Genomic DNA, 55,461 nt, shown 5'->3' with positions numbered 1-55,461 from the left:
CCTCGTTGACCTCGAACAGGTCGATGTCGTCAAGGGTCAGTGAGGCCCTGCGCAGTACCTTCTCGGTCGCCGGGATCACACCCGTGAGCATCAGCGTCGGGTCGGAGCCGGTGACCGCGAAGCTGTGCAGGCGGGCCAGCGGACGCAGGCCGAGCCGGGCCGCCGTCTCGCTCGACGTGATGAGCACCGCCGACGCCCCGTCGTTGATCGGGCTGGCGTTGCCCGCCGTGATGTTCCACTCGATCTGCGGGAAGCGCTCGGCGAAGCCGGGGTCGTGGTAGGCGGACTTGAGGCCGGAGAGGACTGCGGTGGTGCTGCCGGGGCGTACGCACTCGTCTCGTGCGACCCCCTCCAGGGGCGCGACCTCGGCGTCGAAGAGCCCGCTCTCCCAGGCCGCGGCGGCCTTGTGGTGCGAGGAGACGGCGAAGGCGTCCATCCGTTCGCGGCCGATCGACCACTTGGCGGCGATCAGTTCGGCACTGATCCCCTGCGGTACGAGCCCCTCGGGGTAGCGCCGGGCGACTCCGGGCCCGAAGGGGTCCTTTCCCTCGGGCACGTTCGACCACATCGGCACGCGGCTCATCGACTCCACGCCGCAGGCCACGACCATGTCGTACGCACCCGAGAGCACACCCTGCGCCGCGAAGTGCACGGCCTGCTGGGAGGAACCGCACTGGCGGTCCACGGTGGTCGCGGGCACCGACTCCGGGAACCCGGCGGAGAGGACGGCGTAGCGGGTGGTGTTCATGGCCTGCTCGCCGACCTGGTCGACGGTTCCGCCGATGACGTCGTCGATCAGCGCCGGGTCGATCCCGGACCGCTCGACGAGGGTGCGCAGGGTGTGGGCGAGGAGTTCCACGGGGTGGACGTGCGCGAGGGCGCCGCTGGGCTTGCCCTTGCCGATCGGGGTGCGTACGGCTTCGACGATGACTGCGTCACGCATGTGCGGGCCTCCACGACTACCGGTGAGTAGGAAATCCGAACTCACCGTAGCCCGCAAGGTTGGAAAATCCAACCCTCTCCTAGACTGATCCTCATGGCCGACCGCAAAGACCCGCGCCCCTGCTCCATCGCCGACACGCTCGCGCTCGTCGGCGAGAAGTACTCCCTGCTCGTGCTGCGGGAGGTGTGCCTGGGCAACGGCCGCTTCGATCAGCTGGTGCGCAACACCGGCGCCCCTCGCGACATCCTGGCCACCCGGCTGCGCCGGCTCGTCGACGCCGGCATCCTGGCCAAGCACCTCTACAGCGAGCGCCCACAGCGCTTCGAGTACCGGCCGACACCGGCGGGACTGGAGCTGGAGCCGGTCCTGATGACCCTGATGGCGTGGGGCGACCGCCACCTCCGGCCGGACGGCGACCGGCCGATGGTCGTGGAGCACTCCTGCGGGCGGCCCCTCGCCCCGGCCGTCACCTGCCGCGCCTGCGGCGACGAGGTGCGCCACGAGGACCTCACGGCCCGCCCCCAGGCCCCCGGCTGGACGGTGACCGGACCGGCCACGGTCTGATCCCCGCAGGTGGCGAGCGCTTCCAAACCCCTGTGTCCGAGCGGCCTTCCGGGGACGCTACGCTTCCCCCTCGGCACACATGATCCCCCGTTCATCGCAACGGCGGTCAGAGGTGCCCGTCGTCCGTCCCACGATCGGCACTTGGACTCCGCTACCTCATGTCTTGGTTCGAATCACTCATCCTCGGACTCGTCCAGGGGCTGACCGAGTTCCTCCCCGTCTCCTCCAGCGCCCACCTGCGGCTGACGGCGGCCTTCTCGGGCTGGGAGGACCCGGGCGCGGCCTTCACGGCGATCACGCAGATCGGCACCGAGGCGGCCGTGCTGATCTACTTCCGCAAGGACATCGGGCGGATCATCTCGGCGTGGACGCGCTCCCTGACGAACAAGGCGCTGCGCAGCGACCCCGACGCCCGGATGGGCTGGCTGGTCATCGTCGGCTCGATCCCGATCGGTGTGCTCGGCGTGACGCTGAAGGACCAGATCGAGGGCCCGTTCCGCGATCTGCGGATCACCGCGACGATGCTGATCGTCATGGGCATCGTCCTGGGCGTCGCCGACCGGCTCGCGGCGCGCGACGAGAGCGGCGGCAAGCACCGCGCGCCCAAGCAGCGCAAGGCCCTCGAGGACCTGGGTGTACGGGACGGCCTGATCTACGGCGTCTGCCAGGCCATGGCGCTCATCCCGGGCGTCTCGCGCTCCGGCGCCACCATCAGCGGTGGTCTGTTCATGGGCTACAAGCGTGAGGCCGCGGCCCGCTACTCCTTCCTGCTCGCCATCCCCGCCGTGCTCGCCTCCGGCGTGTTCGAGCTGAAGGACGCCACGGAGGGCGGCCACGTCTCGTGGGGTCCCACGATCTTCGCGACGATCATCGCCTTCGGCGTGGGATACGCGGTGATCGCATGGTTCATGAAGTTCATCTCCACCAAGAGCTTCATGCCGTTCGTCTACTACCGCATCGTGCTCGGCATCGTCATCATCGCCCTGGTCGGCATGGGTGCCCTGAGCCCGCACGCCGCCGAGTCGGCGGGCTGAGTGCGGAGGCCTGTGACCCCGGTCTCGTGACCAACCGCATAGCCGTGGGGTAGCCGTCCGGTAGCGGGCTGTCAGTGGCTGCCCCTAGGCTTGTCCGCATGTCCCCCGATTTCGTGACCCCTGGTTCCGTGCGTTCCGCTGCCGAGGTCAACGAGGAGATCCGTGCGCTGTGGCAGCGCACGGGCGGCACTCTGTCGGCCGAGGAGCGCGCGGAGTACGAGCTTCTCGTCGTCGAATGGGCCGCCGCACTCCGAGGCGGCGTCGTCAAGGCGGCCTGAGCGGCTCCGCAGTCCCTTTTCCGACTCGTACCGCGCCCTCTCCGGCCCTACCCACCCTCTCTGGCGTACGCCAGACTCTGGCCGTACCGCACGCTCTACGCGCACAGCCGCGCCAGCACCTCGTCGTCGACGGCGAAAGGCCGCTCCTCGGGCAACAGCCCCGCGGCCGACTCCAGTCGACCCGCCCGTACCAGGTCATGGATCTCCGTGGCGAGCGGCGTGACGTCCTCGATGCCGACGATCCACTCGTCCGCGTACCGCGCGGCCGCCTCCCCCGCGAGCCCCAGCTGGAGCGACCGGTGGGGCAGCGGGCCGACGCGCAGATTCCGTTCCGGGTCCCACTGCACCCGCGCGGGCGCCTGCCTCAACTGCCGCTTCCAGGAGGCCTGGTCGCCGTGCAGGGCGGGGACGTGATGGGACAGGCAGGCGTTGCGCAGGGCCCAGAGGAAGCCCTCGCGGTCGATCTCGATCGCCAGGACGGTCTCCTGGCCCTCCTTGGTGCCCCAGCCGCAGCGGTACATCATCCACAGGAACGAGGGCTTGATCCAGGTCATGCGCTCCCGCTTCCAGGAGGCCGGGAAGCGGCCGTTGCGGGCGGCAGGGCCGCCGATCTCCGGGCGGTAGGCCTGGTAGACGGTGATCGTGGACTCGGTGTGGCGGGCCCTCACCTGGTACTTCGGTTCGTGTCGTTCGTTCACGAGGGACAGGCTCGGCCCCGGCGCCCCTCGGCGGCCACCGAATATCGGGCCCGCACGGCTCTTGGCCCGGTCCCCGCCATGGCCAACACTGAGTCGATGACGCAGCGCGTGGAACTCGCCACCGTGAGAGACCGGCTGGCCGTCGACGGACTGATCACCGACTACGCGGTGGCGGTCGACGACGGTGACTGGGAGGCATACCGAGGGCTGTTCGCCCCTCGCGGGCGGGCGGACTACCGCTCGGCCGGCGGCATCGAGGGAGAGGCCCGGGCGGTCGCCGCCTGGCTCGCGGAGAGTCTGGAGCTGTTCCCGGTGCGGCAGCATCTGATCGTCAACCGGCGGGTGCGCTTCGGGATCCGGGAGCAGGACACCGGCGACACGGCCCAGGTCCAGGCCGACTACGTCAACCCCATGGCCACCGCCGGACCCGCTCCCGACTTCGTGTGCGGCGGCCGGTACGCCTTCGCGGCGCTGCGCACGGCCGACGGCTGGCGGCTGAGCGAGGTGGTCGTACGGGAGAAGTGGCGGCGCCTTCCCGAGCCGAGGAGCGCACCTGCGGCCACCTGACCCGGCTCGGAGGGAGCGGCGGCGCCTTCCCGGGCCGGACAAGGCACCTGTGGTCAACTGACCAGGCGTCCTGTGTCCTAGATCGTCCGCAGAGCGCACACTGGAGGCACCCGCGGGTAGGAGGCGCCTATGAAGACGCTCGGCCACTGGCTCGCCTCCCCCTGGCGCCGCTCGGCCGCCGCGGCGGTCGCGGGCGCGCTCCCCGTCCTCGCCTTCCCCGCACCGTCTTTGTGGTGGTGCGCCTGCGTCGCCCTGGTTCCCTGGCTCCTGCTGCTGCGCACCGCGCCGACCGGGAAGCGTGCGGCATACGACGGCTGGTGCGGCGGCTTCGGCTTCATGCTGGCCATGCACCACTGGCTGCTGCCGAGCCTGAACGTGTTCACCTTCGTCATCGCCGCCCTCCTCGGCGCCCTGTGGGCCCCGTGGGGCCGGCTGGTACACCACCTCCTGGGCTGCCTGCCCTCCGGCAGGCGGGTCGCGGTGGCACTGCTGGTGCTGCCCTCGGGCTGGCTGGCCATCGAGCTGGTGCGCTCCTGGCAGGGGCTCGGCGGCCCCTGGGGCATGCTCGGCAGCAGCCAGTGGCGGGCCGAGCCCACGCTGCGGCTCGCCTCGGTCGGCGGGGTGTGGCTGCTCAGCTACCTGCTCGTGGCCGTCAACGTGGCGGTCACCGTTCTGGTCGCGGTTCGCCGGGCCCGGGTGCCCGCCGTGGCCGGTCTGGTGGCCACGGCCGCGGCCACCTCCGCCGCCTGGGCGTTCTCACCCCGCCCCGCCGTCGACGGCCACGTCAGGATCGCGGTCGTGCAGCCGGGTGTCATCGCCGGCCCCGACGGCCGGTTCGACCGCGAGGAGCAGCTCACCCGCCGGCTCGCCGGGCAGGACCTCGACCTGATCGTCTGGGGCGAGAGCAGCGTCGGTTACGACCTCGGGGACCGGCCCGACCTCGCCCGGCGGCTCGCGGCCCTCTCCCGTGCGACGGGTGCAGACATCCTCGTCAACGTGGACGCCCGGCGCTCCGACAAGCCCGGCATCTACAAGAGCTCGGTCCTGGTCGGGCCCGACGGCCTGACCGGCGAGCGCTACGACAAGATGCGGCTCGTGCCCTTCGGCGAGTACATCCCGGCCCGCTCCCTGCTCGGCTGGGCCACCTCGGTGGGCAAGGCCGCGGGCGAGGACCGAAGGCGTGGCTCGCAGCCGATCGTGATGAACGTCGGCGACGATCTGCGCGTCGGCCCGCTGGTGTGCTTCGAGACCGCCTTCCCGGACATGACCCGCCACCTCACCCGGGAGGGCGCCGACGTGCTGATCGGGCAGTCGTCGACGTCCACGTTCCAGCACAGCTGGGCACCCGAGCAGCACGCGTCGCTGGCCGCGCTGCGGGCCGCCGAGACCGGCCGCCCCATGGTGCACGCGACCCTGACCGGCGTCTCCGCCGTCTACGGCCCGGACGGACAGCGCGTCGGATCATGGCTCGGCACGGACGCCTCCGCCGCGCGGGTCTACGACCTTCCCCTCGCCCACGGCATCACGCCCTACGTCCGCCACGGAGACTGGACCGTGCACGCGGCGATGGTGATCCTCGCCCTGTGGGCCGCCGGCGAGGGCGGACGAGCCCTGCGGATCAGGCGGCCCGTTCCTGAACCGCGCGTACGACCCGCTCGCACAGTTCATGGGTCTCCAGCGCGTCCCGGGCGCTGAGCACCTTGCCCGCCCGGACCGCGTCGAGGAACGCCAGCACCGCCTGCTCGATCCCGCGCTGCCGGGCCACCGGCACCCAGTCGCCGCGTCGCCGCACGGTCGGCTGCCCCTTGTGGTCGACGACCTCGGCGAGGTTGACCACCTGCCTTTTGGTGTCCTGCCCGGACACCTCGAGCACCTCCTCGGCGGAACCGCTGAGCCGGTTCATCACGCCGAGGGCGGTGAAGCCGTCCCCGGCGAGCTGGAGCACCAGGTGGTGCAGCAGCCCGTCGCGGACCCGGGCGCGCACGGTCACGTCGTCGATCTCGCCGGGCACCAGGAAGCGCAGGGTGTCGACGACGTGGATGAAGTCGTCGAGGATCATCGCGCGGGGCTCCTCCGGCAGCCCGATGCGGTTCTTCTGCATGAGGATGAGCTCGCGCGGATGGTCCGCGCACTGGGTGTAGCCCGGGGCGTGGCGCCGGTTGAAGCCGACGGCGAGGCTCACGTCCCGCTCCTCGGCGAGCGCCACCAGCCGCGCGGAGTCCTCGAGTTCGTAGGCGAGCGGCTTGTCCACGTAGGCCGGCACGCCCGCCTGGAGGAGCTGCGTCACGATCTCCGGGTGCACGAGCGTGGGGGCGTGCACGAAGGCCGCGTCGAGGCCGGCCGCGAGCAGCGAGTCGAGCGTGGCGTGCCGCCGCTCCCGTGGGATGTGGAGGCTCTCGGCGACCCGGTCGAGCGTGGCGGGCGTGCGGGTCTGCAGGTGCAGTTCGACACCGGGCTGGAGGGCGAGGACCGGGAGGTAGGCCTTCTGCGCGATGTCGCCGAGTCCGATGCAGCCGACCTTCACGGGGTGCTCTCCTCTAACCGTTGCCTGCCGGGGTCTGCTCGGAGCATACGGCGTCCGTCTGCGGGGGCCGCCAGTCGGCGATGCCGTCGAAGCTGCGCAGGAACAGGGCGGTTCCGGCCGGCGACAGCAGCCTCATGGCCGTATCGCGTACGGCGAGACCGGCCCGGCTGTTCATCAGACTGAGGCGGGACGCCTTCACGGCCTTGCGGGCGATGGCGGTCGTGCGGGGGCGCCGGGCGGCGGTGTAGGCGGCGAGGTCGTCGCAGTGGTGGGCGAGGACGACGGCGTCCTCGATGGCCTGGTTGCCGCCCTGCCCGAGACTCGGCGGCATTGCGTGCGCGGCGTCGCCGAGCAACGCGACCCGGCCGTGGTGATAGGCGGGCAGGGGGTCGGCGATGTGGTGCACGTCGTGGCGCAGCACGTCCTCGGGGCGGACGGCGGCGAGCACGGCGGGGATGGGGTCGTGCCAGTCGCCGAAGAGGCGCAGCAGCTCCGACTTCTCGTCGTCGGGCGCCCGTCGGCCGGCGGGGGTCGTTGCGCCGGCGTAGGCGTAGACGCGGCCGTCCTTCAGCGGGTGGGTGCCCCAGATGCGGCCCGGGCCCCATGTCTCGTGCGAGGCGAAATGGGCTCCGGGCACGGGGATCACGACCCGCCAGGTCGTCCAGCCGGAGTAGACGGCGCCCGGGTGGTGCGGGAAGAGCGTTCCGCGCACGGCCGACCGGATCCCGTCCGCGCCGACCACCAGGTCGGCCGCGAGTTCGCCGTCCGCGGTCACGACGCGGGCCGCCCGGTCGGGACCTCCGCTGTCGACGAGGGTCGCGGCGGCGTCCGTCCGGACGGCTCCCGCGGGGAGCAGCGCGGCCAGGCGCTCGATCAGGGTGGCGCGGTGCAGCAGCACGAGGGGCCCGCCGAAGCGCCGGGCCGCGGCCTCGGCGGAGGAGCGCGACAGCCACCGCCCCTTCGGGCTGCGCAGGCCTCCGTCCCCCGACCAGGCGGCGAGGCCGCGGATCTCGCCACCGAGGCCGATGACGTCCAGCGCGCGCAGGGAGTTGGGCGCGAGGGAGATCGCCGCCCCGACCGGGTCCAGCGAGCGGGCCCGCTCCAGCACGGTGACCCGCACGCCACGCTGGCTCAGGGCGACCGCAGCCGTCAGACCGCCGATCCCGCCGCCGATCACGACGGCATGCCCGGGCTGTCCCATGGCTCCTCCTTCAGAGACCGCATCGCTGACTACACCTGTAGTGACGCCTTCGACGTTACTACAGGTGTAGTCGGAGGGGTAGCGTGAACCTCATGCCCGCACGCACCGAAGGCCCCGCCCGCTCCGACCTCGTCGCCGACACCGCCCTCGCCCTGCTCGCCGAGCGCGGGATGCGCGGCCTGACGCACCGGGCGGTCGACGAGCTGGCCGGGCTCCCCCAGGGCTCCACGTCGAACCTCGCGCGGACCCGGCAGGCCCTGCTGGAGCTGGCGGTTCGGCGCCTGGCCGACCGCGAGGCCCGGGTGCTCGGCCTGCACGAGATGCCGGGCCCCGAGGCCGGTACCGACTCCCTGGCGGCCGCGCTGGCCCTGGCGACCCACCGGGCCCTGACGCGGCAGCGCGCACTCACCCTCGCCCGCTACGAACTGGCCCTGGAGGCGACGCGCCGCCCCGAGCTGCGGGCCTTCTTCGACGCCACGGGCGCCCGCTTCCGGGACCAACTCACCGCACTGGTCGTCGCCATGGGCTCGACGGATCCGGCCCGGCACACCCTCTCGCTGATCGCCTGGGCGGACGGACTGATGTTCAGCTGCGTGGCGGGGTCGTTCGGTGCCGAGGTGCCGAGCCTGGAGGAAGTGCACGCCGGCCTGCGGGAACTCCTGGCGGGGATGCTCGGGGACTGAAAATCTTGTGGTGCGGCGGGGGCGGCTCGGAAAGGATGCGTCCATGACGAACGAACGCCGAGAGCCCTCCACCTTCGCCGACGAGCGCACGATGCTGGAGGGCTGGCTGGACTACCACCGCCAGACCCTCGCCTGGAAGTGCGAGGGCCTGAGCGACGAACAGCTCAGGACCGCGGCCGTCGAGCCGTCCGACCTGTCCCTCCTGGGGCTGGTCCGGCACATGGCGGACGTGGAGCGGAGCTGGTTCCGCCGGGTGCTGACGGGCGAGGACGTGCAGCCGATCTACTGGAGCGACGAGAACCGGGACGGCGAGTTCCTTCTCACCGAGGCGGACACCTGGCAGGAGGCCCACGGCACCTGGCAGGCCGAGATCGAGACGGCCCGGCGCAACGCCGCCCGCTTCGGCCTCGACGACGTCACCGAGGGCAAGCACGGACGCACCGGCGAGCGGTTCAACCTGCGCTGGCTCTACACCCACATGATCGAGGAGTACGCGCGGCACAACGGCCACGCCGACCTGCTCCGCGAGCGCATCGACGGCGCGACCGGCGACTGACCCACCGCCGCCGCACACGTCGCCGCCGTCACGGCATCACCGCACGCCGGCATCGCCGGACGAAACCCAACATCACTGGACGTCACCCCTGTCACACGAGAGCCCTCCGTACGGGGCACGAGATCACCCGTGCGGGGCAACATCCGCCTGTCCGCCGCCCCAACGCGGGATGGACGCACCAGAGTTGCCCGGGTGCATCGAACGACGACCACAGCGACGCTCCTGGTGACCGTGGCGGTCTCGGCCCTCTCCGGCTGTACGACGGTCCCGCGTTCCGGCGCGCCGGGGCCCTCGGCGGCACCGTCCCGGCCCTCGGCGCCGGAGCCGGAGGGCGCGGCGGAGACCCCGATCGTGCAGGCACCGGCCCGGGAGGCCCTGCTGCTCATCGAAGAGGCGTCCCGCAGTCCGGAGGCGGCCGCGCCGGCGCCCCGCCCGGCCGCTCCCCCGGCGTCCTCGCGGCACTCCGGGGCACCACAGCCCGGGCACCACGACGTCCGTCCGCGCCCCGCCCGCCCGGAACGCCCCGAGCCCGCGCCGCGACGCCCCCAGCGGTCCGACGTCCGCGACGCGTCGGAGGCGGTACGCCGGGACATCGAGAAGAGCGTCCCGAGCGACAACGCGGACGTGTGCGCACTGGGCCGGCGCTACGGGGGATGGCGGGCGGACAGTCCGGAGGCGACGATCTGCCGTGACGCGTACGGGCGTTGACCCCGCCGCGTCAGGGCCGCTGCCGGGGCGGCGTCCACGCCCCGGGGCCGCCGCCCTCCCCCAATCGGGACTCCAGCCGTCCGATGGCCGCCCACACGCTCTCGGCATAGCCGTCGTCGGTGAGCGCGAGGGCGGCTTCGCGGGCCCACCGCAGGTGTGTGCGGGCGGCGTCGCCGCGCCCCAGTCTGACGTAGTCGTCGGCCAGGTTCAGATGCAGGGAGGGGTAGAGCGCGGCCACCGCCGTCACCGCGAGGGCCTCCTCCCCGGCCTCGTCGGCGGCGGTCAACGCGCGCAGATCCCAGGCCAGTTCGTCCGCCGGGTCGTCCTGCGTGTCGGCGAGGTAGTGGGCGAGAGTGCAGCGGTGCAGCGGGTGTCCGTGCTCGCCGATCTCCGCCCACAGACCGAGGAGCCGGTGCCGTGCCTCTTCCCGGTCCCCCGCGTGGTGCAGCATGACCACCTGACCGATCCGGGTCAGCACGGCATCGGGCGCCGCCTGCTCCTGTCGCTCCGCCACGACGCCCTCCGCGCACTCGCCGGCTGTTCCCGCCGACGCTAACCGCAGGCGGGGGCGATCCGGCTCAGGCGGCTCCGCACACCACCGGCCCCGTCACGGCACGCTCCACGGCCACGGCCACGGCCACGGACACCCTCGACCCCCGCACGGCACAGCCCGCGCCGTCGGACACCCCCGAGCCCGTCACCGCACGCCCCGGGACCGGCAGGCCTCAGCCCAGGTTCGGGATCGTCCAATCGATCGGCGTGTGGCCCTGCGCCGCCACGGCCTCGTTGATCTGCGTGAAGGGGCGCGAGCCGAAGAACTTCTTCGCCGACAGGGGCGAGGGATGGGCGCCCTTGACCACGATGTGCCGGGACTGGTCGATCAGCGGAAGCTTCTTCTGCGCGTAGTTGCCCCACAGCACGAAGACCGCCGGGTCGGGGCGCTCGGCCACGGCGCGGATCACGGCGTCCGTGAACTTCTCCCAGCCACGGCCCTTGTGCGAGTTGGCCTCGCCGCCGCGGACCGTGAGGACCGCGTTGAGCAGCAGCACGCCCTGCTCGGCCCACGGCATCAGGTAGCCGTTGTCCGGGATCGGCGTGCCCAGCTCCTGGTGCATCTCCTTGTAGATGTTGCGCAGGGACGGCGGGATCCGCACGCCCGGCCGGACCGAGAAGCACAGCCCGTGCCCCTGCCCTTCACCGTGGTACGGGTCCTGACCGAGGATCAGGACCTTGACCCCGTCGTACGGCGTGGCGTCCAGAGCCGCGAAGACCTCCTCGCGCGGCGGGTGGACGGGACCCTTCGCCCGCTCCTCCTCGACGAACTCCGTCAGCTCCTTGAACCAGGGCTGCTGCAGCTCGTCGCCCAGAACCCCGCGCCAGGACTCGGGCAGCATGGCGGTGTCGGTCACGTCAACGTCCTCACGATGTGCGGTCACTTCCAGGCCTCAGAACCTACAGGCGACCACTGACAACGCGCCCGGGAAGGCGGGTGCCGAACCGCCTACCAGGCGGTCTTGCGGTGCAGCTCCCACATCATCATGATCGTCGACGGGTCCATGGCCCGCTCGGCGCCCGAGACGTCCCGGCTGGCCGCCACGTACTGCCGGCCCTGCCACAGCGGCAGCAGCCGCGCGTCGTCCACGAGGATCTGCTGGGCCTCCTCGAACTCCTTCACCACGTTCGCGCGGTCGCTCTCCCGGCGCGAGCGGGGCAGCAGGTCGCCGGTGATCTCGGGCGCCGGGTAAGGCGTGCCGAGGGCGTTCTGGTCACCGACGAACGGCGCGATGAAGTTCTCGGCGTCCGGGAAGTCGGGGAACCAGCCGCGCCCGAAGACCGGGTACTCGCCCTTCCGGTAGCCCTCGACGTACGTCTTCCACGGCCGGCTCTTCAGGCTGATCGTGAACAGGCCGGAGGCCTCGAGCTGGCGCTTCAGCTCCTTGAACTCCCCTGCAGTCTCGGAGCCGTAGCGGTCGCTGGTGTACCAGAGGGTGAGCGGGACGCGCTGGTTGATGCCCGCTTCGGTGAGGATCTTGCGGGCCTTGGCGACGTCGGGGTCGCCGTAGTCGTCGAAGAAGCCCGTGGTGTGACCCGTGAGGCCCTTGGGGACCATGGAGTACAGCGGGTCGACGGTGTCCTTGTAGACCTTGTGGGCGATCGCCGCCCGGTCGACGACCTGCGCGATGGCCTGGCGCACCGCCTTCTTGTTGGCCCAGGAGTCCTTCGGGTTGAACACCAGGTAGTTGATGTCGGTGCCGGTGCCCTCGACGAGCTGGATCTCCTCGTCCTTCGAGGACTTGCTCTGGAGCTCGACGACGTCACCCGCCGCCAGACCGCGGTAGGTCACGTCGATCTTCTTGTCCCGCAGCGCCGTCACCATGGCGTCGGAGTCCTGGAAGTAGCGGACGGTCACCGCGTCGTTCCGGCGCTCCGCGTAGCCCTTGTAGGAGTCGTTGCGCACGAGGACGGCCTCTTTGCCGTCGTCGTACGAGTCGAGGGTGTACGGCCCGGACCCGACCACGTCGGCGCCCTTGCGCAGGCTGTCGTCCGGGTAGGCGTCCGGGGACACGATCGACATGGCGGGGGTGGCGAGCACGAACGGGAAGGTCGAGTCGGGCTTGTTGAGGTGGAAGATCACCTCACGCTCGTTGGGTGCCTGGACCCGTTCGAGGCTGCCCAGGAGACCGGCGGGGCCGCCGTTGACGTTGATCTTGCGGATCCGGTCGAACGAGTACTTCACGGCCCGGGCGTCGAGCGCGTCGCCGTTGGAGAACTTCAGGCCCTCGCGCAGCTCGCAGCGGTAGACCTGGTTCGAGGAGTCGCTGAAGCCGCAGCTCTCGGCGGCGTCCGGCTGAGGCGTGCTCGCGCCCGTCGGATAGCTCAGGAGTGTCTGGTAGATGTTCCGGAACAGCTCCCAGGAGCTGTCCCACGACGCGGCAGGGTCGAGCGTGCTGGGCGCGCTGGTGGTGCCCACGACGATCGGTCCTTCGTCCTCCGGAGTGTCGGACGACAGCACGCCGCATCCGGCGAGCAGGGCCGATATGGACGCGATGGCCGCCACCCGCCGCAGGCATCGGTTCCGCTTGAACACGCGCACGCTCCTCGATCTGCCATACCAAGGGTCGGCAGACCATACCGCAGTGCCGCGCCGCCTGCCCCTCCCCGTCCATGACCTCTTGATCGATAAACCTTTGACGACGTTGTCACCGCACTTTGCGGTGTTTTTACGCCCGCACGGGCGCCGTTCGTGTCGACGGCGCCCGTGCGGGCCGCGTGCGCGGTCCTCGTCAGCCGGTTCCGGCGTTGAGGAAGATGCCGCCGTCGACGACGAGCGTCTGGCCGGTGACCCAGTCGGACTGCCCGGAGGTGAGGAAGGCGGCCGCGCCCCCGATGTCGGAGGGCACGCCGAGCCGGCCGAGCGGGTAGGCCGCCGCGGCCTCCTCCTCCCGGCCCTCGTACAGGGCCTGGGCGAACTTGGTCTTCACGACGGCCGGGGCGATCGCGTTGACCCGCACCTTGGGTGCGAACTCGTGCGCGAGCTGCACGGTGAGGTTGATCATCGCGGCCTTGCTGACGCCGTAGGCGCCGATGAACGGCGAGGGCGACAGGCCCGCGACGGAGGCGATGTTGACGATCGCGCCGCCGTTGTCCTTCTGCCAGGCGTGCCAGGTCCGCTGGGCGAAGCCGAGCGCCGAGACGACGTTGGTCTCGAACACCTTGCGGGCGACGTTCAGGTCCAGGTCGGCGATCGGGCCGAACACCGGGTTGGTGCCGGCGTTGTTGACCAGGTAGTCGACGCGGCCGAAGGCCTCCATCGTGCGCTCGACGGCGACGGCCTGGTGGGCCTCGTCGTGCGCCTTGCCCGCCACGTAGACGGCGCGGTCGGCGCCGAGCTGCTCGACGGCCTCCTTGAGTGCGTCCTCGTTGCGGCCGGTGATGCACACGCGGTCGCCGCGCGCGACGAGGGCCTCGGCCACGCCGTAGCCGATGCCGCGGCTGGCGCCCGTGACGAGGGCGACCTTGCCGGAGAGTTCCACGGAAGTCATGTTCTTCGTCCTCTAGTCGAGCGGTCCGCCGGCCACGTACAGCACCTGGCCGGAGACGAATCCGGCCGCCTCGCCGGTGAAGAAGGCGATGGCGTTGGCGATGTCCTCCGGCTCACCGACCCGGGCCACCGGGATCTGGGTGGCGGCGGCGGCCTTGAAGTCCTCGAAGCCCATGCCGACGCGGTCGGCGGTGGCCTTGGTCATCTCGGTCGCGATGAAGCCGGGGGCGACGGAGTTGGCGGTGACGCCGAACTTTCCGAGCTCCTTGGCGAGGGTCTTGGTGAAGCCCTGCAGACCCGCCTTGGCGGCCGAGTAGTTCACCTGGCCGCGGTTGCCGAGCGCGGACGACGAGGACAGGTTGACGATCCGGCCGAAGCCCGCGTCCACCATGTGCTTCTGGCAGGCCTTGGACATCAGGAAGGCGCCGCGCAGGTGCACGTTCATGACGGTGTCCCAGTCGGAGACGCTCATCTTGAACAGCAGGTTGTCGCGCAGCACGCCCGCGTTGTTGACCAGGATCACCGGGGCGCCGAGCTCCTCGGCGATCCGCGCGATGGCCGCCTCGACCTGTGCCTCGTCGGAGACGTCGCAACCGACGGCGATGGCCTTGCCGCCGGCGGCGGTGATCTTCTCGACGGTGTCCTTGCAGGCCGCCTCGTCGAGGTCGAGCACGGCGACCGCGCGGCCCTCGGCGGCCAGTCGTACGGCGGTGGCGGCACCGATGCCGCGCGCGGCACCGGTCACGACGGCAACCCGCTGCTCAGTGGTGGACATGACTGCTACTCCTCAGGTGAGCGACCGCTTAGTACCTTCAGTGGGTGTGACGCTAGAAGCCCTGGCACGCGGTGTCAACGGCCGGGGGCGGCATGTGATCCATCACCCGGGCCCGCCTGGGCCCGCGGCGCCCCCGGGGACACCCGATCGGCCCATGGCGGCGCGCCGCCGCGCCCCTCGGCGCCTAGCGTCGGAGCGCGAGCCACCCATGACCGGAAGGGAGGCGCTCCATGCGCCGTCGCACCGGTGTCACGGGCGCGCTGTTCGCGATCGCCGCGATCGTGCCCATGGCCGACCCCGCTCACGCCCGGCAGGACCTGGACTGCCGGGACTTCGCCTTCCAGGAGGACGCGCAGGCCGTCTTCGACGCGGACCCGAGCGACCCCAACAGGCTGGACGAGGACCAGGGCCCCGACGACGGCGTCGCCTGCGAGGCACTGGCCCGCCGCGGGATCATCAACCCCACGACGTCGCCCATCTCGCCCAGCCCCCTCACCAGTCCGTCCGTGAGTCCCTCGATCAGTACCTCCGCTCCCGTCACCATCACTCCCACCAGCCCCCCGAGCCAAGGTGTGCGGGGCGGGCTCGGGGGCGCGGTGGCCTCGGGGCCGAGCGACTGGGACCTCGCGATCGGCCTGACCTTCGCCGTGGGTGCCACTCTCGCCGCCGGCTACGTGGTGAGGCGCCGCCGGCGCTGACGGCCGGGTGTCCGTCACCTCACCAGCAGGTCCAGCAACCGCTCGGTCTCCGCCGCCGGGTCCGTGGTCAGGCCGGTGTGCACCGGACCTGGCTGGACGATCGTGGAGCGGGGTGCGACGAGCCAGCGGAAACGGCGGCCCGGGTCGTCGGAGGCCGCCTGCCCGGCCGCGCTCCCACCCGTGCACAGGCCCTCCACGGCCGCCAGGGCGGCTCGGACCCCGGCCACGTCGGCCAGGGGGTCGAGGGCCAGCAGGCGGGTCTCGTCGAGGTGGGTGCGGGCACCGACGTAGGCCTCGGCGCGGCAGTAGACCAGGATCCCGGCGTTGATGCATTCGCCGCGTTCCACGCGCGGGACGACGCGCAGCAGGGCGTACTCGTAGACGTGGCGGTCCCGTGGCCCGCCCCTGATGATGTGCCGGTCGTTCACTTCAGCCCCTGGATGCGGTCGTGGATGACGGCGGCCCGTGCCAGCAGCGGGCGCGCGTAGGCCTGCCTCAGATCGTCCGGCGCGGCGAAGCCGGGTTCGTCCGTGAGCCAGGTGTCCGGGATCTGCGCGGTGACCTCGGCGAGCAGATCCTCGGTGACCAGGGGCGCCAACTCGGCGGCGGCGGAGGCGACATCGGGCGCGAAGGACGCCAGCGCGTGGTCGGAGGCGTCGTACGGGCGGGCTGCGGAGGCCTGCACGCCGGGCCAGTTGTGGTGCCAGATCATCGTCGCGCCGTGGTCGACCAGCCACAGCTCGCCCCGCCACCTGAGCAGGTTGGGGTTGCGCCAGGACCGGTCGACGTTGTTGATCAGCGCGTCGAACCAGACCACGCGGCCGGCTTCCTCGGGGCTCACCGGGAACGCGAGCGGGTCGAAGCCGAGCGCGCCGGAGAGGAAGTCCATGCCGAGGTTGGTGCCGCCGCTGGACCGGAGCAGGCTCTGCACCTGCTCCTCCGGTTCACCCAGCCCCAAGTCGGGGTCGAGCTCCACGGTGACGAGGCGCGGCATGCGCAGCCCCAGCCGCCGGGCGAGTTCCCCGCACACCACCTCGGCGACGAGGGTCTTGCGGCCCTGTCCCGCGCCGGTGAACTTCAGGACGTAGGTGCCGAGGTCGTCCGCCTCGACCAGACCCGGCAGCGAACCGCCCTCGCGCAGGGGCGCGATGAAACGGGTCGCGATCACTTCCTTGAGCATCGCCCCAGGTTACTGACGTACCCGGCGGCCGTGGCGACGGCCTCGCGGGGAGGGCGGGCCGCAACCCGACAGCAAGCCGACAGCTCCGCTTTACCCGTCTCCTTCCCCGGACGGGTCAGGATTTCGGCAGGGTCTGAACAGCCGGTCCCCAGGGGCCGTACCTCTCGGCAGATCACGAACCCCCCGGAAGGAACGTCAGCATGACCAGCGAATCAGTTCAGCCGATGTCGGGACCGAACCGCCGCAGCGTCGTGGCGGCGGTCGGCGCGGCGGGGCTCACCGTGGCACTGACGGCGTGCGGTTCGGAGGACAAGGCGTCCGACCCGTCCACCGGGCAGGGTGCGAACGAAGGGGGCGGCTCGTCCGCCGGAGCGGGGGCCGGTGGCGCGGCGCTCGCGAAGACCGCCGAGATCCCCGAGGGCGGCGGCAAGATCTTCAAGGACGAGAAGGTCGTGGTCTCCCAGCCGACGGCGGGCGAGTTCAAGGCGTTCTCGACGATCTGCACCCATCGGCAGTGTCCGATGGTGGACCTCAAGGACGACATCATCTCCTGCACCTGCCACGGCAGCCAGTTCTCCGTCCTCGACGGCAGCGTGAAGCGCAAGCCGGCGGTCGAACCGCTCGAGGAGAAGCAGATCACGGTGAAGGGCGACTCGATCACACTCGCCTGACCCCACGCGGACGCTCCAGGCACGCCAGGACCTCGTCCGTGGTCGCGACCGTGGCGACCAGCGCGAGGGTGTGGCGGATCATCGCGGGGGTGTAGTCGGCGGGCACTCCCGCGATGGCGTCCGCCGGGACCACGACGGTGTAGCCGCGGTTCACGGCGTCGAACACGGCATTGGGGACGGCCACGTTGGCCGAGACCCCGGTGACGATCAGCGTGCGGCAGCCGAGGTTGCGCAGCAGGGGATCGACGTCGGTGCCCTGCAGGGGTGACAGCCCGTGCAGACGCCGTACGACGAGATCCTCCTCGGCGACCTCGATCGGAGCGGCCACCCGCACCGCCGGCGAACCGGTCAGCTGTTGCACGGGAAGTCGTGCGGCGGCGCGGAAGAGCCGGGCGTTGCGGCCTGCGCCGCGGCCGTCGGGGCGACGCTCTGCGACGGCGTGGACGACCTGGACGCCGCCGTCGTGGGCGGCCGCCACCAGACGGGCGACATTGGCGAGGACGCCGCCGGCGCGTGCCTGTTGGGCGAGTTCGGGCAGGGCGCTGTCGGCCCCGACGACGCCTTCCTGGCACTCGACGGTGAGCAGCACGGTGGTGCGCGGTTCGAGGAGTTCGCTGAGCGCTGTGTACGAGGGCACGGGTTTCCCCCTGTCACCGGCGGCAGGGCGGGCGAGCGTAGCGACCATTGCGTACGGAGGGAAGAGCACTCATCCTTTTCTGACGTGATGTCAGAGGATCTCCTCTGGCACGACGTGGGAGAAAGAGGGGGAGCATGACCGTCACGCAGCAGCGCAGGGGCCGGAAGATCATGATGACGCCGGGCGAGCTGGACGAGTTCCTGACCACTCAGCGCACCTGCCGGGTCGCCACGGTGTCGGCCGGCGGGGCGCCGCACGTGAGCACGCTGTGGTTCGCGTGGGACGGCACCTCGATGTGGCTGTACTCGGTCGTACGCAGCAAGCGGTGGACCGATCTGCGGCGCGATCCGCGGGTGGCGATCGTGGTCGACACCGGCGAGGAGTACGACGAGCTGCGCGGCGCCGAGCTGTCGGGCACCGTCGAGTTCGTGGGCGAGATACCTCGCACCGGTGAGCTGCGCGCCGAACTCGACGTCCCCGAGATGCTGTTCGCGCGGAAGAACTTCGGCCTGGAGGAGATGCCCCACGACGGCCGGCACGCCTGGATCAGGCTGAGGCCCGAGAAGATCGTCTCCTGGGACTTCCGCAAGCTGGCCGGGCAGTAGCCTCCCGCGCAACGTCAGCCGATCCGCTCCCCCGCCGCCCGCAGGGCCTTCACCGCCGCACGGATCGACGGACGGCGGTCCGCGTCCGCGCGCCAGACGACGTACACGTGCCGCCGGACCCGCTGCCGGAGGGGGACGGTCACCACACCGGCCGGCACGGGGTGGCGGCCGAGCAGCGGGGCGATGCACACCCCGAGGCCCGCGGCGACCAGGGCGAGCTGGGTGTGGGTCTCGGCGGCGCGATGGCCGACGATCGGCTCGACGCCCTTGGAGCGGAGCGTGAACATCAGCCACTCGTGGCAGAACTCGCCGTCGCCCCAGGTGATCCACTCGTCGTCGGCGAACTCTCCGAGGTCGACCTCCGCGCGCTCCGCGAGCCTGTGGTCCACCCGCAGGGCCACCTCGGCCGGGTCGTCCAGGATCGACGCCTTGACCAGGCCCTCGGGCAGCGCCATCGGCTTGTTGTACCAGTCGAGCACGACGGCGAGGTCGAGGTCGCCGCGCACGACTCCGGCGATGCCGTGCTCCGGCTCCAGCTCGCAGGAGCGCAGCCGCAGCGCGGGGTGCTGCTCGCGCAGCGCGGCCAGGGCGTGCGGGAACAGCCCTCGCGCGGCGGTCGGGAACGCCGACAGTCTGAGCTCGCCGACGACCTGCCCGCGCTGCGCCTCCAGGTCGGACTGGGCCAGTTCCACCTGGGACAGGATGCGCGCGGCGTGCTCCGCGAGCAGCCGGCCCGCGTCGGTGAGCCGCACGCCCCGGCCGTTCTTGGCGAGCAGCCGCTGACCGACCTCCCGCTCCAGCTTCGACAACTGCTGCGACACGGCGGACGTCGTGATGTGCAGACCCTCGGCCGCGCCGCTCACCGAGCCGTGCCGGGCGAGGGCGTCGAGGGTGCGCAGGCGCTCCAGATTCAACATGTAAGCAATGCTACGCAGTACCGGGTGCGAAATCTCGATTGTGCTACGAGGTTGCGGTGGCGCATCGTGGCTGCCATGAGCACCGTGACCACCCCCGCCGACCGGGCCGCCACCGCCCCTCCGGCACCGCCGCGCCGTCGCCCCGACTGGCGCCTCCGGTTCGCCGCCCTGTCCCTGATCTGGGGCTTCAGCTTCCTCCTCATCAAGGTGGGCACCGAGACCTACGCGCCGTTCCAGGTGACGCTCGGCCGGCTGGCGTTCGGCACCGCGGTGCTGGCCGCCGCCATGGCCGTGCGACGCGAGCGGCTGCCACGCGGGGCGCGCGTCTGGGGGCATCTGACGGTCGCCGCCTTCCTGCTCAACGCCCTGCCGTTCTCGCTCTTCGCGTATGCCGAGCTGACCATCCCGTCCGCCCTCGCGGGCATCTGCAACGCGACCTCGCCGCTGTGGGGCATGGCGCTGTCCCTGGTCGCCCTGTCGGAGGACCGACCGACCCGGGTGCGGGTGGCGGGGCTCGGGCTGGGCTTCCTCGGGGTCCTCACGGTGCTGGGCGCCTGGCAGGGCTTCGACGCTCTGGACGCCACCGGCACGGCACTGGCCCTGCTCGGCTCCCTCAGCTACCCGATCGGCTGGATCTACGTACGCCGCACCCTCGCCGGCACCGGCCACTCGCACCTGTCGATGACCGGCGCGCAACTGCTGCTCGCCACGGCCCAGCTGGCCGTCGTCACCCCGCTGGTCACGACCCTGCCGACCCGCTTCCCCGTCGTGCCGCTGCTGGCGGTCGCCGCCCTGGGCGCGCTGGGCACGGGCCTCGCGGTGCTCCTCCAGTACGGCCTGGTCGCCGAGGTCGGCCCGACGACCGCCCAGATGGTCACGTACTTCATCCCGGTCATCGCCACGGCCGCGGGCGTCGCGCTCCTCGGCGAGGGGCTCACCTGGTCGACGCCGGTCGGGGCGGTGATCGTGCTGACGGGGGCGGCACTCACCCAGATCCGGCCGAGGTCAGGTCCGGGACCTCGGCAGTAGCCGCAGGGCCCGGCCGTTCAGGCCGGTGTCGCAGCCGTGGCTCCGCACCCGCACCAGACCTGGCCGCTCAGGAGACTCGGCTCCGCCCGGGGCCCGTCCGCCCGGCCCCGCGGCTCAGCCGTGGCTCCGCGCAGGCCATGTCACCCGGTCCGACACACCCGAGGGGTGACTCCGCACAGCGCCCGGCCGCCCGGCCAGACGTCCCAGTCGGTGACTCCGCACGGCGCCCGGCCCGGCGTCCCGGTCGGTGACTCCGCAAGGCGCCCGGTCCGCCCTCTCAGTCGTAACTCCGCGCGGGGGCGGGCTCGAGGGCCGTGGCGATCGCTTCGGCCAGTTTCTCGATCTCGCCGTCGACGAGGGTCGAGACGGTGACCCGGACGCCGGGCGGCGCGTTCAGCCGGAAGCGGGCACCGGGAGCCACGGCCCAGCCGGCGTGCAGCAGCCGGGCGACGGCGGCGGTCTCGTCCGGCACCGGCACCCAGACGTTCATGCCGCTGCGCCCACGGGCCGCGACACCGCGCCGTTCGAGCGCCTTGATCAGCGCGTCCCGCCGCCGCCCGTACGACGCCGCCACCTCGGCCGTGTCCACCGCCCCGTCGGCCCACAGCCGCACCAGGGCCCGCTGCATCAGCCGGCTCACCCAGCCCGGGCCGAGCCGGTGCCGCCCGCGGACCCGGTCGACGGTGACGGCGTCCCCGGTGAGCACGGCGAGGCGCAGATCGGGGCCGTACGCCTTGGCGGCGGAGCGTACGAACGCCCAGTGCCGGGTGACTCCGGCCAGGGGGTGCAGGGGCAGGTCGACGATGCCGTGGCCGTGGTCGTCCTCGATCAGGACGGTCTCCGGATACGCCCGGAGCACGGCTCGCAGTGCACGCGCGCGTGCGGAGCTCACCGCCGCGCCGGTCGGGTTCTGCGCCCGGTCCGTGACGATCAGGGCCCGCGCCCCGGCCTCCAGCGCCCGGCGCACGTCCTGAGCGTACGGCCCGTCGTCGTCGACACCGACGGGTACGGTGCGCAGCCCGAGCGCGGGCACCAGGTCGAGGGTGCGGCCCCAGCCGGGATCCTCGACGGCGACGGTGTCACCGGGCTTGAGGTGGGCCGCCAGCACCCGTTCGACACCGTCCAGGGCGCCGGAGACCACGGCGAGCGGCCCGTCCGGCACGCCGTCGGCGTCGAGCCCGGCCCGCGCGATCCGGGCCAGCTCCGGTTCGACGGGGGTGTCGCCATAGAGCACGGGCGCCCGGTCGCCCTCGGCGGCGGCCGCCGCGAACGCGTCCGCGAGGGCCGGCAGCAGCGCCGGATCCGGATTGCCCTGCGCGACGTCCCGCACCCCGTCGGGGACGTCCACCCGGAAGTGCTCCCGTCCGGTCGTCGCCGGCGCGGGCCGCACCCGGCTGCCGCGCCGCCCCGCCGTCTCGATGACCCCACGCTCGCGCAGGGTCCGGTACGCCGCCGCGACAGTGTTGGGATTCACCCCCAACCGCTCCGCCAACTCCCGCATGGGAGGCAACAGTTGACCAGGCCGCAACTCACCTGCTCCCACCGCGCGCTCGATGCTCGCGGAAATGTCCGCTGCGCGACGCCCACTGATCCGATACTCTCCTAGCACAAAGACAAGTATGCACTAGTGCAATGGAGAGCGCCATGCAGGGGACCTCGCAGACGCCGTCGCAGCCCGACACCGCCTACACCCCGTCCGACCGCACCGTCCCCACCCGCTCCCCGGACCGGGCCTCGTACGACAGGGACCTGGTGCACGCGATACTCGACGAGGCCTACGTCTGCCACCTCGGGTTCGTCCGCGACGGGGCACCCGTCGTGCTGCCCACCCTGTACGCCAGAGTGGGCGAGCGGCTGTACGTGCACGGCTCGACGGGCTCGCGTCCGCTGCGGGCGGCCGGTCAGGCCGGCCCCGGCCTCCGGGTCTGCCTGACGGTCACCCACGTCGACGGTCTGGTCCTGGCCCGCTCGGCCTTCCACCACTCGATCAACTACCGCTCCGTGGTGGTGCACGGCGTCGCCCACGACGTGACGGACCGCGAGGAGAAGCTGCGGGCACTGGACGCGCTGGTCGACCACGTCGTGCCCGGCCGCTCCGCGGACTCCCGCCCCGCCGACAAGAAGGAACTGGCCGCCACGGCCGTGATCCGCCTGGACCTGGACGAGGTCTCCGCGAAGCTGCGCACCGGCGGCGTGAACGACGAGCCGGAGGACCTCGCCCTCCCCCACTGGGCCGGCGTCGTCCCGGTGCGGCGCACCTACGGCACCCCGCTGTCCGACCCCGCCCTGGCCCCGGGCACCGAGCTTCCCGACTACCTCACGGCCCTGTGATGTCGATCCACCCCTGGGACGCGCCGTGCGGCGACACCGAACGGCAACGGTGACCGGCCGCCGCGACGTCGGCCGGCTCGCGGTCAACGGCCCGCCGGGCGAACCGCCCCCGGTCGGAAGTGAGGGACGTACGGGTCAAGCCAAGCGCTCCTCCCTCCTCCGCGCGCCGCGCGCCTCCCCCACCGCCAGGCCTGCCACGGAGCCCAGCATCAGCAGGGTCCCGGCCAGCGTCGCCGTCGTGAGGTGCTCGCCCAGCAGGACGACGGCGAGCACCGCGGCGCCCACCGGTTCGAGCAGCATGATCACCGAGACGGTGGCGGACCGGACGACGGCCGCGCCCGCGAAGTAGAGGCCGTAGGCGAGTGCCGTGGGGACGGCGGCGACATAGAGCAGCAGGAGCACGAGCCGGCCGGGCTCCTCCGTGTGCGGCAACAGCCCCTCCGCCAGGGCGAACGGCAACAGGCACAGGCTCGTGACGGCGAAGGCCCCGGTGGTCGTCCCGGTGCCGTCACCGGCACCGTCGCGACCCCACCGGCGGGTGAGCAGCGTCATCACGCAGTACCCGGCCGCGGACAGCAGGGCGAGCAGCACACCCAGCGGGCGCACGGTCGTGCCGCCGCCCCCGAGGACGAGGACCGCGAGACCGGCGAGGGCGCTCAGGACGGCTGTGGCGCCGCCCCGGCCCAGTCGCTCGGCCAGGGTCAGCCGGGCGCCGAGCGCGATGAGGACGGGTCCCGCGCCCAGCGTGACGACGGTGGCCACGGCGAGGCCGGTGGCGGAGACGGCCGCGAAGTACGCGGTCTGGAAGACGGCGAGCCCGAGACCGGTGACCCCGGCCCGCAGCGCCCGGCGGCCGAGCGGCTGCCGCACGGGGTCCTGGGTGCTCGGCCGCAGCAGGCGCACGGCGAGCAGCAGCACCAGGCCGGTGGCGCAGCGCCAGAAGGAGAGGGCGACGGGCCCCATGTCACTGGCCCGGTAGACCAGGGAGGCGGCCGCGCCCGCGGTGCCCCATGCGACACCGGCGACGATCAGATATAGGAGGCCTCGCCCGACGGGCAGGCCGGAGGCAGTGTTCGACACGTGTTCTCTCCGCAGACGCGCACGGCATGCCGCGCCCGCGTCGGGCGGCGGCCGGGTGCGCGGAAGTTCGGGAAGGGCCCCGGATCAGTCGTGATCAGCGGGGTCCGCGGACTTCGTCTGCGGGCAGCACCGTTCTGCGCGGCGGCTCATCGCCGGGCGCGGTTTCCGGAGGGCCCGCCTCAGGCGGCCGGAGGCGGAAGAACGAGTGCGTTCGAAGGCATGATCGACACCTTAGGTGCCGGTCCCGCGCCTGGACAACTCCCTTTCCGGGCCGCCGCTCGCCACCGGCTGCCCGGATCCCTTGGAAGGCGCCGAGGACTGCGCGATGAACGCGCCCACCAGCACGATCGCTCCGCCGGCGATCTGCGGCGCCGAGAGGTGCTCGCCGAGCAGGACCCAGGCCAGGACGGTGGCGATGACCGCCTCGAGACAAGCCACGACCCCGGCGACCTGCGGGGAGAGCCGGCGCACGGAGACCACACCGGTGACGTAGGCGACGACCGTGGCGACCAGGACGATCCAGGCCAGCAGCACCACGGCGGCGACAGGCCTGCCGTTCATGCTCGCGGTACCCCCGAGCACCGACCAGTCCATGGTCCAGGGCCGGGCGACGACGGTCAGCACGGCCGCGCCGGCCAGCAGCCCGTAGGCGATGACACCGAGCGGGGCGGGCGCCTCGTCACCGGCGTCGCTGCCCTGGTCGGACAGGACGAAGTAGCCGACCTGGCAGCAGGCCGCGCCGAGCGCGAGCAGCAGTCCCAGCGCGTCGAACCCGAGACCCGACCACACCTCCACGACACAGGCGAGTCCGCCCACCGCGAGCACGACACCGACGGCCGCGGAACGCGTGACGGGCCGCTTCTGCACGAACCGCACCCAGCCCAGCACCAGCGCGGGCGCCAGGTACTCGATGAGCAGCGCCACCCCGACGGGGATCCTGGAGAGCGCCGCGAAGTAGCAGGCCTGGACGCCCGCGACGGCCAGCAGCCCGAACCCGGCGAGCAGCCCGGGGCGCCTGCGCACCAGCGCGCGGTGACGCACGGCGAGCGGCAGCATGACCAGGGCAGCCCCGGCCACCCGCAGCCACACCACGTGCAGCGGGTCCAGACCCGCCTCGATCAGCGGTTTGGCGGCGACACCGGATCCGCCGAAGGCCACCGCGGACAGGAGGGCGAGTCCGAGCCCCACGCCCCTGCCGCGCCCGCTCACGCTGCTGTCAGTGGTACGCACCGGCACATGATGACAGGCCGTGACAGGAGCGTCATCCCTCATGACACCTGTCTCACAGCCTGGACGGGACGGCCGGCCCCGCGCCGCGGCGCTCAGTGGGCGGCTTCGCCGCACTCCTCGGCGACGCAGGACCGGCCGTCGAGCCGGGTGAGCACCTCGCCCGGGTCGATGCCGGCCCGCCCGAGCACCTCGACCGCACGCGCCTGGGGGTCGACGACGATCGCCGCGAGCAGGTCGGTGCCACGGGCCGGTCCGCCGCGCTCGGCGGCACGCACGCAGGCGTACTCCATGCACGCGGCGGCGAGCGGGGAGAAACCCGCCGCCCCCGTCACCACGGGGACGGCGCCGGAGTCCTCGACCCCGCTCTGCCAGCGCAAGCCGTACCCGATGCTGCGCTGGACGAGGTAGCCGAGCAGGCGCGCGATCTGCGGCCCCTCGCCGAAGGCGGCACGCACCTCGGCGTCCGACTCCAGCAGTGAGTGGAGCAGATGGGCGGTGTCGATCTGCCGGTCGCCGTCCCGGACGGCCCGGCGCCTGGCACCGCCGACCACCGACGCCAGCTCGTCACTGAGCCTGGCATCGTTGTCCACGCGCTGAATGCCGTGCTCATGGGCCGGCGGCCGGGGGGTACGGGGTTGCACATCCCCTACCCCATCAGCCCCGTGGGGCCGCGTCATCCACGGTACGAAGCATTCTCGCGTCCCACGGGAAGTGGACTCCGCGGCCGCAATCTCCTCCTTACGGAGGAGATCAGGCAGATTCGGGTGGAGACCGCCCCCGTCGCGGCAGGTCTGACAGTTCGTCAGTATTGAACATTGCGGCCGCCGCGGCTACGTTCCGCGCACCCAGCCCGTTACGGAGAGGTGGTCGCATGGCCGAAGTCAGCGCTCAGGCCCGGATCGGGGCGCCGGCCGGCACGGTGTGGGCGAAGCTCACCGACTGGTCCGCGTACGGCGAATGGAACGCGACCCACACGAGCTTCCCGGCGGGCGGCCCGGAGCCCCTGCGAGTGGGCGCGACGTTCCAGGAGAACATGCGGCTGATGAACTTCCCGGCCGAAGTGGCGTGGACCGTGGAGGAACTGGAACCGGCGCGGGTGCTCGCCATCCGCGGCAAGGGCCCGATGGCGGTGACCGTCGCGACGCGCTACACACTGACGCCCGACGGCGATGCCACGACGGTCCGCATCGACGGCGAGTTCACGGGCGCGACGGTGTCCTTGATGGCGGGCAAGCTCAAGGACTCGGCCACGGCAGCCCTGCACGAGTCGCTGCGCAAGCTGGACCGGCTGGTGACCTGACACCCCGGCAAAGCGAGGCGCCCCCGGACCACTCCGGAGGCGCCTCGTGTCCTCTGCTGTTCAGTCCTCGTCGGCGAGGATCAGATACAGCTTCTTGCGGGCCTCGTTGATGACGCCGAGGGCCTTTTCCCGCTGCTCCTTGCTGCCGGTCTTCCAGACCTGGCCGAAGGCTTCCATCAGGCCGAAGCCGGCCTGGCGGATCTCACCGAGAGCCTCCCAGTCGACCCCGCGGGAGGCTTCCTCCCAGGGAGCCTCGGGCCCCTCCTCGGCGGCGTCGCGGCCCGCCCCGGTGAGCGAGAACAGCTTCTTGCCACCCTCGGAGGCACTGGCGATCAGCCCCTCGTCCTCCAGCAACTGGAGGGTGGGGTACACCGAGCCGGGGCTGGGCTTCCACGCCCCGCCGCTGCGCTCGGCGATCTCCTGGATCATCTCGTAGCCGTGCATCGGCCGGTCCTTGAGCAGAGCCAGGATCGAGGCGCGCACGTCACCTCGCCGCGCCCTTCCCCTGGGCCCGCCACGCCCTCGGCCGCCCCAGGGGCCAGGACCGAAGCCCGGTCCACCGGGCCCGCCCCAGCCGGGACCACCCGGGCCCCCCGGCCCGAAAGGACCGAAGGCCGCGCGCAGCCCTTCGAAGCCGCCCCGACCGTGATGCGGGCCGCCGTGTCCATGTCCACGCTCGAATCCGTGGGTACGCATCGCAACCACTCTCCATTTCATCGTTGATCTGTCGCGATGCTTCAACGATATATCGGTAAACTTCGAGCGACAAGCCCCTTCCCGAGATTCGTGCCGGGGCGGGCGGCGCCTCTCGCTCGAGAATCGGGCGAGGAGCGGCCCGGCGGACTGATCTCGGCGATCCGGCGGTAGGGCATCTCCCGGCGCTCGGGCATCAGTGGCGAGCCGGCGGGATTCACCACCACAGGGCATCCCTGCCGGCGGAAATCGGGCCGGCGAGTGCGAATTGGCCTTGGTCCGCTGCGCCATGGGCGCCCTAGCGTCGGGGCATGCGGATCCGAATCGTCGACGCCTTCACCGATCGCCCCTTCTCCGGCAACCCGGCCGGGGTCCTGCTCCTGTCCGGCGCGGACGCCTTCCCGGACGACACCTGGCTGCGGAACGTCGCCCTGGAGGTCAACCACTCCGAGACGGCCTTCGCCCACCCGCTCCCCAAGGGCTCCGAGGCGGACTGGGCGCTGCGCTGGTTCACTCCGGCCACCGAGGTCGCGATGTGCGGCCACGCCACCCTCGCCACCGCCCATGTCCTGCACACGACCGGTGCCCACACGGGGCCGGTGCGGTTCGCCACCCGTAGCGGCGTCCTCGTCGCCACGCCCGCAGCGGACGGCTCCGTCACCCTTGACTTCCCGACGGCCCCGCTCACCCGGATCGATCCGCCCGGAGGTCTCGCCGAGGCGCTGGGCACGGAGGTGCGCACGGTCCTCGACACCGGCCCGAACGTCGGCGATCTGCTCGTCGAGGTCGCCGACGAGAAGACGGTGCGCGCCCTGGCCCCGGACCTGACGGCCCTCGCCGCGCACTCCGAGCGCGGTGTGATCGCCACGGCCCGCGCCGAGGACCCCGCCGGGGGCCACGACTTCGTCTCGCGCTGCTTCTTCCCGAACGTGGGCATCGACGAGGACCCGGTGACCGGCAGCGCCCACACGGCACTCGCCCCGTTCTGGTCCGAGCGCCTGGGCCGTTCCCGCCTCACCGGCCTCCAGGCCTCACCCCGATCCGGCCGGATCCGTACCGAGCTGCGCGGCGACCGCACCCTGCTGACGGGCACGGCAGTCACCGTCATCGAGGGCGATCTGCTGGTCGGAGACGAGTGACGGGGCGCACGACACCCGTCGTGCGCCCCTCGACTCACCGCTCACGCCGTCGGCAGCCAGCCCACCTTGCCCGCCAGCAGCGCGTACCCGACGAACGCCCCGATGTCGAGCAGCGAGTGGGCCACGACGAGTGGGCCGACGCGCCCCCAGCGGCGGTAGAGATACACGAAGACGACGCCCATCACCATGTTCCCGATGAAGCCGCCGATGCCCTGGTAGAGGTGGTACGACCCGCGCAGGACGGCGCTGCCGGCCAGCGCGGCGGTGGGCGTCCAGCCCAGCTGGCCCATGCGACGCAGCAGGTAGCCGACGACGATCACTTCCTCCAGCACGGCGTTCTGGATCGCCGAGAGGATCAGCACCGGGTACTTCCACCACACCGCCGGCAGTGCCTCGGGCACCACGGTGAGGTTGAAGCCGAGGCCGCGGGCCGCCAGGTAGAAGGCGATGCCGGTGCTGCCGATGACCGCGGCGATCGCCGCACCACGACCCAGGTCGGGCCAGGGACGGGTGCGGTCGAAGCCGATCGTGCGCAGGCTCGCGCCCTCGCGGAGCAGGAAGTGCGCGACGAGTGCGACGGGTACGAGCGCCGTGGTGATCCCGAAGAGCTGCCAGGCGAGGTCGAGCCAGGGCCGGCCGGGCGCGGCCGAGGCGTTCATGGTGGCCGCCTGGTCCTTGAGACCGCCCGGCTTGGTGACCGACCCGACGAAGCTGATCAGCGCCGACAGTCCGCTTGCGCCCAGCGACAACGCGAGCACCAGCAGCGTCTCGTTGCGGAGCATCCGCCGTGACAGCCCCTGCTGGGGAATGGAATCGCCCACCGGGCTCGCCTCCGCCTGCACACCCGCCTCCACTTCACCGACCTGTCGGATCAGTATGGCGGCAGCGGGATGCCGGCCCTGAGGCGGCGTCGGCCCGGCGACACGGGCACGCGACGACGCCGGCCCGGAGGCACGGCTCGCGTCGTCGGCCCCGGCTCGCGACACCGGGCCGGCGGCCCCGCCTCGCTGCGTCCAGCACCGCTCGCGTCGTCAGCCCGGCATACGGCGCCGCCCCGGCGGCACCGGCCTCAGAGTCGCCTCCGGCTCACCACGTCACCCCAGCGACGCCGGCTCCGGCAGCCCCACCGGCCAGCTGTGCACCGGCTCGCCCTTGTGCATCAGCTCGCGGTAGCGCCGGGTCGTGGCAGCCAGCGCGTCCTCCCGGGAGAGGCCCGCGTCCAGTGCCTTGTGGAAGGTGGCGGCCTGCCAGCTCGCCCCGTTCACCCGGCGTCGGCACCGCTCCTCGATCACGCCCAGATACAGATCGCGGTCGGCCGGCTCGACACCCCAGGCGTCCAGCCCGGCCTCGGCGAGCGGCAACAGCTCGTCGCGGATCAGGCTCACCGCGTCGACCTGGGTGGTGCCGCTGTACCGGCCGCGCCGGGGCCAGGTGAAGCGGGCGTCGATACCGTCCTTGCACGCCGCGTCGAAGTTGGCGGCGGCCGCCTCGAAGGACAGCCGGGACCACACCGGCCGGGACTCCTCCGCGAGCGCCCGGACGACGCCGTAGAAGAAGGCCGCGTTGGCGACGACGTCGATGACGGTGGGCCCGGCCGGCAGTACACGGTTCTCCACACGAAGATGCGGGACGCCGTCGGCGATGCCGTACACCGGGCGGTTCCAGCGGTAGATCGTGCCGTTGTGCAGGACGAGTTCGGCGAGCGAGGGCGTGCCACCCCGGTCGAGCACCTCCAGCGGATCCTCGTCGTCGCAGATCGGCAGGAGGGCCGGGTAGTAGCGCAGGTTCTCCTCGAAGAGGTCGTACGCCGAGGTGACCCAGCGCTCCCCGAACCAGGTGCGCGGCCGGACGCCCTGGGCCTGGAGCTCGGGCGGGCGGGTGTCGGTGGACTGCTGGAACAGCGGGGGCCTCGACTCGCGCCACAGCTCGCGCCCGAAGAGGAAGGGCGAATTGGCGCCGACGGCGATCTGCGCGGCGGCGACCGCCTGGGCCGCGTTCCACACGTCGGCGAAGCGGGCCGGGGTGACCTGGAGATGCAGCTGCACGGAGGTGCAGGCGGCCTCCGGCGCGATGGACTTCGAGGTGCAGCTCAGGTGCTCCACGCCGTCGATGTCGAGGGTGAACTCCTCGCCGCGGGCGGCCACGATCTGGTCGTTGAGGAGGGTGTACCGGTCGACGTCCGAGAGGTTCGACGACACCAGGTCGTCACGGTCGAGCGTCGGCAGAATACCGATCATCACGATACCCGCGTCGACCTCACCGGCTTTCCGGTCGGCATATGCCAGCGACGTACGGAGTTCCTCCGCGAGACGGTCGAATACCCGGCCCCCCAGGCGGTGTGGGGGAATGTTCACTTCCAGATTGAACATGGCGAGTTCTGTTTGGAAATCGCGACTGGCGATGCGTTCCAGGACTTGCCCGTTCAACATTTTCGGCATGCCGTCGGCGCCCGCGAGATTCAATTCGATCTCCAGCCCCATGAGGTTCCTGGGGCGATCGAACCGCTTCTCCGCCAGGAGTCGCTCCAAGCCCGTCAGGCACTGACGCAGCTTGTCGCGGTAGCGCTGGCGATCGGACAGGTCGAACCGCCCTGCCACGACCTTCTCCCCCATCGAAGCGTCCCTCCTTGGATGATGCGGGCCGGGATCCGGCCGACGGGGCCCCGGTCAGGTGGAGGATGCCCAGCGAAAGCGATCGATAACGTCCCGGACGGACCCGGCGACCGCTACGCTGGACCGGTGTGACCGGTGGCACATTCACTCGGCATGACGCACAGGACAGGTTTCGGGCCTCGGGAACTCGTGAAAAACGCCGACGAGAATGGGCCGACCGGTTCGCGGACATTCGCCGAGGTCACCGTTGCACACCCCCGCATGGAATCGGGATGATTCTCGCGTATCGCCGACCGAATGTACCCTTGTTCTACTCACCGGAAACGGCTAGACGAAACACAGTCTGAACCCGTGTCGTATAAACTCCGCGAACAAGGCAGAAGGCCGGCGCCCACGGTCGATGGGTCCTGCCGCCGAGGCGACGCGGACCCCACCCCCCTCTCGTTCACATGACCCCGGCCCCTGCCGCTCTGACCCCGTGAGCAGACAGCGCCGTCCGCCCCCGCCCTCGTGCCACCGTGCCTTTGAATGAGAGGCGACCCACCATGCCGCTGCATGTCCCTCCGGCTCCCGCGCCCGCACTCCGCTCCGTCCTCACCGCCCTCTCCTCTCCCACCGCGGTCCGCGAAGCCCGAACTCCCTCCCTGCTCGGCACCCAGGGACCCGTCACACCCGAGCTGCCCCTGCCCGTGCACGTCCTCGACCACGTCACGGCCGAGGGCGTCTCCGCGACCCGGCTGGCCGGGTGGCGCTTCCTGATCCGCAGCGGCGACCACGTCGTGGCCGCGGCGGAGACCATGCTGACCGCGGACGGCTGGGCCTTCTCGCATTTCTTCGAGGGCCCGTACATCACCTCCACCGAGCGCGCCCTGCGTCAGGCCGAGACGATGCCGCAGCCGTACCAGCCCCGACTGCTGTCGGTGCCCGGCCTGTACATGCTGACGCTCTGGCTGCACGAGGACTGCTCCGCGGACGGCGCCGCCGGACACCCCGCCGCCACCGACCTGCTCGTCCCACTGGCACCGGCACCGCCCGGCATCGCGGCCCACCGCCCGCACCGCGTCTCCGAACTCCTCCCGGTACTGACCCATCGAGTGACCCCCACCAGACTTCTCGGATCACCCGCCTGAGGCACAGCACACCCCTCTCGCCCCGTCGCCGAATTCCGGCGGCGGGGTCGTTTTTCACTGCCGGTCGACAACCGACCGCTCGCACGATCGCTTTGCCGCTCACACGATCGCTCTTACGAGCGATGAATAGCTCTTAAGAGCCGGAAAGGTCACCGGCCCGAGCGGACTAGCCCTATCCGGCCACTGCGAACCACCCGAAGAGACAGCCCAGTTGGGATGAACCGTCCGCGCGGGTGACGCGTCCTGAACCTGTGAGAAGCGGTGCCGCGAAATCCCTGCGGATTGACGCCCGTGGGGCAACACTGGGTTCCGACGACCTATCACAACGGGGGGCGGCCATGAACGACACTTCTAGCCGCGGAACAGACACGACAGCCCACTCGGACACGTCAATATCATCGTCCGTCCCGACACAGCGAAAGATCCCACCCATGTGCCAGCACCAGACCCAGTGCCCCTCAGCAGAATCCGCCGACCGGGAGTCCGCCCGCCTCGTGGCGCACCACCCGGAACAGGGATGGAGCCTGCTGTGCAACGGCGTGGTGCTCTTCGAGGACACCGGCGAACTCCTGCCGGACGGCCGGGTCATCGCCCCGCACCGTCCGTCGGCCGGCCAGGTGATGACGGCCGCCTGAGGCCGTCGGCGGGGTGATGCCCCGCCGCACGACATGAGGGGCCGGCCGCAGACACCGTGCGCACCGGCCCCGACGCATGTCCGGCGGTCGTCACTGACCGTCACTTCCCGCGACATGGCGTTCCCGGCCCGTACGCCTTCCCACGGATGCGTCGTTTCCGGAAGACTCCTGGAAGTTTCGCGGTCACCCGTCGACGGAGGTGGGGCTGGTGGGATCAGGTGGGGCCGACCCCGGAGGCAGGGTCACGATCACGGAGATCGCCCGGCAGGCCGGCGTGTCCGTACCGACCGTGTCCCGGGTCGTCAACGGCCGGTCCGACGTGTCGCCGCGAACCCGGGCCCGGGTCGAGGAGCTGCTGCGCCGCCACGGTTACCGCAAGCGTCCCGCGGCCCCCGGCACCCGCGCCGCCCTGCTCGACCTGGTCTTCAACGACCTCGACAGCCCTTGGGCCGTGGAGATCATCCGCGGGGTCGAGGAGGTCGCGCACGCCGCCGGGGTCGGCACCGTGGTGTCGGCCATCCACGGGCGGTCCGGAGACGCCCGCGAGTGGATGCGCAACCTGAGGGCCCGCGCCTCCGACGGGGTCGTCCTCGTGACGTCCGCCCTCGATCCGACACTCCACGAGGAGTTGCGGATCCTCGGCGTGCCCCTGGTCGTCGTCGACCCGGCGGGCTCGCCGGCCCTCGACGCCCCCACGATCGGCGCCGCGAACTGGGCGGGCGGCCTGGCGGCCACCGAGCACCTGCTGTCCCTCGGCCACCGCCGGATCGGGCTGATCGCCGGACCGCCCCGCCTGCTGTGCTCCCGTGCCCGCCTGGACGGCTACCGGGCGGCCCTGGAAGGCGCCGGCATCCCCATGGACGCCTCCCTCGTCGTCCCCGGCGACTTCCGCCCGGAGTCCGGATTCACCGCCTGCGACACCCTGCTCGATCTGCCGGAGCCGCCGACCGCGTTGTTCGCGGCCAGCGACCAGATGGCACTCGGAGCCATCGAGGCGCTGCGCCGGCGCGGTCTGCGGGTGCCTCAGGACATGAGCGTGGTCGGCTTCGACGACCTTCCGGAGGTCCGCTGGTCGGCACCACCCCTGACGACGGTCCGCCAGCCCCTGGCCGACATGGGCAAACTGGCCGTGCGCACGGTGCTCCGTCTGACCCGTGACGAACAGCCGGACTCACCACGGGTGGAGCTGGGCACGGAACTGGTGGTACGGGCGAGCACGGCGCACTTGGCCTGACCCCTCGGCCCGAGCACGGCGCCCTTGACCTGACCCGTCGGTCCGAGGACGGCGCCCCACCACCCCCTGTCCGGTGGGGCGCCGCCCTGCCCGCCCCCGCTACCTCCCCCCGAGCGCCTCGCGCAGCGCGGAGTACGCGGGCTTGCGCCGCAGTTCCTCGTCCCACGGCAGGGCCGCGCCCTCGCCCGGGAAGAACGCGGGGATCCAGGAGTACTTGTCGGTGTAGTCCCACAGGGTGACGCCCACGCAGCGACGGACCGCCAGGCACGCCTCGGTCAGATCGGCGTACCACTCGGCCTGCCGGTCCAGCTTCTCCTCGGTCGCCGGCAGCTGCATCCGTATGTCGACCTCGGTGAGCGCGGTGTCGAGGCCGAGCCGGGAGAAGCGGCGGAGGTTGTCCTCCAGGGTGTCCGGATAGCCGTACTGGAGGGCGAGATGGGCCTGGAGGCCGATGCCGTGCAGCGGGACGCCCGCGGCCTTCAGTTCCTTGGCCAGACGGTGGTAGGCGTCGCTCTTCGGGCCGATCCCCTCGATGTTGTAGTCGTTGAGGTAGAGCTTGACGCGCGGATCCGCCTGGTGCGCCCAGCGCAGCGCGTCGGCGATGTAGCCGGGCCCCAGCGTCTTGTAGAAGACCGACTCCCGGTAGGTGCCGTCCTCGTTGAAGGCCTCGTTGACGACGTCCCAGGCGAACACCTTGCCCCGGTAGTGCCGTACCTCCGTCTGGATGTGCTTCTTCAGTACGGCCCTCAGCTCGGGGGCCGTCCACTCCCTGCTCGTGAGCCATCCCGGCAGCTGGCTGTGCCAGACCAGGGTGTGGCCGCGCACCTTCTGCCGGTTGGCCCGGGCGAGGTTCACGATCTCGTCGCCCTGGGAGAAGTCGAACACGCCCTGCTGGGGCTCCGTCGCGTACCACTTCATGCCGTTGCCGGGCGTGATCTGGTCGAACTCGCTGCCGAGCAGGGCCGTGTACGGGCCGTCCACGAGCTCGGGGTTGTCGGTGGCACTGCCGAAGTAACGGCCGTGCCGCTGCGCCAGGTCGGCGAGGGTGGGCTGCTGGTGCCCCGCCTGGGCGGGCGTGCCGGCACCGATGCCGGCGGCGACCAGGAACGCGGCGACGGCGCCGGCGAGTCTGAGACGGGTGGTGCGCATGGTGCGACTCCTCACGACGGTGGGTGGGTAGAGCCGTACGTTCGCGGCGCGCGTCAGCCCTTGGTGGCGCCGGCGGTGAGGCCGCCGACGAGCTGACGCTCGGCGACGGAGTAGAAGGCGAGGGCGGGCACCATGGCCAGCACCAGATAGGCGAAGACCTTGGCGTACTCCGCGGAGTACTGCCCCTGGAACTGCTGGACGCCGATCGGCAGCGTCCACCACTGGGCGTCGGTGAACACCAGCAGCGGCAGGAAGAAGTTGTTCCAGCTGGTGACGACGGCCAGCACGGAGACGGTCCCGAGCGCGGGCCGGGCCATGGGCAGCAGCACCCGCCAGAAGAAGCCGAACGAGCTGCACCCGTCGAGGGTGGCCGCTTCCTCCAGCTCGCCGGGGATCTGCCGGAAGAAGCCCCGCAGGATGATGATCGTCATCGGAAGTCCGAAGGCGGCCTGCGGAAGGATCACGCCGAGCGGGTTGTCCAGCAGGTCCAGCGAGCGCAGCAGCAGGAACAGCGGCAGGGCCGCCACGGCGAACGGGAACATCAGCCCCATGGTGAACAGCGTGAACAGCGTTTCCCGGCCGCGGAAGGCGAACCGCGCGAAGGAGAAGGCCGACAGGGCGGAGACCGCGACGACCAGGACGGTCGTGCCGATCGCGATCAGCGTGCTGTTGCCGATCAGCCGCCAGAAGTTCCCCGAGCCGAGGATCTGGGTGTAGTTGGAGGTCACCCACGACTCGGGCAGCCCGACCGGGTTGCGGGAGAGCTCGTCGGTGGATTTGAAGCCGGAGAGCGCGGCGTAGAGCAGGGGGACGGCCATGACGGCCCCGACGACGACCAGGACGAGGTGCAGGCTCCAGGTCTTCCCGTGCGCACGGGTCTTCTGACTGGCTGTCACTTTCCGTCACCCCGCATGGTCGTGGTGGCCCCTTCCAGGTCGCGCCGGAGGACGAACCGCTGGTAGGCGAGGGCGAAGACGAGGCTGATGCCGAACATGACCACGCTGATCGCGCTGGCGTAGCCGACCTGGTAGCGCTTGAAGCCGTACTGGAACATGGTCACGGCCATGGTCTCGGAGTGGTGGTCGGGGCCGCCCGCGGTGGTCACCCACACCAGGTCGAAGAGCTGGATCGACCCGATGACCGCCAGGAACACGCTGATGCGCAGGGTGGGCGCGAGCAGCGGCAGGGTGACGTTGCGGAAGCGCTGCCAGGCACTGGCCCCGTCGATCAGCGCCGCCTCGGTCAGTTCCCTCGGGACGGCCTGGAGCCCGGCCAGGTAGAGCATCATGTGGAAGCCGAAGTACTTCCAGGTCATGACCAGGAAGACGGTCGCCATGACGGTGGACGGATCCGCGAACCACTCCCCGCCCAGCCCCTCGAGACCGATCTTGCCGAGGACCTGGTCGGCGAAGCCGTCGTCCGGGGCGAAGATCATGCCGAAGAGGATTCCGGTGATGGCCTCGGACAGGACGTACGGGGCGAAGAACAGCATCCGGTACACCGCCCGGCCGCGCATCCGCTGGTTGAGCAGGACCGCCATGGCGAGCGCGAACGGCAGCTGGAGGGCGAGCGACAGCACCACCAGGACCAGGCAGCGCCACAGGTCGCCGAGGAAGACGTCGTCCTGGAAGAGCCGGGTGAAGTTCTCGCCGCCGATGTAGTCGGAGGGCATGCCGAAGCCGCCCCAGCGGAAGAACGCCGAGTACAGGGCGAACAGCATCGGAAGCAGCACGAGACCCAGGATCAGCACCAGGGCCGGGAGCTGGAAGCCGGCCGCGGTGAGCCAGTGCAGCGCGCGTCGCCGGGCCCGCCCCGTGGGCCGGGCCGCGGCTGGGGGCGGGGAACCGGCGGGGCCGGTCCGTTTTTCCGGCAGGAACGTGGAGGTCATCGCCTGCTACTGCTCTTCCTTCGCGGTCTTCGTGATCGACTGCGCGACCTGCCCGGGCGACTTGGAGCCGGCGATGAGCGCGGCCACACTGTCGTTGACTTCCTGGCCGACGGCGGGCGCGTACGCCTGGTCGAGGTAGAGCTGGAAGCCGGTGGCTGCCTTCAGCTGGGCCTGCACGGACTTGATGTTGGGGTCGGCGATGGCGCTCTCGGCCGCCGGGACGACGGGCAGGACACCGGTCTTCTTGACCAGTTCCAGATCGGTGGCCTCGGACGCGAAGAACTTGAGGAAGTCCACGGCCTCCTGCGGGGCGCCCCTGCGCAGCGCGTGGCCACCGCCTCCGCCGAACACCTCGGTGATGGCGCCCTTGCCGCCCTCGACCGCGGGGAACGGGAAGAAGCCGAGGTCCTTGCCGAGCCCCTTGCCCGCGTCGGCCTGCACCGTGGGCGCCCACTGGCCCATGAGTTCCATGGCCGCCTTGCCGTTGCCGACGGCGGCGGCCTGGCCGGTGGGCGACGAGTAGGCGGCTCCGAGGAAGCCCTTCTGGAACGGCTGCAGGGCGACGAGTTCCTTCAGGTGCTCGCCCGCCTCCAGGAAGGGGGCGCCGGTGAAGTCCTTGCCGTCGTATGCCTTCTGCAGCGCCTCGGCGCCGGCGGTGCGCATGGCGAGGTAGGCCCAGTAGTACATGCCGGGCCACTTCTCCTTGCCGGCCAGGGCCAGGGGCGTGACCTTGGCGGCCTTCAGTTTGCGTACGGCGTCGAGGAAGCCGTCCCAGGTGGTCGGCGGCTCGGCGATGCCGGCCTTCCGGAAGAGCGCCTTGTTGTACCAGAAGCCGATCATGCCGATGTCGAACGGGATGCCGTAGGCCTGGTCGTCGAACAGGTACGGCTCCCGGGCGACCGGCAGCAGTGCGTCGCCCCACGGCTTGGTCCGGTCCGTGAGGTTCTCGACGAGCCCGGCGTCGACCTGCTGCTTCAGCACGCCGCCGCCCCAGGTGTGGAAGATGTCGGGCAGCTTCCCGGAGGCGGTCAGGGCCGTCATCTTCGACTTGTAGGCGTCGTTCTCCAGCTGGACGATCTTTACCTTGACCTTGGGGTTCTGCGCCTCGAACTTCCGCGCCAGAGCGGCCCAGACGGTCTTGGACGGCTCGGTGGTGGAGATGTTCCACCACTCGATCGTGGTCGTCCCGGACGACCCCCCGTCCGAGTCCCCGCCGCATGCGGTCAGTGCCGTCATCCCCAGACCGGCCGCGGCGGAGGACGCCAGGAAGCCGCGGCGGGACAGTGCGGGGTCGCCCATCATGCACTCCTCGAGAGTGTCGAAAGTTTCGGATCAGAATCAGAAAGCTTCGCTGCTGCCGCACCCTAGAGACAGCGCGTAAACGGTGGCAACCCCTTGTACGCGGTGAATCTGTCGGCAATGACGGAACCTGATCCGGATGCGAAACATTCGAATCATCGGACGAACGTTACGAAGTCGACCGGGTCGTGATCACACAGGGTGTCCACCCGCGTGGACGGGAGAGCACCGCCCCCACCGCGGGCAACGCCCTCCGACGCCCGCTCAGCTCGCGTTTTCGAAGGCCCGACCGCCCCGGCCGACAGTCTTAACGGAAGCTTGACGCGCTCAGCCCCTTCGACCGCGGGCCACGGCGTCACGCTCCGCTTACGCTGAGCGGGCCGTCCAGTGATGGCCGGAAACCACGCTGAGCCGCACATCGGGAGCACGTCGATGGCCACCACCGAGCACCCGGCACCGAGCCGTCCGGAGCCTTACCCACCCAGCCGTCTGCGCGCCTGGATGCTGGAGGGCCTGTCGGACATGGGCAAGGGCGGCGGCCACACCGGGCCGCATGCCGAGCCAAAGCCTCCGCACCGCGGCCAGCGCTGGTGGCGGGTGATGTGCCTGACCGGCGTCGACTACTTCTCGACCCTCGGATACCAGCCGGGCATCGCGGCCCTGGCCGCCGGACTGCTGTCGCCGATCGCGACCATCGTCCTGATCGTCGTCACACTGGCGGGCGCCCTGCCCGTCTACCGCCGAGTGGCCGAGGAGAGCCCCCGCGGCGAAGGCTCGATCGCGATGCTGGAGCGGCTGCTCTCCTTCTGGCAGGGCAAGCTGTTCGTCCTGACCCTGCTGGGCTTCGCCGCCACCGACTTCCTCATCACCATCACCCTGTCGGCCGCCGACGCCTCCACCCACCTGGTGGAGAACCCGCATCTGACGGGTGCGCTGCACGACAAGCAGCTGCTGATCACTCTGGTCCTGGTGGCCCTGCTGGGCGCGGTGTTCCTCAAGGGCTTCCTGGAGGCCATCGGTGTCGCCGTCGCCCTCGTCGGCGCCTACCTGGCGCTGAACGCGGTCGTGGTGGTCGTCGGCCTCTACCACGTCATCACGGCCGGTCATGTGATCACCGACTGGTCGAGCGCCCTCACCGCCCAGCACAGCAACGTCTTCGCCATGATCGGCGTCGCCCTGCTCGTCTTCCCCAAACTGGCCCTGGGCCTCTCCGGGTTCGAGACGGGCGTCGCCGTGATGCCGCACGTCAAGGGCGACGCGGACGACACCGAGGAGCGGCCGGCCGGGCGCATCCGTGACACGAAGAAGCTGCTCACCACGGCCGCCCTGATCATGAGCGTCTTCCTGATCACCACCAGCTTCATCACCACCCTCCTCATCCCGGAGAAGGAGTTCGAGGCGGGCGGCCAGGCCAACGGCCGTGCCCTCGCCTACCTGGCGCACCACTACCTCGGCAACACCTTCGGCACCGTCTACGACGTCTCGACGATCGCCATCCTCTGGTTCGCCGGCGCGTCCGCCATGGCCGGTCTGCTCAATCTGATGCCGCGCTACCTCCCCCGTTACGGCATGGCCCCGCACTGGGCCCGCGCCGTACGGCCCATGGTCATCGTCTTCACCCTGATCGCCTTCCTGGTCACCTGGATCTTCGACGCCGACGTCAACGCCCAGGGCGGCGCCTACGCCACCGGCGTGCTGGTCCTCATCAGCTCAGCGGCGATCGCGGTGACCATCGCCGCCCGCAAGGCCCGGCAGCGGAACTGGACGATCGCCTTCGCGGTGATCTCCGCGGTGTTCCTCTACACGACCGTGCTCAACGTCATCGAACGCCCGGACGGCGTGAAGATCGGCGCCTGCTTCATCGCCGGCATCATCCTGGTCTCCCTGTTGTCACGCCTGGCCCGGGCGTTCGAGCTGCGCGTGACCAGCGTGACGCTGGACGACATGGCGGAGCGCTTCGTCCGGGACATGGCCAGCCGCCGGATGCGGTTCATCGCCAACGAGCCCGACCGGCGCGACATCGCCGAGTACCGCGACAAGATCGAGCAGATCCGGCACGACAACGACGTGTCCGGCCAGGAGGACTTCGTCTTCGTCGAGGTGACGGTGACCGACCCGTCCGAGTTCGAGGCCGGTCTGACCGTACGCGGCGAGGTGCTGCACGGCCGCTACCGCGTCCTGACCCTGGAATCGTCCTCCATCCCCAACGCCCTGGCCGCGCTGCTGCTGCACGTCCGCGACACGACCGACCGGACCCCGCACATCTACTTCGAGTGGACCGAGGGCGGACCCTTCGCCAACTTCCTGCGCTTCTTCCTGTTCGGCCAGGGCGAGGTCGCCCCGGTGACCCGCGAGGTCCTGCGCGAGGCGGAGCCGGACCGCAAGCGGCGGCCGAGGGTGCACGTGGGGTAAGTCGGGCCAAGGCCGTCGTATGCGGTCAGCGCCCTGTCGCGTCACGCCCGACGGCCCACCCCCCGCTTCCCCCGCATCCCCCGCCGCCCTCTCGCGCCCCCTATCGTGACCGGCATGCAGTCCTACACGATCGGCCAGGCAGCGCGGCTGCTCGGCGTCAGCCCGGACACCGCCCGCCGCTGGGCCGACGCGGGCCGCATCACGACCCACCGCGACGAGACCGGACGCCGTCTCATCGCCGGGAGGGACCTGGCCGCCTTCTCCGTAGAGCTCGCCCGGTCCGGCACCGCCGAGGAGGACACCCCGTACACCTCGGCCCGCAACGCCTTTCCCGGCATCGTCACCGCGATCAAACTCGGCGACGTCGCCGCCCAGGTCGAGATCCAGGCGGGCCCGCACCGACTCGTCTCACTGCTCACCCGCGAGGCGGTGGAGGAACTGGGCCTGGAGGTCGGCATGGAGGCCACGGCCCGCGTGAAGTCGACGAACGTCCATGTCGACCGCGTCTGAGGCAGGGACGCCGCGGAGGACCCGGCCCGGTCACCCGGGACCCCGGTCGTGGCTCTGATCAAGGCGACCGAGGTGTCACTCGCCACGGCGGGACACGACAGGACACGGCGGTGAACGACGGGAGGGGCCCCGCATCGCGGAGCCCCTCCCCCTGTCACCGGTCAGCCGGTCAGTCCTCGTACGCGTCCAGCGGCGGGCAGGAGCACACCAGGTTCCGGTCACCGAAGGCCTGGTCGATGCGGCGCACCGGCGGCCAGTACTTGTCGGCCGTCGACACCCCGGCCGGGAAGACTGCCTCCTCACGGCTGTAGGCGTGCTCCCACTCCCCGGCGAGCGCGCCGGCGGTGTGCGGGGCACCGCGCAGCGGGTTGTCCTGCGCGGGCCACTCGCCGGAGCCGACCTTCTCGATCTCCGCGCGGATGGCGATCATCGCCTCGCAGAAGCGGTCCAGCTCGGCCAGGTCCTCCGACTCGGTCGGCTCGATCATGAGCGTCCCGGCGACCGGGAACGACATGGTCGGCGCGTGGAAGCCGTAGTCGATCAGTCGCTTGGCGACGTCGTCGACGCTCACGCCGGTCGCCTTGGTCAGGGGGCGCAGGTCGATGATGCACTCGTGCGCGACGAGACCGCCGGGGCCGGTGTAGAGCACCGGGTAGTGCGGCTCCAGGCGCTTGGCGATGTAGTTGGCGCTGAGCACGGCCACCTGCGTGGCGCGCTTCAGCCCCTCGCCGCCCATCAGCCGGACGTACGCCCACGAGATGGGCAGGATGCCGGCGGAGCCCCAGGGAGCCGCCGAGATCGGCCCGACGCCCGTCTCCGGGCCCGCCTCGGGCTGCAGCGGGTGGTTGGGCAGGTAGGGCGCGAGGTGTTCGCGCACCGCGACCGGGCCGACGCCGGGGCCGCCGCCGCCGTGCGGGATGCAGAAGGTCTTGTGCAGGTTCAGGTGCGAGACGTCGCCGCCGAAGTGCCCCGGCTTGGCGAGCCCGACGAGCGCGTTGAGGTTGGCCCCGTCGACGTAGACCTGCCCGCCGGCCTCGTGCACCTGCGCGCAGATCTCGGAGACGTGCTCCTCGAACACACCGTGGGTCGACGGGTACGTGATCATCAGCACGGCGAGCTCCTCGCGGTACTGCTCGATCTTGGCCCGCAGGTCGTCGACATCGATCTCGCCGTCGTCGGCGGTCTTCACGACAACCACCTTCATGCCGGCCATCACCGCGCTGGCGGCGTTCGTGCCGTGCGCGGACGACGGGATCAGGCAGACCGTGCGCTGCTCGTCCCCGTTGGCCCGGTGGTACCCGCGGACGGCGAGCAGACCGGCCAGCTCACCCTGCGACCCGGCGTTCGGCTGGAGGGACACCTTGTCGTAGCCGGTGACCTCGGCGAGCCGGTCCTCCAGCTCGTGGATGAGGGTGAGGTAGCCGCCGGCCTGCTCGGCGGGCGCGAAGGGGTGCAGCTGCCCGAACTCGGGCCAGGTGACCGGCTCCATCTCGGTGGTCGCGTTGAGCTTCATGGTGCAGGAGCCCAGCGGGATCATGCCCCGGTCGAGCGCGTAGTCGCGGTCGGCCAGCCTGCGCAGGTAGCGCAGCATGGCGGTCTCGGAGCGGTGCTGGTGGAAGACGGGGTGCGTCAGGTAGTCGTCGGTCCGCAGCAGCGCGCCCGGAAGCCCGTCCTCCGTGGCCGCGTCCAGCGCCTCTACGACACCCTCGACGCCGAAGGCCGCCCACACGGCGCGCAGCTGGGCGCGGGTCGTGGTCTCGTCGCAGGCGATCGAGATGTGGTCGGCGTCGACGAGACGCAGGTTGACTCCCTTGTCCCGGGCGGCGGCCACAATCTCGCCGGCCCCGCCCTGGACACGCACGGTCAGGGTGTCGAAGTAGGCCTCGTGCACGACCTCGACACCGCCGCCCGCGAGCCCGGCGGCGAGGACCGTGGCGTAGCGGTGGGTGCGCCGCGCGATGCCCTTCAGGCCCTCCGGGCCGTGGTAGACGGCGTACATGCCGGCCATGACGGCGAGCAGCACCTGCGCGGTGCAGATGTTGCTGGTCGCCTTCTCGCGGCGGATGTGCTGCTCACGCGTCTGCAGGGCCAGCCGGTAGGCCTTGTTGCCGTCGGCGTCCACGGACACGCCGACGAGCCGCCCGGGCAGGCTGCGCGCCATCTTGTCCTGGACCGCCATGTAGCCGGCGTGCGGTCCGCCGAAGCCCATGGGCACGCCGAAGCGCTGCGTCGTGCCGACGGCGATGTCGGCACCGAGCTCACCGGGCGACTTCAGCAGGGTCAGCGCGAGCAGGTCGGCGGCGACGGTGACGAGCGCCCCGAGCTCGTGCGCCCGGTCGATGACCGGCTTGATGTCCCGCACGGCACCGGATGCGCCCGGGTACTGGAGCAGTACGCCGTTGATCTCGCGCTCGGCGATCCCGTCGGGGATGCCCTCGCTGAGGTCGGCGACGACGACCTCGACTCCGGCCGGCTCGGCGCGGGTCCGGATCACGGCGACGGTCTGCGGCAGCGTGTCCGCGTCGACCAGGAACAGGCCCTTCTTGTTCTTGCCCAGGCGCCGCGACAGCGCCATGGCCTCGGCGGCCGCGGTGCCCTCGTCGAGCAGGGAGGCGCCCGAGGTCGGCAGTCCGGTCAGGTCGGCGACCATGGTCTGGAAGTTGAGCAGCGCCTCGAGCCGGCCCTGCGAGATCTCCGGCTGGTAGGGCGTGTAGGCCGTGTACCAGGACGGGTTCTCCATGACGTTGCGCATGATGACCGGCGGCGTGAACGTGCCGTAGTAGCCGAGGCCGATCATGGAGCCGAGGACCTGGTTGCGGTCGGCGAGAGAGCGCAGCTCGGCGATCACCTCGGCCTCGCTGCGGGCGCCCGGCAGGTCCAGTGCCTCGGCGCTCTTGATCACGGCCGGGACGGCGGCGGCGGTCAGCTCGTCCAGCGAGCCGTAGCCGACGTGCGCGAGCATCTTGGCGCAGGCCTCGTGATCGGGGCCGATGTGGCGCTGCTCGAAGGGGACTGCCTCTTCGAGCTCGGAGAGCGGAGTGCGGTGGGCGGTCATAACGGAGGCCTCCTGGTCGACACGACCTGCGAGGGGCACCACGGCACGGGTACCCGGACGGCCTCCCCCTCTGTCATCTCAACCTGAGAGCTTCACCGGATCGCCCGAAGGCCTCCGGCTTTCACCGTCGGTGAGAGCGGAAGCCGTCGACACCCGCCCTGCTTTCCAGAGTGACCTCGTCCGTGCGGTACGTGTGCCTGAGAGATTCCGGGGAGGATTTGCTCCTTCGGCGCCTCCGATGGTGCCTGGAGGACTCTCCCGCACGGGGTCAGCAGCCGCTGCCAGCGTACCAGCGAGACCAACGCACGAACCTTCGAGTGGCCGCATCCCCGCTTGTACCGTTTTGTAGTGTTTACGGATGAGGTGCGACCATGTGGAGGGCCCGTGCGAACCGAGATCGATCCGCGCAACCTGATCGGCCGCAAGGCGTTCGACCGTAACGGGACCAGGATCGGCACGATCGACGAGGTCTACCTCGACGACGCCACCGGCGAGCCGGAGTGGGCGGCCATACGGACCGGCCTGTTCAGCAGGGACGCTTTCGTCCCCCTGGAGCCCAGCGAATTGATCGAGGGTGCCCTGCACGTCCCCTTCGACCGCGCCCTGATCAAGGACGCCCCCGACTTCGGCGTGGGCCGCCACCTCTCCCCCGAACAGGAACTGCAGCTCTACCACCACTACGGCCTCGACGTCGCCGCCCCGCCCCCGCTCCCCGACCACGAATTCGGCAAGCTGGCGGGCACCGACGAAACGGCCTGAGACACCGCTCCGGGCGGCCGGGCTTCCGCCCCGGGCCGTAACACCAGGGGCAACGGGTCCGCCGCCTCCAGATCCGGGTCGTCGACCCGGAACGTCCGCACCCGACCGGGCTCCGAGTCGGGCGTCTCGAACCGTACGGTGACCCGCCCGAGGCCGCTGCCCTGCACCCAGCCGTGCCCGAACTCGGCGTGCCGCACATCGTGCCCGGCGGGCCAGCGCCGCTCGGCGAGGGGCGGCGGCTCCTCGACCGGCGCCACGGAGTGCTCCTCGACGGGGCCCTCCGCGACCGCCCGCTCCCCCGCCGCCTGGGCGAACAGGTCCTCCTGCGTGTAGTCGGCGAGCCCGCTGACGCCGACCCCGAGCAACCGCACCCCGCCGGTCGTGTCGACGGAGTCCAGCAGTCTGGCCGCCGCCTCACGGACCACCGCGGCGTCGTCCGTGGGGCCGCGCAGAGTCTCGGAGCGGGTGAGCGTCGAGAAGTCGTACCGCCGTACCTTCAGCACGATCGTCCGCCCGGAGAGCCCGGCCTCGCGCAGCCGCCGCACGCACCGCTCGGCGAGCCGCTGCACCTCCAGGCCGACCCGCGTGCGGTCGTGGATGTCCACGTCGTAGGTGTCCTCGACCGACACCGACTTCGCCTCGCGCTCCGCAACCACGGGCCGGTCGTCCCGCGCCAGTGCCATGGCGTGGAGACCGTGTCCGTGCGCCTTGCCCAGCAGCCGGACCAGCTCGTCCTCGCCCGCCTCGACGATCTCCTCGACCGTGGTGATCCCGGCACGCCTCAGATGGTCACCCGTCGCCGGCCCCACTCCCGGCAGGGTCCGCACCGACATCGGCCCGAGCATCGCCCGCTCGGTCCCGGGCTCTATGACCACCAGCCCGTCCGGTTTGGCCTCCTCCGAAGCGATCTTCGCCAGCATCTTGGAGGCGGCGAGCCCCACCGATCCCGTGAGCCCCGTGACGGCACGGATGTCCGCGCGCAGTTTCACTCCGGCCAGCCGCGCCGATCGCTCGTCCCACGCCACTCCGCCGGCCTCCAGGTCCACGAACGCCTCGTCCAGGCTCAGCGGCTCCACCAGCGGCGACAGCGCACGCAGCAGCTCCATCACCCGCTCGCTGATCGACCGGTAAAGGTGGAAGCGCGGTACGAGATACGCGGCGTTGGGCGCGAGTCGGCGGGCCTGCCCCATGGGCATCGCCGAATGCACCCCGAAGACCCGGGCTTCGTACGACGCGGTCGCCACCACGCCCCGCGGGCCGAGCCCGCCCACGACCACGGCCTTCCCGCGCAGACTCGGCTTGGACGCCTGCTCCACCGAGGCGTAGAAGGCATCCATGTCGAGATGCAGGATCGTGGGCGAGGTTCTCACACCCCCGATGCTGCCCTACGCCACTGACATCGCCCCGCCCGACCGCTGCGAACGCCCCATGGCAAGCCGCTCACGGCCCGCCAGCGCCCGCCGGCAGAGCCGGCTCGCCATCCGGACACCTGACCGGCCTGAAACCGCTCACCCCAAAGACACCCTCTTGGCGGAAGCCGCTCACCACTCACGGAACCCTCCCGCCGGAAAGCGCTTGCGGGTCGACGCAGAAACGTCCCGTCTTCTTCGACCGCTTACGCCCCCTGCCGCAGGACGGCTCAGACGGCCCGGTTCCGCCGACGCGCCAGCTCGTCCGCCGGGTTGGGCCCGATCAGGGTCTCGCCGGTATCGATCCGCTCGCCGTGCAGCTGGGACAGCGCACTCTCGACGTCCCGCCACACCACCCCGACCGCGATCCCGAAGACCCCCTGGCCGCCCTGGAGCAGGGCATGGACCTCGTCGGGCGAGGTGCACTCGTACACCGTCGCACCGTCACTCATCAGCGTCATGCGCTCGAGGTCGCTGAAACCGCGTTCCCTGAGGTGCTGGACGGCGGTGCGGATGTTCTGCAGCGACACCCCGGTGTCCAGGAAGCGCTTCACGATCTTCAGGACGACCACGTCCCGGAAGCTGTACAGCCGCTGCGTCCCGGACCCGTGGGCGGGGCGCACACTGGGCTCGACGAGCCCGGTGCGAGCCCAGTAGTCCAACTGCCGGTACGTGATACCGGCGGCCGCACAGGCCGTGGGGCCGCGATAGCCGATCTGCTCGGACGCCATGGACGTCGCCCCTCCGCTGCTCGGCACCGCTGTCGGTCGCTGCGGAACGTGGTCGGCCCCACTACCGGGCTGGGGGCATCCCCCTCCCGGGAGAGGCCGTGAGCCGGGGGGAGGGTACAGACCGCTCGCCCTGAGAATGCGCTCGGGGCCGCCCCCAGCCGTACCGTCGCCGCTGCTTCTCACGCCGACCTCCGTCCTTGACCTGCCTTCTCGACGGTAGGCAGTCACCAGGGGTGCGTCAACGATCGCCACACTCGCCACGCCGAGTGATAATCACCCTGAGAGTGGTTTCCCGTGCCCCGTCGCGGGGAAAGGCTAGCCGAATGTGCATGGGACGGGCCTGGTGACGCTCTCACACGCCACCGGCACATGCGGGCATTTCGCCCGTCACACGCGGCGGGCGGCCCTGCCACGGACCACATCGTCCGTCGGGCCGCCCACACGCTTCTCAGGCCGCTGCCGCTCCCGAGGAACTCACTGGCTGCTGCTGCCGAAGTCCTCGGGGGAAATCTGGTCGAGGAACTCGCGGAACTTCTCCACCTCGTCCTCCTGCTCGTCCGGGATCGCGATACCCGCGTCGTCGAGCACCGTGTCACTGCCGTAGATCGGCGTCCCGGTGCGCAGCGCGAGCGCTATGGCGTCGGACGGGCGGGCGCTCACCTCGACGCCGCTGGCGAAGACCAGCTCCGCGTAGAAGACGCCCTCACGCAGATCCGTGATGCGCACTTCCGTGAGCTCCTGGCCGACGGCTTCCAGCACGTCCTTGAACAGGTCGTGTGTCAGCGGCCGCGCGGGAGCCATGCCCTGCTGGGCGAAGGCGATCGCCGTCGCCTCCCCCGGCCCGATCCAGATGGGGAGGTAACGGTCGCCTCCCACTTCACGCAGCAGCACGATCGGTTGGTTGGAGGGCATTTCGACCCGGACACCTACGACATCGAGCTCGTTCACACAGCAACCCTAGGCCGTGCCCGGGATGTTTGGGTAGTCGGGCCGGGCTCGGGCGCCTGATCCGGCCCCCGAGCGCCTGCCCGTCTCAAGGCAGCCGCACCCCGAGCGCCGTCTGCACCAGCGCGGCGTGCAGCTTCACCGTCAGCCCGGCCAGCTCCTTGGCGCGGGCCTCGGCATGAGCCCTGGTCTGCGGGTTCCGGTGCCGCTTCAGCGGCGCCACCACCTGGTCCACGAGGCCGGCCTCCCGGTCGGCGGCGGCCTTCATCGCCCGCAGGTGCCGCGGCTCGATCCCGAACCGCCCGAGCTCCACGAAGAGCAGGGCCACGCTGACCGCCTCGGCGTCGTAGGCCCCGTCCTCCAGCGGGGTGAGGAGCCCGTAGGACTCCCACTCCTCGAGCTCCCGCTCGCCCACACCGACGGCCGTGAGCAGCTCGTCCCGCCCGATCCTGGCCGCCGTGGGCTGATCGGGCTGCTCGAGCGCGGTTTCGCCGTCCCGCTGACGGCCCACGACCGGCAGCTGCACGGCCTCACCACGCTCCATGGCCGCCAGGTGCTCCCGGATCACCTTCAGGGGCAGATAGTGGTCCCGCTGCATCCTCAGGACGCGCCCGAGGCGCTCGACGTCATGGGCGCTGAACTTGCGGTATCCCGAGGGGGTCCGCCGCGGCTCGATGAGCCCTTCCGCCTCCAGGAAGCGGATCTTGGAGATGGTCACTTCGGGAAACTCACCGCGCAGCGCGTTCAGCACCGCGCCGATGCTCATCAGCCCATCGGCACCACTGTCCGTGGCGGCGGTGCCGTGCCCGGCACCGCCGCTCGGTGTATGAAGCATGGACCTTCCCTGACGGATGGACCTTTGCGGGGATCTGCCCGGACGCAGCCGGTCAGTAGCCCCGCTGGCTGGCGTAGAAGACCAGCCGGTACTTGCCGATCTGCACCTCGTCGCCGTTGTTCAAGGCGACCTGGTCGATCCGCTCCCGGTTCACGTACGTGCCGTTCAGGCTGCCCACGTCGGCCACCGTGAACGAACCGTCCTGGGCTCGGCGGAACTCCACATGCCGCCGGGAGACCGTCACGTCGTCCAGGAAGATGTCGCTCTGCGGGTGCCGGCCGGCCGTGGTCAGGTCACCGTCCAGCAGGAAGCGGCTGCCCGAGTTCGGGCCCCGGCGCACGACCAGGAGCGCGGAACCCAGCGGCAGCGCGTCGACGGCGGCCTGCGCCTCGGGGGACAGGGTCGGCATCGGCGTCTGACCGGTGGTCTCGCTGTCGTAGGCCTCGAGACCGGAGATGGAGATCGTGGAGGTCGTCTCGGACGGACGCTCCGGTGTCGCCCCCGCCCGCAGCGGCGCGCCGCAGTTGGAGCAGAAACGGCTGTTCTCCGCGTTGCGGTTACCGCACCTCGTACACACCAGGGCCGACATCGGATCCTCCTGCCGCGGCTGCCCACCGGGGGCGTTTGACGCGTACGGGTCGGAAAACCCTCCACCCGCACTTGAGGCTGACGGTTGCCCGAAACCTATTCCGGCGGACTGTGCAGGGTCAACCGACGGCGCGCCCTGACCACCGGGAACATCGCCGCCCGGACCGCCGACCTGGTCCCGGAACAGCGGCCGCTGGCCCTCCGCGTCTGGCTGTGCGCGATGGCGAGCGGTCGCGTTGTCGCTGCCCTCTCGCGCGCTCTTGCCGAACAACTTCGCAAACAACTTCACGGGCGATTCCCCTTGACCGAAACAGACCCGCCCGTGGGGCAGGACGAACCCTGACTGAACACTCTGGCCGACCCGGACATCCTGACAACGTCCGTCTGCACCAGACAGTTTCCACCACGCACCGCCCATTCGGTGCGCCGACCCCCCGCAACCTCATGCCCTCGCCGAACGCCGCCCATGCACCCCCGGTTCACTGCGAGGACGACCGAGCGTAGTCAGGCCGCTTCGCTGCTCGCAAGGCGTCCACGACGATGTCCGCCGACCGCTCGATCGTGACGGTGGCCCGTTCCTTCTCGAGAGTCTGCACCACGCCTCCGGGGATGTTGAGCGCCGGCTCGAGGTCCTGCGGCTTGCCGATGACCTTGAAACGATAGGGCGCGTTGATCTTGTTCCCGTCGACGCCGACGCCCTTGCCCGGGTCCGTGAGATACGTACCCGCGACCACCCGAACACCGTTGACCTGGATCGCCTCGGCGCCCGCCGCGCGCAGCTCCTGGATCGCGTCGAGCAGCATGTCCGCCTCGACCGTCCCCTTCGTGTCCTGGATCGTCATGGTGATGCCGGGCCCCTGCGCGGCCACCGTGCCCGCCAGGATCCCGAGTTGCCTCTCCTTCTCGACCGTCTGCTTCCGAGCCTCCTCGGCCTGGTCGGAGCTGTTCTCCAACTCGTCGCGCTGCTTCTCGAGACCCTGCTTCTCGTCCTCAAGACGTTGAGTACGGTCATCCAGTTCATCGAGGATGCGGACAAGATCTTCCTGTCGCGCCCCACGCAGCGCACTGTCGCTGTCGCTGTTCGACGCCACCTGCACCGCCAGCCCGAACCCGAGACCGAACAGCAGCACGGCGACGATGAGTTGGGCCCGGGTCACGCGCGGCGGCCACACCCCCTGTGCCAGCCGCTGCCGCCCGGTCAGCCGCGGCTCGGGGTCCGGCTGCGGTTGCGGTACCTGCTCGGGCTCCGGCTCCGCCGGGGTCCGAGCGGCCGCGGGCGCCGCCTCGGGCCCGGCGCCGGGAACCTCCTGGGGCAGCTCCTTGCGCAGCCTGTTCCCTGACTCGCCACTGCCGTCGTGCGTGTCGCCCTCGACGGGATCGGCGGGCTTGGCGGGCTTCTCGTCGTGCTCGCTCATCGGCCTCACGCCCGGAACACGTGCCGGCGGATCGCCGCGGCGTTGGAGAAGATCCGGATACCGAGGACGACCACCACACCGGTGGACAGCTGCGCACCCACGCCCAGCTTGTCGCCCAGGAACACGATCAAAGCGGCCACGACCACGTTCGACAGGAACGACACCACGAAGACCTTGTCGTCGAAGATCCCGTCGAGCATGGCGCGCAGCCCCCCGAAGACGGCGTCGAGCGCCGCCACGACGGCGATCGGCAGATAAGGCTCGACCACCGCCGGAACCTCAGGCCGGACCAACAGCCCGGCCACGACTCCCACCACGAGGCCCAGTACGGCGATCACGATGTGCCCTTCTCGTTCTTCTCAATGCTCGGCTGTGCTGTTCGTACGATCACACTCGGCGCGGCAGGCAACCGGAGGTCGTCCTCCGCGGAGATGCCTGTCCTGATGCCGTAGCTCTCCTGCAGCGCGTTGAGGTACAACCCGTCCGCGCTATCCTGGAACCGTGTGCTCAGCCGCTGCCCGTCCCCCACCGCGAGCACCGTGTACGGCGGCACCAGCGGCTTGTTGTCGACCAGTATGGCGTCCCCGGCGGCCCTGATCGCCGACAGCGCCGTCAGCCGCTGCCCGTTGATGGAGACGGCCTCGGCACCCGACTCCCACAGCCCGTTGACGACACGCTGCATGTCCCGGTCACGCACGCGGCCGGTGTCGGAGAAGCCGGAGGTCTCCCGCGGGTTGCCACCGGCGCCGGAGGCCGCTTCCTTGGCGTCGTTCACGACTAGCTTCACACCGGGGCCGTGCACCGCGACCGCGCCCGACAGGATGCCCGCCAGGTCGGAGTCCCCGCTGCCGCCGCTGTGCTTCAGTGCCTCGCGCTGCCGTGCGCCCACGTCCGCGCGCAGCTCGTCGACGGTGTCCGCCAGCTTGTCCGCCGTCTCGGTCTCCCGGTCGATGCGGTCGACCAGCTCCTCCCGCTCCTTGGCGACGACCGGAGCCGCGACCCGCGCCTGCGCCGCCCCGACGGTCACGACGAGGGCCGCGAGCACCAGTCCCGCGGCGAGCCCCAGCTTCGCCCTGAGCGTCTTCGGCATGCCGCTGTCACCCGCGGCCTTCTTCCGCTCGGCGGCCTCGGCGTATCCGTCGTCGAGGCTGTGGTCCATGACGTTGGTGAGCAACGACATGGACGCATCCGGGCGCCGGGGCCGCGTGGGTGTGCTCCGAATGGGGGGTTGCTGCGGCATGCCGCACATCGTCGCACGTCGCGAGCACTACCTCCGAACGGGGCCACCGGCGTGCCGGACAGGCCCCGTTGGGGGACACGTGTCCGGCACGCGCGCGTGCAGCCTGTTCTTACCGGCCTGCGCTGTCCACGACCGCCGCCCATTCGTCCAGCAGGGCCTGCGCGGAGGCGTCGTCCGGTCCCTCGGCCCACAGGTGGGTGACGGCCTCCGCCGGGTCGGGCAGCACCATCACCCAGCGGCCGTCGGTCTCCACCACCCGCACACCGTCCGTGGTGTCCACGAAGCGATCTCCGGCCGCTTCGACGACCCGGCGCATCACGAGCCCCTTGACGGCCCACGGGGTCGCCAGATCCCGCTTCAGGACGTGCGCCCGCGGGATCCTCGCGTCGATCTGGCTGAGCGTGAGCTGCGTCCGCGCCACCAGCCCGATGAGCCGTACGAACGCCGCGGTGGCGTCGTACACGCTGCTGAACTCGGGGACGATGAACCCGCCCTTGCCGTCACCGCCGAAGATCGTCCCTTCCTCACCGCCGACGCGCGTGAGGTCGTCGGGAGAGGTGGTCGTCCACTCGACCTGGGTCCCGTGGTACGCCGCGACCTGCTCGGCGATCCGGGTCGTGGTCACCGGCAGCGCGACCCGGCCGCTGCGCCGCTCGGCGGCGACGAGGTCGAGCATGACGAGCAGCGCCCGGTCGTCCTCGATGATCCGGCCCTTCTCGTCGACGAGCGACAGCCGCTCACCGACAGGGTCGAAGCGCACGCCGAACGCGGCTCCCGAAGACGCCACGATCTCCCCGAGGCGCACCATTCCCGACCGCCGCATGTCGGCCGTCTCCGTCGGCCTGGACTCGTCGAGACCGGGGTTGATCGTCAGCGAATCGACCCCGAGCTTGCCGAGCAGGCTGGGCAGGACGAGTCCCGCACTGCCGTTGGACGCGTCCACGACGACCTTCAGCCCGGACTCGGAGATGCCGGTCGTGTCGACGTTCCGCAGCAGCGACCCGGTGTACGAGTCGAAGACGCTGGCCGGGAAGTGCAGGTCGCCGATCTCACCGGGGAAGGCGCGGCGGTACTCCTGACGTGCGAACACGCGGTCCAGCTTCCGCTGGCTGCCCTGCGAGAGGTCCGCACCGTTCCCGTCGAAGAACATGATGTCGACGGAGTCCGGCACCCCGGGGGTGGTACGGATCATGATGCCGCCGGCACTGCCGCGCGCTGTCTGCTGACGGGCCACGGGCAGCGGCACGTTCTCCAGGTCGCGCACGTCGATCGCACTCGCCTGCAGCGCCGAGATCACCGCACGCTTCAGCGCACGGGCACCACGCGAGTGGTCCCGGGCCGTGGTGACGGTCGAGCCCTTCTTCAGCGTCGTCGCATACGCGCCGGCGAGCCGCACCGCGAGTTCCGGTGTGATCTCGACGTTCAGGATGCCCGACACACCGCGGGCACCGAAGAGATGCGCCTGCCCCCTGGACTCCCAGATCACCGAGGTGTTGACGAAGGCGCCGGCCTCGATGGTCTTGAACGGATAGACCCGCACGTTGCCCTGGACGATCGATTCCTCACCGATCAGGCACTCATCACCGATGACCGCCCCGTCCTCGATCCGCGCCGCACGCATGATGTCGGTGTTCTTACCGACCACGCAGCCACGCAGATTACTGTGCGGCCCCACGTAGACATTGTCGTGAACGACGGCCTTGTGCAGGAACGCGCCGCTCTTGACGACCACATTGGAGCCCACGACGGTGTGCTCGCGGATTTCGGAGCCGGCCTCGACCTTGGCGTAATCACCGATGTAGACAGGCCCGCGGAGTACGGCGTCGGAATGGACCTCCGCTCCCTCGGCGACCCACACACCCGGGGAGATCTCGAACCCGTCGATGTCGACGTCGACCTTGCCCTCGAGGACATCGGCCTGCGCCTTCACATAGCTCTCGTGGGTGCCGACGTCCTCCCAATAGCCCTCGGCGATGTAGCCGTAGACGGGCTTGCCTTCCTTCATCAGCTGCGGGAAGACGTCACCGGACCAGTCGACGGGCACGTCGGGCTCGACGTAGTCGAAGACCTCCGGCTCCATCACATAGATGCCGGTGTTCACCGTGTCGGAGAAGACCTGGCCCCAGGTGGGCTTCTCGAGGAAGCGCTCCACCTTGCCTTCCTCGTCGACAATGGTGATTCCGAATTCCAGCGGATTGGGCACACGCGTCAGACAGACGGTGACCAGCGCGCCCTTCTCCTTGTGGAAATTGATGAGCTCGGTGAGGTCGAAATCCGTCAGTGCGTCGCCGGAGATGACGAGGAAGGCATCGTCCTTCAGCGCTTCCTCGGCGTTCTTGACGCTCCCGGCGGTACCGAGTGGCTTCTCCTCATTGGCATAGGTGAGCTCCATACCCAGCTCTTCGCCGTCACCGAAGTAGTTCTTGACGAGCGAGGCCAGGAACTGGACGGTCACGACTGTTTCGTTGAGCCCATGCCTTTTGAGCAGCCGAAGAACATGCTCCATGATCGGCCGGTTGGCCACCGGCAGGAGCGGCTTGGGCATGCTTGAGGTCATGGGGCGAAGGCGCGTGCCTTCGCCTCCGGCCATCACGACGGCCTTCATGTCGGAAGCGTCCTCCTCGAAGAGACGGTCTAGCCGACTTCCCCCGCCAGGATTGTCCCGCACTTATCCGGTACAGGCCATCGCTCCGCTACGGCAGCAGGACCATCCGAGAGTTCAATCGGCTATGGCGTCCGCACGGACCAGGCGGCGGACTTGTACCACGTAGAGGACTCCTGCCCACCAGTACAGGGTTGTACCCCATCCGGCGAACGCCCATCCGAAAACAGCAGCCAGTGACGAGATCCAGCTGCTGCCGTCACTCAGCAGCAGCAAGGGGAAGGCGTACATCAGGTTGAAGGTGGCTGCCTTACCCAGGAAGTTCACCTGAGGCGGCGGATAGCCGTGCCGACGGAGGATGCCCACCATCACCAGCAGAATCAGCTCTCGCGCAAGAAGTGCGGCGGTCAACCAGAGGGGCAGGATCTCGCGCCAGGTGAGGCCGACCAGCGTCGAGAGAATGTAGAGCCGATCGGCCGCAGGGTCGAGGAGCCGGCCGAGGCTGCTGATCTGGTTCCAGCGTCGCGCGAGCTTGCCGTCCAGATAGTCGCTGACACCGCTCAGAGCGAGTACCAGAAGGGCCCAACCGTCACTCTGGGGCCCACCGAACTCAGGGAGCAGGATCAGCCACAGGAAGACGGGTACGCCGACGAGGCGGGCCATGCTGAGGATGTTCGGGATGGTGAGCACACGGTCCGTCTGGACGCGAGTCTCCTGAACCTCCACCCGGGGGCCTCCTGTGGGAAACGTGCCAACGATGCCCCCTGACCCTACCTCAACGCAAAAAAGCTCTGGCCCTTGGGCTGTGTGCCCAAGAGCCAGAGCTCTAAAAGGAGTTCGGCGGCGTCCTACTCTCCCACAGGGTCCCCCCTGCAGTACCATCGGCGCTGAAAGGCTTAGCTTCCGGGTTCGGAATGTAACCGGGCGTTT

56 protein-coding genes, 1 rRNA gene and 1 riboswitch (1 of these 58 only partly in view) are annotated in these 55,461 nt (G+C 70.9%); of the genes, 21 read left to right on the top strand and 36 right to left on the bottom strand.

What is annotated here, in order from left to right:
* Positions 1-943, bottom strand: the 5' portion of a protein-coding gene (locus ACFCXS_RS20015; RefSeq protein WP_376644685.1) for a thiolase family protein. It extends 227 nt beyond the left edge of the window; the window shows 943 of its 1,170 coding nt (coding positions 1-943); it begins with the start codon at positions 941-943; its stop codon lies beyond the left edge, outside the window.
* A 93-nt stretch (positions 944-1,036) separates the two neighbouring features.
* Between ACFCXS_RS20015 and ACFCXS_RS20010 the strand changes: the two genes are divergently transcribed.
* The 3 genes from ACFCXS_RS20010 to ACFCXS_RS20000 all read left to right on the top strand — a co-directional run bounded on the left by ACFCXS_RS20010 (position 1,037) and on the right by ACFCXS_RS20000 (position 2,819).
* Positions 1,037-1,507, top strand: a complete 471-nt coding sequence (locus ACFCXS_RS20010) for a winged helix-turn-helix transcriptional regulator (RefSeq protein ID WP_376644684.1) — start codon at positions 1,037-1,039, stop codon at positions 1,505-1,507.
* 158 nt (positions 1,508-1,665) lie between these two features.
* Complete coding sequence (locus tag ACFCXS_RS20005) at positions 1,666-2,541, top strand: undecaprenyl-diphosphate phosphatase (RefSeq protein ID WP_376644683.1); 876 nt, start codon at positions 1,666-1,668, stop codon at positions 2,539-2,541.
* 98 nt (positions 2,542-2,639) lie between these two features.
* Positions 2,640-2,819, top strand: a complete 180-nt coding sequence (locus ACFCXS_RS20000) for a hypothetical protein (protein ID WP_104781900.1) — start codon at positions 2,640-2,642, stop codon at positions 2,817-2,819.
* A 95-nt stretch (positions 2,820-2,914) separates the two neighbouring features.
* Here ACFCXS_RS20000 and ACFCXS_RS19995 read toward each other — a convergent pair whose 3' ends face one another.
* The gene (locus tag ACFCXS_RS19995) at positions 2,915-3,517 is read right to left on the bottom strand and encodes a DUF4291 domain-containing protein (RefSeq protein ID WP_376644682.1); all 603 of its coding nucleotides are present in this window, start codon (positions 3,515-3,517) and stop codon (positions 2,915-2,917) included.
* A gap of 96 nt (positions 3,518-3,613) precedes the next feature.
* Here ACFCXS_RS19995 and ACFCXS_RS19990 point away from each other — a divergent pair, with 96 nt between their 5' ends.
* Both ACFCXS_RS19990 and lnt read left to right on the top strand, forming a co-directional pair.
* Positions 3,614-4,084: a nuclear transport factor 2 family protein gene (locus tag ACFCXS_RS19990; RefSeq protein WP_376644681.1), complete on the top strand. Its 471-nt coding sequence runs from the start codon at positions 3,614-3,616 to the stop codon at positions 4,082-4,084.
* Positions 4,085-4,213: 129 nt separating this feature from the next.
* On the top strand, positions 4,214-5,779 hold the full coding sequence (gene lnt / locus ACFCXS_RS19985; RefSeq protein ID WP_376644680.1) for an apolipoprotein N-acyltransferase: 1,566 nt from the start codon (positions 4,214-4,216) through the stop codon (positions 5,777-5,779).
* Here the strand turns inward: lnt and ACFCXS_RS19980 are convergent.
* Positions 5,703-6,608 carry a Gfo/Idh/MocA family protein gene (locus tag ACFCXS_RS19980; protein ID WP_376644679.1) on the bottom strand — a complete coding sequence of 302 codons (906 nt, stop codon included), beginning with the start codon at positions 6,606-6,608 and terminating at the stop codon, positions 5,703-5,705. The genes lnt and ACFCXS_RS19980 overlap by 77 nt on opposite strands.
* A gap of 13 nt (positions 6,609-6,621) precedes the next feature.
* Positions 6,622-7,809 (bottom strand): FAD-dependent monooxygenase, encoded by a 1,188-nt coding sequence (locus ACFCXS_RS19975; protein ID WP_376644678.1) that lies wholly within the window; start codon positions 7,807-7,809, stop codon positions 6,622-6,624.
* Between the two features lie 92 nt (positions 7,810-7,901).
* On the opposite strand from ACFCXS_RS19975, the gene ACFCXS_RS19970 reads away from it, so the two are divergent.
* From ACFCXS_RS19970 to ACFCXS_RS19960, 3 genes are all read left to right on the top strand, one after another.
* On the top strand, positions 7,902-8,492 hold the full coding sequence (locus ACFCXS_RS19970) for a TetR/AcrR family transcriptional regulator (protein ID WP_376644677.1): 591 nt from the start codon (positions 7,902-7,904) through the stop codon (positions 8,490-8,492).
* Positions 8,493-8,535: 43 nt separating this feature from the next.
* Complete coding sequence (locus ACFCXS_RS19965) at positions 8,536-9,048, top strand: DinB family protein (RefSeq protein WP_376644676.1); 513 nt, start codon at positions 8,536-8,538, stop codon at positions 9,046-9,048.
* A 192-nt stretch (positions 9,049-9,240) separates the two neighbouring features.
* Positions 9,241-9,756, top strand: coding sequence for a hypothetical protein (locus ACFCXS_RS19960; RefSeq protein ID WP_376644675.1), 516 nt, complete (start codon positions 9,241-9,243; stop codon positions 9,754-9,756).
* 10 nt (positions 9,757-9,766) lie between these two features.
* Here the strand turns inward: ACFCXS_RS19960 and ACFCXS_RS19955 are convergent, their stop codons facing one another.
* From ACFCXS_RS19955 to fabG, 5 genes are all read right to left on the bottom strand, one after another.
* On the bottom strand, positions 9,767-10,270 hold the full coding sequence (locus ACFCXS_RS19955) for a hypothetical protein (RefSeq protein WP_376644674.1): 504 nt from the start codon (positions 10,268-10,270) through the stop codon (positions 9,767-9,769).
* Positions 10,271-10,481: 211 nt separating this feature from the next.
* On the bottom strand, positions 10,482-11,165 hold the full coding sequence (locus ACFCXS_RS19950) for a uracil-DNA glycosylase (protein WP_376644673.1): 684 nt from the start codon (positions 11,163-11,165) through the stop codon (positions 10,482-10,484).
* Between the two features lie 92 nt (positions 11,166-11,257).
* Positions 11,258-12,844, bottom strand: a complete 1,587-nt coding sequence (locus ACFCXS_RS19945) for an ABC transporter substrate-binding protein (RefSeq protein WP_376644672.1) — start codon at positions 12,842-12,844, stop codon at positions 11,258-11,260.
* 196 nt (positions 12,845-13,040) lie between these two features.
* Positions 13,041-13,799, bottom strand: coding sequence for an SDR family oxidoreductase (locus ACFCXS_RS19940; protein ID WP_053674161.1), 759 nt, complete (start codon positions 13,797-13,799; stop codon positions 13,041-13,043).
* A 12-nt stretch (positions 13,800-13,811) separates the two neighbouring features.
* Entirely contained in the window at positions 13,812-14,573 is a 762-nt protein-coding gene (gene fabG / locus ACFCXS_RS19935) for a 3-oxoacyl-ACP reductase FabG (RefSeq protein ID WP_376644671.1), read from the bottom strand.
* Positions 14,574-14,803: 230 nt separating this feature from the next.
* Here fabG and ACFCXS_RS19930 point away from each other — a divergent pair, with 230 nt between their 5' ends.
* Positions 14,804-15,271, top strand: a complete 468-nt coding sequence (locus tag ACFCXS_RS19930) for an excalibur calcium-binding protein (RefSeq protein ID WP_376644670.1) — start codon at positions 14,804-14,806, stop codon at positions 15,269-15,271.
* Between the two features lie 14 nt (positions 15,272-15,285).
* Here ACFCXS_RS19930 and ACFCXS_RS19925 read toward each other — a convergent pair whose 3' ends face one another.
* Both ACFCXS_RS19925 and ACFCXS_RS19920 read right to left on the bottom strand, forming a co-directional pair.
* Positions 15,286-15,699, bottom strand: a complete 414-nt coding sequence (locus tag ACFCXS_RS19925; protein ID WP_376644669.1) for a DUF3037 domain-containing protein — start codon at positions 15,697-15,699, stop codon at positions 15,286-15,288.
* Positions 15,696-16,451 (bottom strand): HipA family kinase, encoded by a 756-nt coding sequence (locus ACFCXS_RS19920; protein ID WP_376644668.1) that lies wholly within the window; start codon positions 16,449-16,451, stop codon positions 15,696-15,698. The genes ACFCXS_RS19925 and ACFCXS_RS19920 overlap by 4 nt, the downstream gene beginning before the upstream one ends.
* 200 nt (positions 16,452-16,651) lie before the next feature.
* On the opposite strand from ACFCXS_RS19920, the gene ACFCXS_RS19915 reads away from it, so the two are divergent.
* On the top strand, positions 16,652-17,122 hold the full coding sequence (locus ACFCXS_RS19915) for a Rieske (2Fe-2S) protein (RefSeq protein ID WP_376644667.1): 471 nt from the start codon (positions 16,652-16,654) through the stop codon (positions 17,120-17,122).
* Here the strand turns inward: ACFCXS_RS19915 and ACFCXS_RS19910 are convergent.
* A complete protein-coding gene (locus tag ACFCXS_RS19910; RefSeq protein ID WP_376644666.1) occupies positions 17,109-17,759 on the bottom strand; it encodes a cysteine hydrolase in 651 nt (216 codons plus the stop codon). The two genes, ACFCXS_RS19915 and ACFCXS_RS19910, sit on opposite strands and share 14 nt — an antisense overlap.
* A gap of 134 nt (positions 17,760-17,893) precedes the next feature.
* Between ACFCXS_RS19910 and ACFCXS_RS19905 the strand changes: the two genes are divergently transcribed.
* A complete protein-coding gene (locus ACFCXS_RS19905) occupies positions 17,894-18,364 on the top strand; it encodes a pyridoxamine 5'-phosphate oxidase family protein (RefSeq protein ID WP_376644665.1) in 471 nt (156 codons plus the stop codon).
* Positions 18,365-18,378: 14 nt separating this feature from the next.
* Here ACFCXS_RS19905 and ACFCXS_RS19900 read toward each other — a convergent pair whose 3' ends face one another.
* Positions 18,379-19,281 carry a LysR family transcriptional regulator gene (locus ACFCXS_RS19900; RefSeq protein ID WP_376644664.1) on the bottom strand — a complete coding sequence of 301 codons (903 nt, stop codon included), beginning with the start codon at positions 19,279-19,281 and terminating at the stop codon, positions 18,379-18,381.
* A gap of 75 nt (positions 19,282-19,356) precedes the next feature.
* Between ACFCXS_RS19900 and ACFCXS_RS19895 the strand changes: the two genes are divergently transcribed.
* Positions 19,357-20,310 (top strand): DMT family transporter, encoded by a 954-nt coding sequence (locus ACFCXS_RS19895; RefSeq protein ID WP_376644663.1) that lies wholly within the window; start codon positions 19,357-19,359, stop codon positions 20,308-20,310.
* A 277-nt stretch (positions 20,311-20,587) separates the two neighbouring features.
* On the opposite strand, the gene ACFCXS_RS19890 is transcribed toward ACFCXS_RS19895, so the two are convergent.
* Positions 20,588-21,919 carry an aminotransferase class I/II-fold pyridoxal phosphate-dependent enzyme gene (locus ACFCXS_RS19890; RefSeq protein WP_376644662.1) on the bottom strand — a complete coding sequence of 444 codons (1,332 nt, stop codon included), beginning with the start codon at positions 21,917-21,919 and terminating at the stop codon, positions 20,588-20,590.
* A gap of 35 nt (positions 21,920-21,954) precedes the next feature.
* On the opposite strand from ACFCXS_RS19890, the gene ACFCXS_RS19885 reads away from it, so the two are divergent.
* Positions 21,955-22,641 (top strand): pyridoxamine 5'-phosphate oxidase family protein, encoded by a 687-nt coding sequence (locus ACFCXS_RS19885; protein WP_376644661.1) that lies wholly within the window; start codon positions 21,955-21,957, stop codon positions 22,639-22,641.
* 135 nt (positions 22,642-22,776) lie between these two features.
* Here ACFCXS_RS19885 and ACFCXS_RS19880 read toward each other — a convergent pair whose 3' ends face one another.
* The 3 genes from ACFCXS_RS19880 to ACFCXS_RS19870 all read right to left on the bottom strand — a co-directional run bounded on the left by ACFCXS_RS19880 (position 22,777) and on the right by ACFCXS_RS19870 (position 25,628).
* Complete coding sequence (locus ACFCXS_RS19880; protein WP_376644660.1) at positions 22,777-23,721, bottom strand: DMT family transporter; 945 nt, start codon at positions 23,719-23,721, stop codon at positions 22,777-22,779.
* A 231-nt stretch (positions 23,722-23,952) separates the two neighbouring features.
* Positions 23,953-24,957 carry a DMT family transporter gene (locus ACFCXS_RS19875; RefSeq protein WP_376644987.1) on the bottom strand — a complete coding sequence of 335 codons (1,005 nt, stop codon included), beginning with the start codon at positions 24,955-24,957 and terminating at the stop codon, positions 23,953-23,955.
* 86 nt (positions 24,958-25,043) lie between these two features.
* Positions 25,044-25,628 carry a Clp protease N-terminal domain-containing protein gene (locus ACFCXS_RS19870; RefSeq protein WP_376644659.1) on the bottom strand — a complete coding sequence of 195 codons (585 nt, stop codon included), beginning with the start codon at positions 25,626-25,628 and terminating at the stop codon, positions 25,044-25,046.
* Between the two features lie 194 nt (positions 25,629-25,822).
* Between ACFCXS_RS19870 and ACFCXS_RS19865 the strand changes: the two genes are divergently transcribed.
* On the top strand, positions 25,823-26,251 hold the full coding sequence (locus tag ACFCXS_RS19865; protein ID WP_376644658.1) for an SRPBCC family protein: 429 nt from the start codon (positions 25,823-25,825) through the stop codon (positions 26,249-26,251).
* A 60-nt stretch (positions 26,252-26,311) separates the two neighbouring features.
* Here the strand turns inward: ACFCXS_RS19865 and ACFCXS_RS19860 are convergent, their stop codons facing one another.
* Complete coding sequence (locus tag ACFCXS_RS19860) at positions 26,312-26,947, bottom strand: PadR family transcriptional regulator (RefSeq protein WP_376644657.1); 636 nt, start codon at positions 26,945-26,947, stop codon at positions 26,312-26,314.
* A gap of 308 nt (positions 26,948-27,255) precedes the next feature.
* Here ACFCXS_RS19860 and ACFCXS_RS19855 point away from each other — a divergent pair, with 308 nt between their 5' ends.
* Positions 27,256-28,083, top strand: a complete 828-nt coding sequence (locus ACFCXS_RS19855; RefSeq protein ID WP_376644656.1) for a PhzF family phenazine biosynthesis protein — start codon at positions 27,256-27,258, stop codon at positions 28,081-28,083.
* 41 nt (positions 28,084-28,124) lie between these two features.
* Here the strand turns inward: ACFCXS_RS19855 and ACFCXS_RS19850 are convergent, their stop codons facing one another.
* On the bottom strand, positions 28,125-28,925 hold the full coding sequence (locus ACFCXS_RS19850; protein WP_376644655.1) for a CPBP family intramembrane glutamic endopeptidase: 801 nt from the start codon (positions 28,923-28,925) through the stop codon (positions 28,125-28,127).
* 252 nt (positions 28,926-29,177) lie between these two features.
* Positions 29,178-30,695 carry a glutamate-cysteine ligase family protein gene (locus ACFCXS_RS19845; RefSeq protein ID WP_376644654.1) on the bottom strand — a complete coding sequence of 506 codons (1,518 nt, stop codon included), beginning with the start codon at positions 30,693-30,695 and terminating at the stop codon, positions 29,178-29,180.
* A gap of 545 nt (positions 30,696-31,240) precedes the next feature.
* Here ACFCXS_RS19845 and ACFCXS_RS19840 point away from each other — a divergent pair.
* The 3 genes from ACFCXS_RS19840 to ACFCXS_RS19830 all read left to right on the top strand — a co-directional run bounded on the left by ACFCXS_RS19840 (position 31,241) and on the right by ACFCXS_RS19830 (position 33,694).
* Positions 31,241-31,825 carry a hypothetical protein gene (locus ACFCXS_RS19840; RefSeq protein ID WP_376644653.1) on the top strand — a complete coding sequence of 195 codons (585 nt, stop codon included), beginning with the start codon at positions 31,241-31,243 and terminating at the stop codon, positions 31,823-31,825.
* Positions 31,826-32,256: 431 nt separating this feature from the next.
* The gene (locus ACFCXS_RS19835) at positions 32,257-32,460 is read left to right on the top strand and encodes a DUF5999 family protein (protein ID WP_376644652.1); all 204 of its coding nucleotides are present in this window, start codon (positions 32,257-32,259) and stop codon (positions 32,458-32,460) included.
* 208 nt (positions 32,461-32,668) lie between these two features.
* Positions 32,669-33,694, top strand: a complete 1,026-nt coding sequence (locus tag ACFCXS_RS19830) for a LacI family DNA-binding transcriptional regulator (RefSeq protein WP_376644651.1) — start codon at positions 32,669-32,671, stop codon at positions 33,692-33,694.
* Positions 33,695-33,793: 99 nt separating this feature from the next.
* Here ACFCXS_RS19830 and ACFCXS_RS19825 read toward each other — a convergent pair whose 3' ends face one another.
* The 4 genes from ACFCXS_RS19825 to ACFCXS_RS19810 form a co-directional block, all read right to left on the bottom strand.
* The gene (locus ACFCXS_RS19825) at positions 33,794-34,843 is read right to left on the bottom strand and encodes an endo-1,4-beta-xylanase (RefSeq protein ID WP_376644650.1); all 1,050 of its coding nucleotides are present in this window, start codon (positions 34,841-34,843) and stop codon (positions 33,794-33,796) included.
* Between the two features lie 53 nt (positions 34,844-34,896).
* A complete protein-coding gene (locus ACFCXS_RS19820; protein WP_376644986.1) occupies positions 34,897-35,661 on the bottom strand; it encodes a carbohydrate ABC transporter permease in 765 nt (254 codons plus the stop codon).
* Between the two features lie 74 nt (positions 35,662-35,735).
* Entirely contained in the window at positions 35,736-36,731 is a 996-nt protein-coding gene (locus tag ACFCXS_RS19815) for a carbohydrate ABC transporter permease (RefSeq protein WP_376644649.1), read from the bottom strand.
* Between the two features lie 6 nt (positions 36,732-36,737).
* Complete coding sequence (locus tag ACFCXS_RS19810; protein ID WP_376644648.1) at positions 36,738-38,030, bottom strand: extracellular solute-binding protein; 1,293 nt, start codon at positions 38,028-38,030, stop codon at positions 36,738-36,740.
* Between the two features lie 432 nt (positions 38,031-38,462).
* On the opposite strand from ACFCXS_RS19810, the gene ACFCXS_RS19805 reads away from it, so the two are divergent.
* On the top strand, positions 38,463-40,442 hold the full coding sequence (locus ACFCXS_RS19805) for an amino acid transporter (RefSeq protein WP_376644647.1): 1,980 nt from the start codon (positions 38,463-38,465) through the stop codon (positions 40,440-40,442).
* Between the two features lie 114 nt (positions 40,443-40,556).
* Positions 40,557-40,952, top strand: coding sequence for a molybdopterin-binding protein (locus ACFCXS_RS19800; RefSeq protein ID WP_376644646.1), 396 nt, complete (start codon positions 40,557-40,559; stop codon positions 40,950-40,952).
* 169 nt (positions 40,953-41,121) lie between these two features.
* Here ACFCXS_RS19800 and gcvP read toward each other — a convergent pair whose 3' ends face one another.
* Positions 41,122-44,007: an aminomethyl-transferring glycine dehydrogenase gene (gene gcvP, locus ACFCXS_RS19795; protein ID WP_376644645.1), complete on the bottom strand. Its 2,886-nt coding sequence runs from the start codon at positions 44,005-44,007 to the stop codon at positions 41,122-41,124.
* Between the two features lie 175 nt (positions 44,008-44,182).
* Positions 44,183-44,278: riboswitch (glycine riboswitch) on the bottom strand.
* Positions 44,279-44,391: 113 nt separating this feature from the next.
* Between gcvP and ACFCXS_RS19790 the strand changes: the two genes are divergently transcribed.
* Entirely contained in the window at positions 44,392-44,766 is a 375-nt protein-coding gene (locus ACFCXS_RS19790) for a PRC-barrel domain-containing protein (RefSeq protein ID WP_376644644.1), read from the top strand.
* Here ACFCXS_RS19790 and ACFCXS_RS19785 read toward each other — a convergent pair.
* The 11 genes from ACFCXS_RS19785 to rrf form a co-directional block, all read right to left on the bottom strand.
* Positions 44,685-46,136 (bottom strand): DNA polymerase IV, encoded by a 1,452-nt coding sequence (locus tag ACFCXS_RS19785; protein ID WP_376644643.1) that lies wholly within the window; start codon positions 46,134-46,136, stop codon positions 44,685-44,687. The two genes, ACFCXS_RS19790 and ACFCXS_RS19785, sit on opposite strands and share 82 nt — an antisense overlap.
* A 269-nt stretch (positions 46,137-46,405) precedes the next feature.
* Positions 46,406-47,089, bottom strand: a complete 684-nt coding sequence (locus ACFCXS_RS19780) for a MerR family transcriptional regulator (RefSeq protein WP_376644642.1) — start codon at positions 47,087-47,089, stop codon at positions 46,406-46,408.
* A 291-nt stretch (positions 47,090-47,380) separates the two neighbouring features.
* Positions 47,381-47,854, bottom strand: a complete 474-nt coding sequence (locus ACFCXS_RS19775) for a bifunctional nuclease family protein (protein WP_003988851.1) — start codon at positions 47,852-47,854, stop codon at positions 47,381-47,383.
* Positions 47,855-47,939: 85 nt separating this feature from the next.
* On the bottom strand, positions 47,940-48,686 hold the full coding sequence (locus ACFCXS_RS19770) for a MerR family transcriptional regulator (RefSeq protein WP_376644641.1): 747 nt from the start codon (positions 48,684-48,686) through the stop codon (positions 47,940-47,942).
* 52 nt (positions 48,687-48,738) lie between these two features.
* Positions 48,739-49,692, bottom strand: coding sequence for an FHA domain-containing protein (locus ACFCXS_RS19765; protein WP_376644640.1), 954 nt, complete (start codon positions 49,690-49,692; stop codon positions 48,739-48,741).
* 61 nt (positions 49,693-49,753) lie between these two features.
* Complete coding sequence (locus tag ACFCXS_RS19760) at positions 49,754-50,689, bottom strand: DUF881 domain-containing protein (RefSeq protein ID WP_376644639.1); 936 nt, start codon at positions 50,687-50,689, stop codon at positions 49,754-49,756.
* A 5-nt stretch (positions 50,690-50,694) separates the two neighbouring features.
* A complete protein-coding gene (locus ACFCXS_RS19755; protein WP_003988855.1) occupies positions 50,695-51,027 on the bottom strand; it encodes a small basic family protein in 333 nt (110 codons plus the stop codon).
* Positions 51,024-51,938 (bottom strand): DUF881 domain-containing protein, encoded by a 915-nt coding sequence (locus ACFCXS_RS19750; RefSeq protein ID WP_376644638.1) that lies wholly within the window; start codon positions 51,936-51,938, stop codon positions 51,024-51,026. The genes ACFCXS_RS19755 and ACFCXS_RS19750 overlap by 4 nt, the downstream gene beginning before the upstream one ends.
* A gap of 100 nt (positions 51,939-52,038) precedes the next feature.
* Positions 52,039-54,534 carry a sugar phosphate nucleotidyltransferase gene (locus tag ACFCXS_RS19745; RefSeq protein ID WP_376644637.1) on the bottom strand — a complete coding sequence of 832 codons (2,496 nt, stop codon included), beginning with the start codon at positions 54,532-54,534 and terminating at the stop codon, positions 52,039-52,041.
* A 114-nt stretch (positions 54,535-54,648) separates the two neighbouring features.
* Complete coding sequence (locus ACFCXS_RS19740) at positions 54,649-55,257, bottom strand: CDP-alcohol phosphatidyltransferase family protein (RefSeq protein ID WP_376644636.1); 609 nt, start codon at positions 55,255-55,257, stop codon at positions 54,649-54,651.
* 109 nt (positions 55,258-55,366) lie between these two features.
* A 5S ribosomal RNA gene (gene rrf / locus ACFCXS_RS19735) occupies positions 55,367-55,461 on the bottom strand; the annotation flags it as partial.

The organism is Streptomyces sp. NPDC056373 (genome assembly GCF_042262425.1).
Lineage (GTDB): Bacteria > Actinomycetota > Actinomycetes > Streptomycetales > Streptomycetaceae > Streptomyces.
Note: the sequence above shows the minus strand (reverse complement) of the source record. Positions and strands in the feature narration are given on the sequence as shown.

Excerpts from the sequence above, each read along its gene's own strand:
- ACFCXS_RS19895 (WP_376644663.1), top strand. The coding sequence starts at position 19,357 with ATGAGCACCGTGACCACCCCCGCCGACCGGGCCGCCACCGCCCCTCCG.
- ACFCXS_RS19990 (WP_376644681.1), top strand. The coding sequence starts at position 3,614 with ATGACGCAGCGCGTGGAACTCGCCACCGTGAGAGACCGGCTGGCCGTC.
- ACFCXS_RS19845 (WP_376644654.1), bottom strand. The coding sequence starts at position 30,695 with ATGGGGGAGAAGGTCGTGGCAGGGCGGTTCGACCTGTCCGATCGCCAG.
- ACFCXS_RS19810 (WP_376644648.1), bottom strand. The coding sequence starts at position 38,030 with ATGGGCGACCCCGCACTGTCCCGCCGCGGCTTCCTGGCGTCCTCCGCC.
- ACFCXS_RS19970 (WP_376644677.1), top strand. The coding sequence starts at position 7,902 with ATGCCCGCACGCACCGAAGGCCCCGCCCGCTCCGACCTCGTCGCCGAC.
- ACFCXS_RS20010 (WP_376644684.1), top strand. The coding sequence starts at position 1,037 with ATGGCCGACCGCAAAGACCCGCGCCCCTGCTCCATCGCCGACACGCTC.
- ACFCXS_RS19870 (WP_376644659.1), bottom strand. The coding sequence starts at position 25,628 with ATGACGCGGCCCCACGGGGCTGATGGGGTAGGGGATGTGCAACCCCGT.
- ACFCXS_RS19905 (WP_376644665.1), top strand. The coding sequence starts at position 17,894 with ATGACCGTCACGCAGCAGCGCAGGGGCCGGAAGATCATGATGACGCCG.
- ACFCXS_RS19885 (WP_376644661.1), top strand. The coding sequence starts at position 21,955 with ATGCAGGGGACCTCGCAGACGCCGTCGCAGCCCGACACCGCCTACACC.
- gcvP (WP_376644645.1), bottom strand. The coding sequence starts at position 44,007 with ATGACCGCCCACCGCACTCCGCTCTCCGAGCTCGAAGAGGCAGTCCCC.
- ACFCXS_RS19900 (WP_376644664.1), bottom strand. The coding sequence starts at position 19,281 with ATGTTGAATCTGGAGCGCCTGCGCACCCTCGACGCCCTCGCCCGGCAC.
- ACFCXS_RS19920 (WP_376644668.1), bottom strand. The coding sequence starts at position 16,451 with ATGCTCAAGGAAGTGATCGCGACCCGTTTCATCGCGCCCCTGCGCGAG.
- ACFCXS_RS19800 (WP_376644646.1), top strand. The coding sequence starts at position 40,557 with ATGCAGTCCTACACGATCGGCCAGGCAGCGCGGCTGCTCGGCGTCAGC.
- fabG (WP_376644671.1), bottom strand. The coding sequence starts at position 14,573 with ATGTCCACCACTGAGCAGCGGGTTGCCGTCGTGACCGGTGCCGCGCGC.
- ACFCXS_RS19855 (WP_376644656.1), top strand. The coding sequence starts at position 27,256 with ATGCGGATCCGAATCGTCGACGCCTTCACCGATCGCCCCTTCTCCGGC.
- lnt (WP_376644680.1), top strand. The coding sequence starts at position 4,214 with ATGAAGACGCTCGGCCACTGGCTCGCCTCCCCCTGGCGCCGCTCGGCC.
- ACFCXS_RS19805 (WP_376644647.1), top strand. The coding sequence starts at position 38,463 with ATGGCCACCACCGAGCACCCGGCACCGAGCCGTCCGGAGCCTTACCCA.
- ACFCXS_RS19840 (WP_376644653.1), top strand. The coding sequence starts at position 31,241 with ATGCCGCTGCATGTCCCTCCGGCTCCCGCGCCCGCACTCCGCTCCGTC.
- ACFCXS_RS19825 (WP_376644650.1), bottom strand. The coding sequence starts at position 34,843 with ATGCGCACCACCCGTCTCAGACTCGCCGGCGCCGTCGCCGCGTTCCTG.
- ACFCXS_RS19760 (WP_376644639.1), bottom strand. The coding sequence starts at position 50,689 with ATGAGCGAGCACGACGAGAAGCCCGCCAAGCCCGCCGATCCCGTCGAG.
- ACFCXS_RS19820 (WP_376644986.1), bottom strand. The coding sequence starts at position 35,661 with ATGGCCGTCCCCCTGCTCTACGCCGCGCTCTCCGGCTTCAAATCCACC.
- ACFCXS_RS19750 (WP_376644638.1), bottom strand. The coding sequence starts at position 51,938 with ATGTGCGGCATGCCGCAGCAACCCCCCATTCGGAGCACACCCACGCGG.
- ACFCXS_RS19745 (WP_376644637.1), bottom strand. The coding sequence starts at position 54,534 with ATGAAGGCCGTCGTGATGGCCGGAGGCGAAGGCACGCGCCTTCGCCCC.
- ACFCXS_RS19865 (WP_376644658.1), top strand. The coding sequence starts at position 25,823 with ATGGCCGAAGTCAGCGCTCAGGCCCGGATCGGGGCGCCGGCCGGCACG.
- ACFCXS_RS19765 (WP_376644640.1), bottom strand. The coding sequence starts at position 49,692 with ATGGGCGGTGCGTGGTGGAAACTGTCTGGTGCAGACGGACGTTGTCAG.
- ACFCXS_RS19835 (WP_376644652.1), top strand. The coding sequence starts at position 32,257 with ATGTGCCAGCACCAGACCCAGTGCCCCTCAGCAGAATCCGCCGACCGG.
- ACFCXS_RS20000 (WP_104781900.1), top strand. The coding sequence starts at position 2,640 with ATGTCCCCCGATTTCGTGACCCCTGGTTCCGTGCGTTCCGCTGCCGAG.
- ACFCXS_RS19815 (WP_376644649.1), bottom strand. The coding sequence starts at position 36,731 with ATGACCTCCACGTTCCTGCCGGAAAAACGGACCGGCCCCGCCGGTTCC.
- ACFCXS_RS19965 (WP_376644676.1), top strand. The coding sequence starts at position 8,536 with ATGACGAACGAACGCCGAGAGCCCTCCACCTTCGCCGACGAGCGCACG.
- ACFCXS_RS19860 (WP_376644657.1), bottom strand. The coding sequence starts at position 26,947 with ATGCGTACCCACGGATTCGAGCGTGGACATGGACACGGCGGCCCGCAT.
- ACFCXS_RS19915 (WP_376644667.1), top strand. The coding sequence starts at position 16,652 with ATGACCAGCGAATCAGTTCAGCCGATGTCGGGACCGAACCGCCGCAGC.
- ACFCXS_RS19940 (WP_053674161.1), bottom strand. The coding sequence starts at position 13,799 with ATGACTTCCGTGGAACTCTCCGGCAAGGTCGCCCTCGTCACGGGCGCC.
- ACFCXS_RS19930 (WP_376644670.1), top strand. The coding sequence starts at position 14,804 with ATGCGCCGTCGCACCGGTGTCACGGGCGCGCTGTTCGCGATCGCCGCG.
- ACFCXS_RS20005 (WP_376644683.1), top strand. The coding sequence starts at position 1,666 with ATGTCTTGGTTCGAATCACTCATCCTCGGACTCGTCCAGGGGCTGACC.
- ACFCXS_RS19770 (WP_376644641.1), bottom strand. The coding sequence starts at position 48,686 with ATGCTTCATACACCGAGCGGCGGTGCCGGGCACGGCACCGCCGCCACG.
- ACFCXS_RS19975 (WP_376644678.1), bottom strand. The coding sequence starts at position 7,809 with ATGGGACAGCCCGGGCATGCCGTCGTGATCGGCGGCGGGATCGGCGGT.